Annotated in this window: 52 protein-coding genes, 4 tRNA genes and 1 pseudogene (1 of these 57 running past the window's edge); 29 read left to right on the top strand and 28 right to left on the bottom strand. The window is 67.8% G+C overall.

Annotated features, from left to right (window positions below; genetic code table 11):
- A protein-coding gene (rfbB, locus tag ACFXKA_RS30995) for a dTDP-glucose 4,6-dehydratase (RefSeq protein ID WP_379429996.1) crosses the window boundary here: on the top strand, positions 1-722 show its 3' portion. It extends 283 nt beyond the left edge of the window; only the last 722 of its 1005 coding nucleotides appear in the window; its start codon lies off the left edge, out of view; its stop codon occupies positions 720-722.
- Here the strand turns inward: rfbB and ACFXKA_RS30990 are convergent.
- The 3 genes from ACFXKA_RS30990 to ACFXKA_RS30980 are packed head-to-tail and all read right to left on the bottom strand — an operon-like array spanning position 715 to position 4339.
- Entirely contained in the window at positions 715-1770 is a 1056-nt protein-coding gene (locus ACFXKA_RS30990) for a hypothetical protein (RefSeq protein WP_379429995.1), read from the bottom strand. The genes rfbB and ACFXKA_RS30990 overlap by 8 nt on opposite strands.
- On the bottom strand, positions 1767-3317 hold the full coding sequence (locus ACFXKA_RS30985) for a DUF2142 domain-containing protein (protein WP_379429994.1): 1551 nt from the start codon (positions 3315-3317) through the stop codon (positions 1767-1769). Before ACFXKA_RS30985 ends, ACFXKA_RS30990 begins: the two co-directional genes overlap by 4 nt.
- Positions 3318-3367: 50 nt before the next feature.
- Positions 3368-4339, bottom strand: coding sequence for a glycosyltransferase (locus tag ACFXKA_RS30980; RefSeq protein ID WP_354838612.1), 972 nt, complete (start codon positions 4337-4339; stop codon positions 3368-3370).
- A gap of 96 nt (positions 4340-4435) precedes the next feature.
- Between ACFXKA_RS30980 and ACFXKA_RS30975 the strand changes: the two genes are divergently transcribed.
- Both ACFXKA_RS30975 and ACFXKA_RS30970 read left to right on the top strand, forming a co-directional pair.
- Positions 4436-4939 (top strand): GtrA family protein, encoded by a 504-nt coding sequence (locus tag ACFXKA_RS30975; RefSeq protein WP_379429993.1) that lies wholly within the window; start codon positions 4436-4438, stop codon positions 4937-4939.
- Between the two features lie 247 nt (positions 4940-5186).
- A complete protein-coding gene (locus ACFXKA_RS30970; protein WP_379429992.1) occupies positions 5187-7082 on the top strand; it encodes a glycosyltransferase in 1896 nt (631 codons plus the stop codon).
- Between the two features lie 130 nt (positions 7083-7212).
- Here ACFXKA_RS30970 and ACFXKA_RS30965 read toward each other — a convergent pair whose 3' ends face one another.
- A complete protein-coding gene (locus ACFXKA_RS30965; protein ID WP_354838621.1) occupies positions 7213-8061 on the bottom strand; it encodes an NAD(P)-dependent oxidoreductase in 849 nt (282 codons plus the stop codon).
- Positions 8062-8326: 265 nt separating this feature from the next.
- Between ACFXKA_RS30965 and ACFXKA_RS30960 the strand changes: the two genes are divergently transcribed.
- Together ACFXKA_RS30960 and ACFXKA_RS30955 are read left to right on the top strand one after the other, a co-directional pair.
- Positions 8327-9514 carry a serine hydrolase domain-containing protein gene (locus tag ACFXKA_RS30960; protein ID WP_379429991.1) on the top strand — a complete coding sequence of 396 codons (1188 nt, stop codon included), beginning with the start codon at positions 8327-8329 and terminating at the stop codon, positions 9512-9514.
- A gap of 11 nt (positions 9515-9525) precedes the next feature.
- Positions 9526-11052, top strand: coding sequence for an alpha/beta fold hydrolase (locus ACFXKA_RS30955; protein WP_379429990.1), 1527 nt, complete (start codon positions 9526-9528; stop codon positions 11050-11052).
- Here ACFXKA_RS30955 and ACFXKA_RS30950 read toward each other — a convergent pair whose 3' ends face one another.
- The 7 genes from ACFXKA_RS30950 to ACFXKA_RS30920 form a co-directional block, all read right to left on the bottom strand.
- Entirely contained in the window at positions 11053-11700 is a 648-nt protein-coding gene (locus ACFXKA_RS30950; RefSeq protein ID WP_354838630.1) for a response regulator transcription factor, read from the bottom strand.
- Entirely contained in the window at positions 11688-13016 is a 1329-nt protein-coding gene (locus tag ACFXKA_RS30945; RefSeq protein ID WP_379429989.1) for a sensor histidine kinase, read from the bottom strand. Before ACFXKA_RS30945 ends, ACFXKA_RS30950 begins: the two co-directional genes overlap by 13 nt.
- Before the next feature lie 21 nt (positions 13017-13037).
- A complete protein-coding gene (rsgA, locus tag ACFXKA_RS30940; RefSeq protein WP_379429988.1) occupies positions 13038-14144 on the bottom strand; it encodes a ribosome small subunit-dependent GTPase A in 1107 nt (368 codons plus the stop codon).
- Between the two features lie 225 nt (positions 14145-14369).
- Positions 14370-15293, bottom strand: a complete 924-nt coding sequence (locus ACFXKA_RS30935) for a glycosyltransferase (protein WP_379429987.1) — start codon at positions 15291-15293, stop codon at positions 14370-14372.
- Positions 15290-16111 (bottom strand): ABC transporter ATP-binding protein, encoded by an 822-nt coding sequence (locus ACFXKA_RS30930; protein WP_354838642.1) that lies wholly within the window; start codon positions 16109-16111, stop codon positions 15290-15292. Before ACFXKA_RS30930 ends, ACFXKA_RS30935 begins: the two co-directional genes overlap by 4 nt.
- Positions 16112-16118: 7 nt before the next feature.
- Positions 16119-16973 (bottom strand): ABC transporter permease, encoded by an 855-nt coding sequence (locus ACFXKA_RS30925; RefSeq protein ID WP_354838645.1) that lies wholly within the window; start codon positions 16971-16973, stop codon positions 16119-16121.
- Positions 16974-17096: 123 nt separating this feature from the next.
- Positions 17097-17693, bottom strand: coding sequence for a bacterial proteasome activator family protein (locus ACFXKA_RS30920; RefSeq protein WP_379429986.1), 597 nt, complete (start codon positions 17691-17693; stop codon positions 17097-17099).
- 210 nt (positions 17694-17903) lie between these two features.
- Here ACFXKA_RS30920 and ACFXKA_RS30915 point away from each other — a divergent pair, with 210 nt between their 5' ends.
- Complete coding sequence (locus ACFXKA_RS30915; protein ID WP_354838651.1) at positions 17904-19109, top strand: cysteine desulfurase-like protein; 1206 nt, start codon at positions 17904-17906, stop codon at positions 19107-19109.
- Here the strand turns inward: ACFXKA_RS30915 and ACFXKA_RS30910 are convergent.
- The gene (locus ACFXKA_RS30910; RefSeq protein ID WP_354838654.1) at positions 19106-20098 is read right to left on the bottom strand and encodes an NAD(P)H-quinone oxidoreductase; all 993 of its coding nucleotides are present in this window, start codon (positions 20096-20098) and stop codon (positions 19106-19108) included. The genes ACFXKA_RS30915 and ACFXKA_RS30910 overlap by 4 nt on opposite strands.
- Before the next feature lie 349 nt (positions 20099-20447).
- Between ACFXKA_RS30910 and ACFXKA_RS30905 the strand changes: the two genes are divergently transcribed.
- The 5 genes and pseudogenes from ACFXKA_RS30905 (at position 20448) to ACFXKA_RS30885 (ending at position 23729) form a co-directional block, all read left to right on the top strand.
- Positions 20448-21626 carry a lactate 2-monooxygenase gene (locus tag ACFXKA_RS30905; RefSeq protein ID WP_354838657.1) on the top strand — a complete coding sequence of 393 codons (1179 nt, stop codon included), beginning with the start codon at positions 20448-20450 and terminating at the stop codon, positions 21624-21626.
- 172 nt (positions 21627-21798) lie between these two features.
- Positions 21799-22233: a MarR family transcriptional regulator gene (locus ACFXKA_RS30900; protein WP_354839086.1), complete on the top strand. Its 435-nt coding sequence runs from the start codon at positions 21799-21801 to the stop codon at positions 22231-22233.
- A 64-nt stretch (positions 22234-22297) separates the two neighbouring features.
- Positions 22298-22382: transfer RNA gene (locus ACFXKA_RS30895), tRNA-Ser, on the top strand.
- Between the two features lie 73 nt (positions 22383-22455).
- A pseudogene (locus tag ACFXKA_RS30890) lies at positions 22456-22565 on the top strand (HoxN/HupN/NixA family nickel/cobalt transporter); the annotation flags it as partial.
- Between the two features lie 114 nt (positions 22566-22679).
- Positions 22680-23729, top strand: coding sequence for an alpha/beta hydrolase (locus tag ACFXKA_RS30885; protein WP_379429985.1), 1050 nt, complete (start codon positions 22680-22682; stop codon positions 23727-23729).
- Positions 23730-23756: 27 nt separating this feature from the next.
- Here the strand turns inward: ACFXKA_RS30885 and hisC are convergent, their stop codons facing one another.
- Positions 23757-24836 carry a histidinol-phosphate transaminase gene (gene hisC, locus ACFXKA_RS30880; protein WP_379429984.1) on the bottom strand — a complete coding sequence of 360 codons (1080 nt, stop codon included), beginning with the start codon at positions 24834-24836 and terminating at the stop codon, positions 23757-23759.
- Positions 24837-25001: 165 nt separating this feature from the next.
- On the opposite strand from hisC, the gene ACFXKA_RS30875 reads away from it, so the two are divergent.
- The 3 genes from ACFXKA_RS30875 (at position 25002) to ACFXKA_RS30865 (ending at position 25978) form a co-directional block, all read left to right on the top strand.
- A complete protein-coding gene (locus tag ACFXKA_RS30875; RefSeq protein WP_354838666.1) occupies positions 25002-25691 on the top strand; it encodes a dienelactone hydrolase family protein in 690 nt (229 codons plus the stop codon).
- Positions 25692-25779: 88 nt separating this feature from the next.
- Positions 25780-25869: transfer RNA gene (locus ACFXKA_RS30870), tRNA-Ser, on the top strand.
- Between the two features lie 36 nt (positions 25870-25905).
- Positions 25906-25978 (top strand) — tRNA-Arg (locus ACFXKA_RS30865).
- A 786-nt stretch (positions 25979-26764) separates the two neighbouring features.
- Here the strand turns inward: ACFXKA_RS30865 and ACFXKA_RS30860 are convergent.
- On the bottom strand, positions 26765-26989 hold the full coding sequence (locus ACFXKA_RS30860) for a hypothetical protein (protein ID WP_379429983.1): 225 nt from the start codon (positions 26987-26989) through the stop codon (positions 26765-26767).
- Between the two features lie 97 nt (positions 26990-27086).
- On the opposite strand from ACFXKA_RS30860, the gene ACFXKA_RS30855 reads away from it, so the two are divergent.
- Together ACFXKA_RS30855 and ACFXKA_RS30850 are read left to right on the top strand one after the other, a co-directional pair.
- Entirely contained in the window at positions 27087-27707 is a 621-nt protein-coding gene (locus ACFXKA_RS30855) for a TetR/AcrR family transcriptional regulator (RefSeq protein WP_379429982.1), read from the top strand.
- Between the two features lie 148 nt (positions 27708-27855).
- The gene (locus ACFXKA_RS30850) at positions 27856-29205 is read left to right on the top strand and encodes a flavin monoamine oxidase family protein (protein ID WP_379429981.1); all 1350 of its coding nucleotides are present in this window, start codon (positions 27856-27858) and stop codon (positions 29203-29205) included.
- Positions 29206-29353: 148 nt separating this feature from the next.
- On the opposite strand, the gene ACFXKA_RS30845 is transcribed toward ACFXKA_RS30850, so the two are convergent.
- From ACFXKA_RS30845 to ACFXKA_RS30830, 4 genes are all read right to left on the bottom strand, one after another.
- Entirely contained in the window at positions 29354-30067 is a 714-nt protein-coding gene (locus tag ACFXKA_RS30845) for a maleylpyruvate isomerase family mycothiol-dependent enzyme (protein WP_379429980.1), read from the bottom strand.
- A gap of 27 nt (positions 30068-30094) precedes the next feature.
- Positions 30095-30820: a DUF998 domain-containing protein gene (locus tag ACFXKA_RS30840; RefSeq protein ID WP_379429979.1), complete on the bottom strand. Its 726-nt coding sequence runs from the start codon at positions 30818-30820 to the stop codon at positions 30095-30097.
- Between the two features lie 158 nt (positions 30821-30978).
- Positions 30979-31401: a very short patch repair endonuclease gene (locus ACFXKA_RS30835; protein WP_354838687.1), complete on the bottom strand. Its 423-nt coding sequence runs from the start codon at positions 31399-31401 to the stop codon at positions 30979-30981.
- A 50-nt stretch (positions 31402-31451) separates the two neighbouring features.
- Positions 31452-32594, bottom strand: a complete 1143-nt coding sequence (locus ACFXKA_RS30830) for a DNA cytosine methyltransferase (RefSeq protein WP_379430028.1) — start codon at positions 32592-32594, stop codon at positions 31452-31454.
- Between the two features lie 277 nt (positions 32595-32871).
- Between ACFXKA_RS30830 and ACFXKA_RS30825 the strand changes: the two genes are divergently transcribed.
- Positions 32872-33474 (top strand): putative glycolipid-binding domain-containing protein, encoded by a 603-nt coding sequence (locus ACFXKA_RS30825; protein ID WP_354838690.1) that lies wholly within the window; start codon positions 32872-32874, stop codon positions 33472-33474.
- Here ACFXKA_RS30825 and ACFXKA_RS30820 read toward each other — a convergent pair.
- Entirely contained in the window at positions 33471-34439 is a 969-nt protein-coding gene (locus tag ACFXKA_RS30820; RefSeq protein ID WP_379429978.1) for a prephenate dehydrogenase, read from the bottom strand. The two genes, ACFXKA_RS30825 and ACFXKA_RS30820, sit on opposite strands and share 4 nt — an antisense overlap.
- 58 nt (positions 34440-34497) lie before the next feature.
- On the opposite strand from ACFXKA_RS30820, the gene ACFXKA_RS30815 reads away from it, so the two are divergent.
- The 3 genes from ACFXKA_RS30815 (at position 34498) to ACFXKA_RS30805 (ending at position 35643) form a co-directional block, all read left to right on the top strand.
- Positions 34498-35037, top strand: coding sequence for a tRNA adenosine deaminase-associated protein (locus ACFXKA_RS30815; protein ID WP_379387572.1), 540 nt, complete (start codon positions 34498-34500; stop codon positions 35035-35037).
- A 26-nt stretch (positions 35038-35063) separates the two neighbouring features.
- Complete coding sequence (locus ACFXKA_RS30810; protein ID WP_354839092.1) at positions 35064-35501, top strand: nucleoside deaminase; 438 nt, start codon at positions 35064-35066, stop codon at positions 35499-35501.
- A 54-nt stretch (positions 35502-35555) separates the two neighbouring features.
- A tRNA-Ser gene (locus tag ACFXKA_RS30805) sits at positions 35556-35643 on the top strand.
- Positions 35644-35857: 214 nt separating this feature from the next.
- Here ACFXKA_RS30805 and ACFXKA_RS30800 read toward each other — a convergent pair.
- On the bottom strand, positions 35858-36424 hold the full coding sequence (locus ACFXKA_RS30800; protein WP_379429977.1) for a TetR/AcrR family transcriptional regulator: 567 nt from the start codon (positions 36422-36424) through the stop codon (positions 35858-35860).
- 88 nt (positions 36425-36512) lie between these two features.
- Between ACFXKA_RS30800 and ACFXKA_RS30795 the strand changes: the two genes are divergently transcribed.
- Entirely contained in the window at positions 36513-37622 is a 1110-nt protein-coding gene (locus ACFXKA_RS30795; protein ID WP_379429976.1) for an FAD-dependent monooxygenase, read from the top strand.
- 75 nt (positions 37623-37697) lie between these two features.
- On the opposite strand, the gene ACFXKA_RS30790 is transcribed toward ACFXKA_RS30795, so the two are convergent.
- Positions 37698-40025: an MMPL family transporter gene (locus ACFXKA_RS30790; RefSeq protein ID WP_379429975.1), complete on the bottom strand. Its 2328-nt coding sequence runs from the start codon at positions 40023-40025 to the stop codon at positions 37698-37700.
- A gap of 222 nt (positions 40026-40247) precedes the next feature.
- Between ACFXKA_RS30790 and ACFXKA_RS30785 the strand changes: the two genes are divergently transcribed.
- From ACFXKA_RS30785 to tgt, 5 genes are all read left to right on the top strand, one after another.
- A complete protein-coding gene (locus ACFXKA_RS30785; RefSeq protein ID WP_354838708.1) occupies positions 40248-40835 on the top strand; it encodes a TetR/AcrR family transcriptional regulator in 588 nt (195 codons plus the stop codon).
- Between the two features lie 37 nt (positions 40836-40872).
- Entirely contained in the window at positions 40873-41433 is a 561-nt protein-coding gene (locus tag ACFXKA_RS30780) for an Rrf2 family transcriptional regulator (protein WP_354838711.1), read from the top strand.
- A 108-nt stretch (positions 41434-41541) separates the two neighbouring features.
- The gene (locus tag ACFXKA_RS30775) at positions 41542-43275 is read left to right on the top strand and encodes an ABC transporter ATP-binding protein (RefSeq protein ID WP_379429974.1); all 1734 of its coding nucleotides are present in this window, start codon (positions 41542-41544) and stop codon (positions 43273-43275) included.
- The gene (locus ACFXKA_RS30770; RefSeq protein ID WP_379429973.1) at positions 43272-45239 is read left to right on the top strand and encodes an ABC transporter ATP-binding protein; all 1968 of its coding nucleotides are present in this window, start codon (positions 43272-43274) and stop codon (positions 45237-45239) included. The genes ACFXKA_RS30775 and ACFXKA_RS30770 overlap by 4 nt, the downstream gene beginning before the upstream one ends.
- A 98-nt stretch (positions 45240-45337) precedes the next feature.
- Positions 45338-46588, top strand: coding sequence for a tRNA guanosine(34) transglycosylase Tgt (gene tgt, locus ACFXKA_RS30765; RefSeq protein WP_379429972.1), 1251 nt, complete (start codon positions 45338-45340; stop codon positions 46586-46588).
- A 36-nt stretch (positions 46589-46624) separates the two neighbouring features.
- Here the strand turns inward: tgt and ACFXKA_RS30760 are convergent, their stop codons facing one another.
- Positions 46625-47401 carry a queuosine precursor transporter gene (locus ACFXKA_RS30760; RefSeq protein ID WP_379430027.1) on the bottom strand — a complete coding sequence of 259 codons (777 nt, stop codon included), beginning with the start codon at positions 47399-47401 and terminating at the stop codon, positions 46625-46627.
- Positions 47402-47473: 72 nt separating this feature from the next.
- Between ACFXKA_RS30760 and ACFXKA_RS30755 the strand changes: the two genes are divergently transcribed.
- Positions 47474-48019: a DUF4190 domain-containing protein gene (locus ACFXKA_RS30755; RefSeq protein ID WP_379429971.1), complete on the top strand. Its 546-nt coding sequence runs from the start codon at positions 47474-47476 to the stop codon at positions 48017-48019.
- 102 nt (positions 48020-48121) lie between these two features.
- Here ACFXKA_RS30755 and ACFXKA_RS30750 read toward each other — a convergent pair whose 3' ends face one another.
- The 3 genes from ACFXKA_RS30750 to ACFXKA_RS30740 all read right to left on the bottom strand — a co-directional run bounded on the left by ACFXKA_RS30750 (position 48122) and on the right by ACFXKA_RS30740 (position 50531).
- Positions 48122-48904, bottom strand: a complete 783-nt coding sequence (locus tag ACFXKA_RS30750; protein WP_354838726.1) for an RDD family protein — start codon at positions 48902-48904, stop codon at positions 48122-48124.
- A gap of 50 nt (positions 48905-48954) precedes the next feature.
- A complete protein-coding gene (gene gluQRS, locus ACFXKA_RS30745) occupies positions 48955-49911 on the bottom strand; it encodes a tRNA glutamyl-Q(34) synthetase GluQRS (protein ID WP_379430026.1) in 957 nt (318 codons plus the stop codon).
- Between the two features lie 122 nt (positions 49912-50033).
- Entirely contained in the window at positions 50034-50531 is a 498-nt protein-coding gene (locus ACFXKA_RS30740; RefSeq protein ID WP_379429970.1) for a DUF309 domain-containing protein, read from the bottom strand.
- A 395-nt stretch (positions 50532-50926) separates the two neighbouring features.
- Between ACFXKA_RS30740 and ACFXKA_RS30735 the strand changes: the two genes are divergently transcribed.
- Entirely contained in the window at positions 50927-51136 is a 210-nt protein-coding gene (locus tag ACFXKA_RS30735; protein WP_354838731.1) for a DUF397 domain-containing protein, read from the top strand.
- Positions 51137-51357: 221 nt separating this feature from the next.
- Here ACFXKA_RS30735 and ACFXKA_RS30730 read toward each other — a convergent pair whose 3' ends face one another.
- Complete coding sequence (locus tag ACFXKA_RS30730) at positions 51358-52977, bottom strand: cytochrome bc complex cytochrome b subunit (protein WP_379429969.1); 1620 nt, start codon at positions 52975-52977, stop codon at positions 51358-51360.
- 97 nt (positions 52978-53074) lie between these two features.
- Here ACFXKA_RS30730 and ACFXKA_RS30725 point away from each other — a divergent pair, with 97 nt between their 5' ends.
- The gene (locus ACFXKA_RS30725) at positions 53075-54484 is read left to right on the top strand and encodes a wax ester/triacylglycerol synthase domain-containing protein (RefSeq protein ID WP_379429968.1); all 1410 of its coding nucleotides are present in this window, start codon (positions 53075-53077) and stop codon (positions 54482-54484) included.
- 154 nt (positions 54485-54638) lie between these two features.
- Here ACFXKA_RS30725 and ACFXKA_RS30720 read toward each other — a convergent pair whose 3' ends face one another.
- Together ACFXKA_RS30720 and ACFXKA_RS30715 are read right to left on the bottom strand one after the other, a co-directional pair.
- Positions 54639-55064, bottom strand: a complete 426-nt coding sequence (locus ACFXKA_RS30720; protein WP_379429967.1) for a hypothetical protein — start codon at positions 55062-55064, stop codon at positions 54639-54641.
- 59 nt (positions 55065-55123) lie between these two features.
- A complete protein-coding gene (locus tag ACFXKA_RS30715; RefSeq protein ID WP_379429966.1) occupies positions 55124-55954 on the bottom strand; it encodes a DUF2637 domain-containing protein in 831 nt (276 codons plus the stop codon).
- Positions 55955-56684 lie beyond the last annotated feature (730 nt).

The following is a 56684-nucleotide window of genomic DNA, read 5'->3' as shown; positions in this document are numbered from 1 at the left end:
AGACCAATATCGTCGGCACCTATTCGCTGCTCCAGGCGGTGCGCCACCATCAGGTGCGCTACCACCACATCTCCACCGACGAGGTGTACGGCGATCTGGAACTCGACGACCCCTCGGCATTCGGCGAGAACACCCCCTACAACCCGTCGAGTCCGTACTCGGCCAGCAAGGCCTCCAGCGACATGCTGGTCCGCGCCTGGGTGCGGTCGTTCGGGGTGCGGGCCACAATCTCCAACTGCTCCAACAACTATGGGCCCTACCAGCATGTGGAGAAGTTCATCCCACGGCAGATCACCAATCTCATCGACGGTGTCCGCCCCCGCCTCTACGGCGCGGGTCACCAGGTGCGCGACTGGATCCACGTGGACGACCACAACAGCGCGGTCTGGGAAATCCTGGAGCGCGGGCGCATCGGCCAGACCTATCTGATCGGCGCGGACGGCGAACGCGACAACAAATCCGTGGTGGAGCTGATCCTGGAGGCATTCGGCCGTGCCCCGGACGATTTCGATCACGTCACCGACCGTCCCGGCCACGATCTGCGCTACGCCATCGACGCCTCCCTGCTGCGGACCGAACTCGGCTGGGAACCGCGATACCACGATTTCCGCGAGGGCCTGGCGGCCACCATCGACTGGTACCGCGACAACGAATCCTGGTGGCGCCCACAGAAAGCCGCGACCGAATCCGCCTACGTCGCCGCGGGTGAAAAGGTCATCTAGCCGCTGCGGCGGCGCACTGGGCCCAGTCCTGCCGGTAGTCGGCCCAATCCTGTTGAGTGGCCGCGAAATCCACGTAGAGCGCGACCCCGAACGTCCGGCGGTCGTGCGCGGTGCGGCCCAGCCCCAGGCGCACGCCGCGCAGCGCGGCGGCGACGGTTTCGGCCGCGCCGTGATGGGCCGCGTTCTCGGCCCGGAAAGCGGGCAGTCCCATGAGCAGATCCGTGCCGGGCGGCGTGACCTGCAGGGCCAGACTGGTCTGCTGCGCGACATATCCGCCGTACAGTGCGCGGGTCGGCATAGCGGTGTCATAGGACATCACGGCGATTTGATCCACGCGCCGGGCCACCTCCGCGAAATAGGCTTGCGACCACCATTTCCCGTGATCGAACAAGGCCACGCCGAGCGAATGCAATCCGGGTAGCGGATCGATAACCGGAGCGGAGACCGACAGCAGCGCGGGCCTGGCCGAAGTGACGGAGCGGACCCGATCCAGGATGGTGATATAGCCGCCCGATCCCGAGCGCACCGGCTCGAAATCGAAGTGAATACCGTCGAATCCGAGATCGAGTACCTGCGACGATGTCGTGACGACATGATCGCGAGTCCCCGGATCATCGGTATTCAGACCGTCGAATTCGGGCGTGAGCACATCTCCGAGCCACGCCTGTACGCGAATTCCGGGCAGCGTCCGATGCACGGCCTCGAGGAACCAGCGGGCCTGTGGATAGAGCTGGGGAGACAGTGTGCCGTCATTGTCGAGCGGCCCGGTGTGCACGTAGAGATCCTTGATTCCGGTCCCGGCCAGCAGAATTCCCAGCTGGGCGATATCGGCCTCGGATTTACGGCCGTCGACCCAGGCGTGCCCCAGCCAGACGGCGTCGTGGCCGCGGGTGCGGGCATCGCCGCGCAGGGTGCCGGCGTCCTGCAGGCGCAGGAACACTGCGGCCGCGGCAACGGGAGTCAGCAGGATGGCGACAATGATCAGCAACACCACGGCAATTCGCCGCGCCCGTGACCATCGACGCCATCGGACTCCCCAGCGGGTCATCCCCAGACGATAGTCGAATACTTGATCACCGCGGCGATGAGCGCCACCGAGGTGGCCGCCACCACCGTGATCGCCACGCCGCGCACCGGGACCCGGCCCGCGGCGTCGGTGAGCCGCAGCGGCATCCAGCGCAGCACCACCGCCAGGCCCAGCACCGCGAGTGGCACGAAGTAGCGGCCCTGCACTCCGTCGATGATGAAGTAACCGACCGGCGTGAAGGACATGTACAGCGTCACGTAGATCATGGCCACGCTGGCCGCGATGGTCAGCAGCACCAGCCAGGTGCGCGTGCGGTCCGCGCCGCGCGCCGGGAAGCGTTCGGCCGCACCGATGCTCATGGTGAAGGCCAGCAGGCTCGCCAGGATGGTGAGCGCGGGAACCTCGACGTAGGAGAAGCCGAGCTCGCCGAAGAACTGGGTGAACCAATGCTGGTCGCGGCGGGCGATGCTGTCGCCGAATATTCGCAGGAAGTGCAACGGGTCGGTGAGGATGCCGTGCAGCTGGTCGCCCGGACGCACAGTGCCCCACTGCTTCTCGGGCCGCATCAGGCTCATGCCGTCACCGGTCGGGGCGGCGATCTTCATCCACACCGCGAACGAGATCGCGCCGACGCCCGCGGCCGCCCACGGCAGCACCCGCTGCCACACGGCGATCCGCTCGGTGCCGCCGAAGCCGAAGCGGCGCACCGGGATCAGCACGGTGAGCATGGCTATCAGGACGTAGGTCGGCTTGCACACCGGCAGCAGCACGGTGGTGGCCAGCGCGGCCACCGTCTCCGGCCGGGTCAGTCGCTCGCCGAGGAACAGGCCCTTCACCACCAGCGCCGACACCAGCAGGGCCAGCGCATTGGTGACGGTGTCCGCGGTGACGGTCCCGGCCTGGAACAGCGCGATGGGCAGCACCGCGACGGTGAAGGCCAGCCACTGCACCCGGTGGCCGCGCAGCACGCGCAGCGCGAAACCGACGATCACCAGGTAGGCGATCAGCCCGGCCCAGCGGGTGGCCAGCACCATGCCGCCGACACTGAGGTCGAAGGTCTCGGCGATGCGGATGCCCGCGGCGGACGGCAGATACGGAACCGGGGAGTAGGCCGCGGTATTGGTGAACCACACCTGCTTGGTCCGATCGGAGACCGCGGCCCCGCCCAACTGGTCGTAGACGTGCGGATCCTCGACCATGGGCTCCGGCTCATCCGGGTTGTCCTGATAGTCGTGGAAGGCGTAGCTCATCAGCGCGTCGATGCTGAGCGGCACGTCGCCGCCCCACGCCGGCCCGCGATCGTCATGGATCTTCTCGGGCAGGAAGCCGCCGTGCGCGACCTGATAGGCCCGGCCGAACTGGGTGATCTCGTCGTGGCCCCAGAACGGGGGCGTCAGCACCGACCACACCGCACCGAAGATGCCGGTGATCAGCACGAAAACCACGGCGGCCGAACCGAACCGCCGCTCGATGCCGATCACCGCACGCCGCAGCCCGGCCGTCTTCGGCGCGGGAGCGGCCGGTGCCGGTGCCGTGATGGTCGTGCTGTCGTTCACTTCGGTAACCACGGTGTCCGATTCTGCTTTGCCGTCGGGATTCTGCCCGGCAAGCCGCACCGTCATCGCGGCGAACTGCCCGGCCGGGTATCGGGGCCGGTCTCGCCGACCGCCGAATAACGCAGGTACATCAGGCGGGCGGCCTCGTGCCGGGAGCGGCGGATGCCGTCCAGGATCAGGCCGGCGGTCCAGGCCAGGCTGCCGAGCAGCAGCAGCGTGAAGCCGAGGAACAGCGTCGGGAACCGCGGGACCTGGTGAATCTCATAGAACTCGATCACGATCGGCGTGATGAGAATGACCGAGACGATCCAGGCCAGCGTGCCGAACAGGCCGTAGAAGGCGACCGGCCGCTCGTGCCGGGCCAGGCCGATGATCAGGCGCAGGATCTTGAAGCCGTCGCTGTAGGTGCGCAGCTTGGACTCGCTGCCCGCGGGCCGATCACGGAATCCGACCGGAACCGCCGTCTGCGGGACCCCCAGGTGCTGGGAGTGCACGGTCAGCTCGGTCTCGATCTCGAACTCCCGCGATACCGCCGGGAACGACTTCACGAATCGGCGCGAGAAGACCCGGTAGCCGCTGAGCATGTCCTCGACGTTCTCGCCGAAGACCTTGCCCACCACGCCATTGAGGATCTTGTTGCCGGTCTCGTGCCCGGCCCGGTACGCCGAGCCGGCCTCGACCTCGCGGCGCACCCCTAGCACGTGGTCGTACGGGCCCGCCAGCAGGGTGCGGATCATCTCGGGGGCCGCGGCGGCGTCGTAGGTATCGTCGCCGTCGACCATCAGGTACACATCGGCCTCGATGTCGGCGAAGGCCCGCCGCACCACATTGCCCTTGCCCTTGCGGTTCTCGGTCCGCACGATCGCCCCAGCCGCGCGCGCCTTGTCGGCGGTGGCGTCCGTGCTCAGGTTGTCGTAGACGTAGACGACTATGCCCGGGACGGCAGCCTTGAGGTCGGTGACGACCTTCGCGACGGCGGCCTCTTCGTTGTGGCACGGCACAATGGCGGCAATACGAAGCTCGGTGGAGTCCACCCGGTCAATCCTCTGATCGGAGGCGAATATGAACACCGGGAGGGTACCCGACCTTCACAGGTATAGGGGTGCGGCGGGTTGCGGTACCGTCGGCCGGTGCCTGCGAACGAGTCCACGGCGGTGGATGAACCCACCCCGAATGCCTCTCTGACCGGCAAGGTCCGGGCCCTGCTACAGCGGGGCGGGGCATTTCTGGTGGTCGGCGCGATCGGCTTCGTGGTCGATGCGGGCACCTACAACCTGCTGGTCTTCGTCGGCGGCGAGGGCCCGCTCTTCCACGCCCCGCTGGTCGCCAAGATCATTTCCATCGGGGTGGCCACGGTGGTCACCTATTTCGGCAACAAGTGGTGGACCTACTCCGACCACCGGGGCGATACCGGGGCGCGGCACATCCTCGTCTACGCGCTGCTGAATGTGTTGGCCATCGGCCTGCAGCTGGGGTGTCTCGGATTTTCACGCTACGTTCTCGGACTGGACAGTCCGTTGGCGGACAACGTTTCCGGGACACTCATCGGCCAGGCGGTGGCCATGGGCTTCCGATTCTGGGCCTACGGGAAATTCGTCTTCACCAAGCCGGCTTCGGGAGCGAATAACGCTTGATCGCCAAAAGGTTCGCGGCCCGGCTCGATTCTGGACTGCGCTCCGCCTCCCCGCGCTTGGAGCGGGGGAGCGAAGCGGAGGAGCGGAGGAGGGCAGAATCGAGCTTGCAGGGCCGCGAACAGCCGGAGCGCAGCGGAGGCCAATAGGCACTGATATTCTCGCCCCGCCGAGCAAGACAGTGACAGTGGCGGTGCGACCACGTCGGATGAGCCGGTGTCTTAAGTATTCAAAGGATGTCGAGGGATTCATGGATGCGTCGGCTGGGCAGGCCGTGACCGAAACCGAGGACCGGGAGAACGCTGAGGAAGCTCCCACCACTCTGCGCGCGGAACAGCCCGCGCCGGAGCGGCTGGTGCTGGCCCGCGGTATCTTCTGCGGACCCGCGCCGAAGATCAGTGACGACCTGTACGCGGCGGCCAAGGGCAAGGTCACCCGCGAACGGCAGACGCTACGCCTGGAAAAGGGTGCGTCGGTCAACACCAACACCTACTTCGGGCGCTTCGCCGCCGCCTACTGGCAGCGCTGGACCAAGGTCACCGAGGTCGAGGTCGGCATGACCCTCGAGGCGACCGGCAAGGTACGGATCCGGCTGGCCGCCTCCGATATCGCCGGGCACCGCCGGGTGGTCGACACGGCGGTGGTCAAGGAGACCGGACGGGTGGTGCTGCGCGCACCGCTGGACATGTACATCGACGGCGGCGCGCTGTGGCTGGAGATCGAGGCCCTCGGCGGCGAGGCCGTGATCACCGATCTGGAGTGGACCGCGGCCGCGCCCGAGCAGGTGCGCCCGGTGGCCATCGCCATCTGCACCTTCAACCGCGCCCCGGACTGCGCCGCTACCGTTGCGGCCCTGGCCTCCGATCCCACGGTGCTGTCGCTCATCGACGCCGTCTACGTGGTCGACCAGGGCACCGACCTGGTGCAGGACCAGACGCTGTTCACCGAGACCCGGCCGAAGTTCGGCGACAAGCTGCGCTACATCCGGCAGCCGAATCTCGGTGGCGCGGGCGGCTTCACGCGCGGCCTCTACGAGGTGTCGGGCGCCAACGAGCACGCCGACGTCATCCTCATGGACGACGACATCCTGTGCGAGCCGGAAACGGTGCTGCGGCTCAACGCCTTCGCCAATCTGACCGTGGAACCCACCCTGGTGGGCGCGCAGATGCTGTTCCTGTTCAACCCCGACTACCTGAATGTCGGTGCGGAGGAGACGAATCTGGGCAAGCTGCGCCACGGCCAGAAGGTTGCCAAGGCGCTGCGCAACACCAGCATGCTCAAGAAGCACCAGGAACGCCGCGTGGACGCCGGCTACCAGGCTTGGTGGACCTGCCTCATCCCGGCGGAGGTGGTCAAGAAGATCGGGCTGCCGGTGCCGATCTTCTTCCAGTGGGACGACGTGGAATACGGCCTGCGCGCGCGGGAGAACGGTTTCGTCACCGTCACCCTGCCCAACGCCGCGGTATGGCACGCCGACTTCTACTGGAAGGACTTCGACGACTGGGCGCGCTACTTCTCCTCGCGCAACTCGCTCATCGTGTCCTCGCTGCACCACGACCTGGACGGGAAATCCATTACCCGCCAGCTGCTCCGGGAGATCGGAGAGTACCTGGTCGGCATGCAGTACGGCCTGGCGCACACCACCCTGCAGGGCATCGAGGACTACCTGCGAGGTCCGGAGATCCTGCGCGACGGCGGCATCGAGGCGCTGGCCAAGGCCCGCGGCTCGCGCTCGGACTACCCGGAGACGGTCAAGCATCCGGCCGCCACCTCCCCGGTTCCGAACGCGCACCTTCACGTTCGCCGCGCCGGTGGTGAGCCGAGCCACCCGCTGCTGGTGCTCTACAAGCGCGCCCTCAGCCAGTGGACCGGCCGCGTCATCCCCGGCCCGGTCGCGGTCACCCGCGAGGACGCGCACTGGTGGCACGTCGGCCTGTTCAACCACGTGGTCGTCACCGACGCCTCCCAGTCCGGCGTCCGGGTCCGTGTGCGCGACAAGGAAACCGCCCGCCGCCTGCTGCTCCGCACCATCCGCGTGCTCCGGCAGCTGCGCAGGGAGCTCCCCGACCTGCAGCGCCGCTGGCGAGCCGCCATGCCGGAACTCACCAGCCGCGAGAACTGGGAACGCCTCTACGGAATCGACTAGCGACCAGGATATTCGCCTGACCATGGCCCGGGACCCCGTGTCCCGGGCCATGTTTCGTCTCAGCGGCGGTCGGGCTGCTCCGGACCGTCCCCCTCGGCTGAGCTCGCTCAGCCGAGGTAGCCGATCGAGGTCAGAGGAACAGGTCCGTGGTGAGCGGGCCGTCGCCGGGCACCACCCGGTACTTGTCGAGATCGGTGATGCCGTGTGCCGCAAGGACTTCGTCGTCGATGAAGAAGTTGCCGGTGGTGTCCTTGGCGGGCGAGGTGAGCACCAGGTAGGCGGCGTCGGCGTAGATGTCCGGCGTGCGGGAGGTGGCCACCATCTCCTCGCCGCCGAGCAGGTTCTGCACCGCCGCGGTGGCAATGGTGGTGCGCGGCCACAGCGAGTTCACGCCGATCCCGTACTTGCGCAGTTCCTCGCTCAAACCCAGTGTGGTGAGCGACATTCCGTACTTGGCGATGGTGTAGCCCAGCGCCGTGCCCGCCCACTTCGGATCCAGGTTCAGCGGCGGCGACAGGGTGAGGATGTGCGGATTGCGACCGGCCTCGGCGGATTCCCGCAGCGCCGGGATGCTGAGCTTGGACAGCAGGAAACTGCCGCGGCAGTTGATGTCCTGCATGAGGTCGTACTTCTTCATCGGCAGGGACTCGGTGGGGGACAGATCGATGGCCGAGGCATTGTTCACCACCATGTCGATGCCGCCGAAGCGCGCGACGGTCTGCTGGACCGCGTCCGCCACGGCCTCGTCGTCGCGCACATCGCCGAGGTACTTCAGCACGGTGCCGCCCGCCTGCTCCAGCTCGGCCGCCGCGGTATGGATGGTGCCGGGCAATTTCGGATGTGGCGCATCGGTTTTCGCGATGATGGTGATGTTCGCGCCGTCGGCCGCCGCCCGCTTGGCGATCTCCAGCCCGATGCCGCGACTCCCGCCCGACATGATCATGGTCCGGCCCGCCAGCTGCTTCGATGCGTCGGTCATAGTCCGCTCCCGTCTGCTGTGTGTCGCCCCGGGTTCGATCATCCGCGTCTCGGAGGCCGAGTGGGGCGGAAATTCTCGCAACTCGAACAGTAGGTGAGAAATGACCTATATGCAACAAGGTGCATATAGGTAGCGCTGGCACCACCTCCGTCGCGGTACCGGGCGCGACCTCGATCGGGGTGCGCGGGGCATGGGCCGCCGGCCCCCGCGTTCCTAGGCTCGAACCGGCCGGATAACCCCGGCCTGAACAGGAGGAATGTCTTCCATGAGCGCATTGCGGCGGCCGCGTGGCCGCGTCGTGCTGGCCGGTTTCGGAGTGCTGGCGGTACTGGCGGCCCAGGCGTGCGGCACCGAAACCGGAAGCGGTGAGCCGGCCCGCAAGGAGCTGTACCGCACCGTCACGCAGGCCCTCGACACCGTGATCCGTAGCGGCTTCCCGGGCGCGCAGGTCGTCATCGACGGCCCCGCCGGCCATCACGTCCTCACCGCGGGCACGGGCGACCTGGGCACCGGCGCACCCATCCCCGACAATGCCCGGGTCCGGATCGGCAGCAATACCAAGACCTTCGTCGCCACCGTGGTGCTGCAACTGGCCGGCGAGGGCAAGGTCGAACTGGACGCTCCGATCGAGCGCTACCTGCCGGGTGTGGTGCGGGGCAATGGCAACGACGGCAACCGCGTCACGGTCCGCCAGCTGCTGCAGCACACCAGCGGCCTGCCCGACTACCTGGCGGGCGGCCGACCCGAGCGGGTCCCCGTGCCCGGCTCCCCGCAGCTGGCGGCCGACACCGAGGGAATCCGCTGGGGCCATTACGAACCCGCGGACCTGGTGCGCATCGCCATGTCCATGCCGCCGCGCTTCGAGCCCGGCGCGCGCTCGGTCTACACCAACACCAACTACATCGTGCTGGGCCTGCTGATCGAAAAGGTCACCGGCCGCCCGGCGGCCACCGAGATCGTCAACCGCATCCTGGAACCGCTGGGTCTGCGCGACACCTACTTCCCGGACGCACGGGAGACCGGCATTCGGGGCCCGCATTCGCGGGGGTATCAGGAAACCGACGGCAAGCGTATCGATTTCACCGATCTGGACCCGTCCTGGGCCGACACCGCGGGCGCGATGGTCGCCACCCCCGCCGACCTGAACCGATTCTTCACCGCCCTGCTCGCCGGGAAACTGCTGCCCGCCGCGCAATTGGACGAGATGAAACAGACCGTCCCCTGGGACCGTGGCGAACCCGGTTCCGGCTACGGACTCGGCCTGATCCACCACCCGGTCTCCTGCGGCACACAGGTGTGGGGCCACGGCGGCAGCATTCCCGGCTTCGGCACCCGCAACGGTGTGGCCGCCGACGGCACCGCCGTCGTGGTGACCGTCAATCAGCTCGCGGCCGACGAGGCCGGCGACGACGCGGTGTCGACGCTGTTCGATGCCGCCATCTGTTCACGATGAGGAGACCATTCGTGCTTCGACATCCAGTGGCCTGGGCCCGAAATGTTGGGGTGGCCATCGCGGTCACCGGACTCGTCGGCGCGGTCGCCTGCACGACGACCGCCGTCGCCGATCGCGCCGTCGCGGCCGAGTCCTTGGACGGCTATTACCACCAGACGCTCACCTGGAAGCCCTGCGATGCGCCGGGCCTGGACGACATGGGTGCGCGGTGTGCCGATGTCACCGTGCCGCTGAATTACGCCGAGCCGCAGGGCCGCACGATCACCGTCGCCATCTCGCGCATTCCCGCGACGGATCCGGCCCAGCGACGTGGTGTCATATTGTCCAACCCGGGCGGTCCCGGCGGAGCGGGCCTGGATTACTTCGTGGAGACGAGCAAGGCGCTGACCCCCGAGGTCCGCGCCCGCTACGACCTGATCGGGATGGACCCGCGCGGTGTCGGCCGCTCCTCGGCGGTGAACTGCCACTGGCCGCACGGCTTCGGCCTGCAGTTCGCCGGTATCGATGCCGAGGGGTTCGCCGAATCCGTCGCCGACCAAGCCGATCTGGCGGCCCGCTGCGCCACCGCGGAAGGAGATCGCCTGCCGCACTTCACGACTCGCAATACCGCCCGGGACATGGACGTGATTCGTACGGTGCTCGGCGAAACCAAGATCAGCTATGTGGGCACCTCCTACGGCACCTATCTGGGTGCGGTGTACATGCAGATGTTCCCGGAACGTTCCGACCGCATGGTGCTGGACGGCAGCGTGGACCCGGACCGCTACGGTGCGGTCGGCATAGTGCAGGACATGGGCTCGCCCAACGAGGCCGCGCTCGATGCCTGGGCGGCCTGGACCGCACAGCGCGACGACGAATATCACCTCGGCACCACCGGTGCGGCCGTGCGTGGCCTGGTCGAGCGGCTGATCGAACACGCTGCCGCCCAGCCGATCCGGATCGGCGACTACGACCTCGACGCGCATTCCCTGCCATTGGTGCTGTACATCGCCTTCAATTCACCGCACGACTACGGTCTTGCCGCGCAACAGATCCGGGAGCTGGCCGACGCAGCCGCCGGGAAACCGGTGCGGCCGGACGAGGATCTGGCGGGCAAGCTGGCCATGATGCTGCGCGCGCAGCCGCGCGACATGTCACCCCAGATGGCAATCCTCTGCGGCGATGTCGGCGCACCCCGCGACCCCGACTGGTACCGGCGCAACATCGAGGCCTCCCGCGCCACCCAGCCGATCTTCGGCGCGATGGCGAACAACATCACGCCGTGCGCGTTCTGGGCGCCGCCCGCCGAACCCCCCACCGCGCTGGGCAATTCGGTGCCGAACCTGATCATCCAGGCCACCGGCGACACCCGCACCAACTACGGCGGTGCGCTCGCCATGCACCGGGCGCTCACCGGCTCTCGCATGGTCACGTTGCAGGACGTCGCCATCCACTCGATCCTCGGCCGCTACCCGAATTCCTGCGTGTACGACGCCGTCAACACCTACCTGGCCGACGGCGCCCTGCCCGCCGCCGACCTCACCTGTCGCGACGACTGATCATCCGGCATTCAGATAGGTGAGCACGGCCAGCACCCGCCGGTGGCCCACCTCGTCGGCGAACAGCCCCAGCTTGGCGAAGATGCTCCGAATGTGTTTGAGCACAGCACCTTCGGTGACCACGAGGCGCTCGGCAATGGTCGCATTGTCGAGCCCCTCGGCCATGAGTGCCAGCACCTCGCGTTCGCGCGGGGTGAGCGCGGCCAGTGGATCGTCGGTCTTGCGCCGCACCAGCAGCTGCGAGATCACCTCCGGATCCATGGCGGTCCCGCCCTCGGCGACCCGCCGCAGCGAATCCAGGAACCGATCCACCTTCCCGACCCGCTCCTTGAGCAGGTATCCGATCCCGCCGGCCCCATCGCCGAGCAGTTCGGCGGCATAGCTGTCCTCGACCCAGGCCGAGAGCACCAGCACCGGCAGGCCGGGGTGAATCTCGCGGGCCCGCACCGCGGCTCGCAGTCCGTCATCGGTGAAGGTGGGCGGCAGCCGCACATCCACGACCACGGCGTCGGGCCGATCGGCGGTCACCACCGCGAGAAAATCGTCCGCATTGTCGACCGCGGCGACCACCTCGATCCCCGCCGTCCGCAGCAGCAGCGCCAGCCCTTCCCGCAGCAGGGCATCATCCTCGGCGATCACGACCCGCACGGCAGCTCCACTCGTACCACGGTAGGCCCACCCGCCGGACTGCTGAGCAGCATCCGCCCGTCCAGCGCCTCGGCTCGCCGCCGGATTCCGGCCAGCCCGCCGCCTTCGGTCTCCCGCGCCCCGCCGGCCCCGTCGTCCAGGACCTCGACGGTCAGCAGTCCGGCATCGCCTCCGAGGGAAACCCGAAGATGTTCGGCCCCGGAATGTTTGGTCGCGTTGGTGATCGTCTCGGAGATGACGAAATACGCGGCCGCCTCGACGGCCGCGGGCCAGCGTGGCCCCGATCTGCTCGAATCCGGTACCTGGGTCGTGCCCGGGCGCAGCGCGACAGTGCCGCCGAAAGCGAGTTCGACGGGAATCGGGGAGCGCGCGGCCAGCGCCGAGATCGCGCTCGCCAGACCACGATCCGCGAGCACCGGCGGATACACCGTCCGCACCACGTCCCGGAGTTCGGCCAGGGCGGCCTCCGCGGTGTCCTGCGCCTTGCGTACCAGGTCGGACGATGCGGCCGGATCCCGTTCGCGCAGTTGGTCGGCCAGCCCGAGCTGCATGATGACCGCCGCGATCCGCGCCTGCGCGCCATCGTGCAGATCCCGTTCGATGCGCCGCAGTTCCGCCCCGTGCGCGTCGAGCGCGGCGGCCCGGGTGGCGGTCAACTCCGCCACCCGCACCGCGAGCTCGGTGCCCGGCGCCGGCCCGAGCAGCGTCCGTGCCAGCAGCGCCTGCCAGCGGGCCACCGTGGGCAGCCGGAGCACCAGGGCCGCCAAGGGAATCGCGATGAGGGCGCTGAGCCCGGCCAGCGGCCAGGAATCGACCACGAAGCCGAAGCTGTCGACGGTGCCCGGCGGCACGAGCTGCCAATACACCGGAATCGCCAGCTGATTCAGCACACCCCACGGCAGTCCGATCGAGAACAACGCCACCACCATGCCGGGCACCCCGTGCACGCACAGCCACGCGATATCCCGGCCGTTCGCCGGATCCCGGAAGGCGCCGGCCAGCCGTTGCCGCAGCCCGCCGGTCATCGGCCGATACGCCACCACGATCGGCGCGCCCAGCCGCTTGCCCGCCCGCCGCCGTTCGAATTCGGTCAGCGGCCGGATCAGCCGCAGGTATTCGGGAATCGCCGGAATGCCCACCCCGCCGAGGCTGGTGGCCGCCACCACGAACAAACCGACCGTGGCGAATGTGGCCGCCACGCCGGTAGCGCCGCCGACCAGCAAATAGCCGATGCTCCCCGGCAGCGCCCGCAACCGACCCGCGACCCACCGCCGCACGGCCACTGGACCGCGCTCCGGCAACAGATCGGCACTCATCCCACCAACCTACTGATCCGGTCAGCGCTGCTTGCCGCCGCGCTCCTGGTACAGGCGGCGCTGGTCCTTGTTGATCTGCTTCCACACCTTCGCCCGCTCGGCGCGCATGCGCGCGTCGCTGCGGGCGGCCAGCCATTCGTTCTCGCGGCTCAGCTTGCGGTAGCTGTCCAGCCGACGCCGGGGCAGCGCGCCGGATTCGATCGCCGCCAGCACCGCGCACCCCGGCTCGCTCGCGTGCGAGCAATCGGTGAAACGGCATTGCCCGGAGAGGGATTCGATATCGCTGAAGGTCCGCCCGAGCCCCTCGGCGGCGTCCCAGAGCCCGACCGACCGCAACCCCGGGGTATCGATGAGGGTGCCGCCGCCGGCCAGTGGCCGCAGTTCGCGATGCACGGTGGTGTGGCGGCCGCGCTTGTCGCCCTCGCGAACCGCGTTGGTGGCGAAGACTTCCGCGCCGAGCAGCGCGTTGGCGAGAGTGGATTTGCCCGCGCCCGAGGGCCCGATCAATGCCACCGTGCCGGAGAGCAGCGAGGCCAGCACATCCATACCGACACCACCCGTGGCGCTGACCGCCACCACGGTGACGCCCGGCGCGGCGGCTCGGACGTCCTCGATCGGAATATCGTGCGCCAGATCGGCTTTGGTGAGCACCACGGTCGGCTGGGCGCCGGATTCCCAGGCCAGTGCGAGCAGCCGCTCGATGCGCCCGAGATCGACATCCCCGTCGCCGGCGGTGCACACCAGCACGGTGTCCACATTCGCGGCCAGCACCTGATTGGCCGATTTCGCGCGGGCATCGGGCTGCCCGGACACGGCTGCCCGGACGATGGCGGTGCGGCGCGGCAGCAGGGCGCGCACGGTGCGCCCGGCGTCGATGGCCACCCAGTCGCCGGTGCACAGCCCGCTGACCTCGGAATCCGAGCGGGGGAGCCGGGCCCGCACCACCGCGGCCGTCAGGCGGCTCTGGTAGTCGGCAGTGGGAAGCGGTGCGGCGATGTCGCATTCACTGCGATCCATCCGGATCACGCGGGCCGGAATCAGATCGTCACCCAGCAGCGGCCGGTAGTCGGCGGCGAGGGCGGCGTTCCAGCCGTAGGGAACGAGCAGGTCGAAATCGACCGGAGCCATATGTGGAGTCCTTTGACGGGCCGAGCCCGAATCGCGGACTCAGCGAGAGGAATTCGAGGTGGATGCGCGTGGGGCGAACACTCGCCCGGGCACGGCAATCCGCACTGCCGTCGTCACGTAACCCCACCTCCCATCTCTCCTCATGCCGCCACCGAGGTGACCGCGCCCAACAAGAACGGGGACAACCCTGTCAGGCTGTCCCCGTCGGCGCAACGTATTTTCCGGTCAGGATTTCGGCTTGTCGAACTGCTCGCGGCGGCCCATCCGCTGCAGGCGCAGCCACTCCATCAGCCCGGCCGGATCCTTCTGCTGGACCAGGAAGAACCATCCGAAACGGGCGACCTCCTGCGGCAACAGTTTTCGCATGCCCGGCTGCGCCATCAGGTAGCCGCGGTTGCGGTAGGTGAAGTGCCGCTTGATCGGATCGTCCGGGTACTGGGTGTGCATGCGCCCGCCCAGGATGGGCTTGAACTCGGCCGACCCGTTCGGGTGCAGGTACGCGGTCTGCAGGCAGGTGCCGAACGGCAGCCCCGAGCGCACCAGCCGCCGGTGCACCTCCACCTCGTCGCCGCGCACGAACAGCCGCAGATCCGGGACGCCGATCTTGTCCACGGCCTCGGCCGAGATCAGCGCCCCGTTGAACAGCGAGGCGATCCCGGGTAGGAAGTCCTCGTCACCCAGCTCCGACCGCAGCCGCCGCCACACCACGCCCCGGCGCAGCGGGAACGCCAGCCGATCCGGGTCGTCGATATCGGCCACCACCGGCGACACCTCGACCAGCTCGTGCCGCTCGGCGCAATCGAACAGCGTGGCGAGCACGTCCGGTCCCTCGGGGCGGCCGTCGTCATCGGCCAGCCACACCCAGTCCGCGCCCATGGTCAGCGCGTGCAGCATGCCGAGCGCGAACCCGCCCGCGCCGCCCAGATTGTGTTCCGAACCGACGTAGGTGGTTTCCATGGGCTGCTGCTTCACCAGCTCGCCGACCTCGGCCTCATTGCCGTTGTCCACCACGATCAGGTGGTCGATCTGCCGGGTCTGGCTGCCCAGCACCTTCAGCGACTCGGCCAGCTGTTCCCGGCGTTTATGGGTGACCACGATGGCGACGATGCGCGCCTCATCGCCGTACACGGTGGTGGACTGTGCACTCATGCGGGATTCCGTTCCGGTTCACGTTCACGTTCCAGATCCCGCAGCACCTGCGCCACGTGATCACCCGCCTCCGGGCCCTCGTAGGCTCGCACGACATCCTCGATGCCGCCCTGCATGCGAATCTGCCCGTGATCGATCCACATCGCGGAATCGCACAGCTGGGCCAGGAATTCATTGGAGTGGCTGGCGAAGACGAGAATGCCCGAGCGCGAGACCAATTCCTGCAGCCGGATGCGGGCCTTCTTCATGAACTCCGCGTCGACCGCGCCGATGCCCTCGTCGAGCAGCAGGATCTCCGGATCGATGGAGGTGACCACGCCCATGGCCAGGCGCACTCGCATACCCGTCGAGTAGGTGCGCAGCGGCATCGCCAGATAGTCACCCAATTCGGTGAACTCGGCGATCTCGTCGATCTTGGCGAGCATCTGCTTGCGGGTCTGCCCGAGGAACAGGCCGCGAATGACGATGTTGTCGTAGCCGGAGATCTCCGGGTCCATGCCCACGCCGAGATCGAAGACCGGAGCCACCCGCCCGCGGATGCGGGCGCTGCCGCGGGTCGGTTCGTAGATGCCCGAAAGCAGCCGCAGCAGTGTGGATTTACCCGCGCCATTGTGGCCGACCAGGCCCACACGATCGCCTTCCTTCAGCGACAGCGAGATATCCCGCAGCGCCTCGACGACCACCACATCGGATTGATTGCGCCCGATGGCGCCGCCGGCCGAACCGAGCACCGCCTTCTTCAGCGATCGGGATTTGGCGTCGAAGATCGGGAATTCCACCCACGCGTTCTGGGTCTCGATACTCACATGGTCGGTCATTGAGCCTTCACACCCAGTAGGGGACTCGGGAACGGAACTTCTTCATAGCCAGTATCGCGACTATCCAGCCGACGATGGTGATCGACAGCACCACCACCCAGCTGCGCAGGTGGATCGGGTCGCCCAGCAGGGGGGCGCGCACGATCTCCAGATAGTGGAAGGTGGGGACGAGCTCGGCCAGCTTGGCGCGATCGCTCGCGGCGCCCGACAGCGCCGAGGTCTTCCACATGACCGGGGTGAGGACGAACAGCATGAGCGTGGTGCTGCCCAGGATCGGCGCCAGATCGCGGTAGCGGGTGCTGAAGATGCCGAACACGATCGTCACCCAGATGGCATTGAGGAACAGCAGCAGCAGACCCGGAATCGCGAGCAGGGCCGACCAGTGCAGGTGCCGCCAGATGCTGAAGGCGGCCACCATCACCACGTAGATGATCAGGTTGTGCGCGAAGAACAGGAACTGCCGCCACACCAGGCGGTACACGTGCACGCTCAGCGCCGATGGCAGTTGCTTGATCAGGCCCTCATTGGCGATGAAGACATCCGAGCCCTCGAGAATGCTGGCATTGATCACATTCCAGACGATCAAGCCGACGGTCACGTAGGGCAGATAGGAACTCAGCGACTGCCCGAAGAGGGTGGCGTAGAGGACACCCATCGCGGCCGCCTGCAAACCGGTGGCGATGGTGATCCAGAACGGACCCAGCACCGAGCGCCGATACCGCTGCTTGATGTCCTGCCAGCCCAGCGCCAGCCACAGTTCACGCTGGGAGAATCCGTCGCGGAAATCCTTGAATGCGCGACCGAAGGACTGGGAGTCCGACACGAGCGGCACCGGTTCATGGTCCGGGCGCACGTCGGTCATCGCCGAGTCGGGGGGAGCAGCAGCAGGCACAGCACCCGACCTTATCTAATTGCTATCGCATTGCGCGCAGAACCTGCCGCCGACGCGGACATCTCGGCGGCAGGGCTGCCCACGGCCACGTCGTCAGAGGTACTGGCCGCCGCCCGGATTCTGCTGCCCGCGGGCGTCGCCGTGGCTCATGCCCGGGGGCAGCGCCTGACGCATCTGCTCGAGCTGGGCGCGCGCGGCCATCTGCTGAGCGAACAGCGCGGTCTGGATGCCGTGGAACAGGCCCTCCAGCCAGCCCACCAGCTGGGCCTGGGCAATGCGCAGTTCCGCGTCGGAGGGGACGGTGTCGTCGGTGAAGGGCAGCGCCAGCCGCTCCAGCTCCTCGCGGAGTTCGGGGGCCAGGCCGGTTTCCAGCTCGCGGATGGAGGTGCGGTGGATCTCGCGCAGCCGGGTGCGGGAGGCGTCGTCCAGCGGTGCGTGCCGGACCTCCTCGAGCAGCTGCTTGATCATGGTGCCGATGCGCATGACCTTCGCGGGCTGCTCCACCATGTCGGCGAGCGACTCCTCTTTGTCGTGCGCGTCGCCCGACTCGCCTGAAAGATCCTCACCGACAACCTGTCCGGTGATCTCCACCGGGTCCCCGCCGATCTGCGCCGCCGCCGGGATGAACAGCGGCTTTCCCTCGGGACCGATCACGACGATGGATTCCGGAACCCCATCCGATTGCGTCATGCCCTCATCCTGCCCAATGCGACCGAACCTGCCCAGCGCCACCCCAAGTTCGTAACACGCCGAAGATGTGACACGAAGGGACAGGTCGAGGGGCAGATCAAACACAGTCCCGTCCAGTTTGTACGGTAGGCGCTGGTCGTCCTGGTCCTCGTAGGGTGCTTCCCTCCCTACCGTTACCCTGTTGTGCCCTCTCCCTTTAGAGTGGCCACCATGACTTACGACGTCGCAAGGGTGCGGGGCCTCATACCGTCCCTGGGCGACGGCTGGATCCACCTCGACCCGCAAGCGGGCATGCTGGTCCCGGATTCGGTATCCCGGGCCGTCTCAACAGGTTTCCGGACCTCCGCCTTCTCGCACAGCAATCGGCACGGCGCCGCCAAACGCAGCGCCGCGATCCTGGAGGCCGCGCGCGAGGCCGTCGCCGATCTCGTCGGCGGCGATCCGGCGGGCGTGGTGCTCGGGCCCGATCGCGCGGTGCTGCTGGCCTGGCTGGCCGAATCGCTGAGCTCCCGGCTGGGTCTGGGCACCGGGATCGTGCTGTCGCGTCTGGATGACGAGGCGAATGTGGCGCCGTGGCTGCGGATAGCGAATCGCTACGGCGCGCACGTGCGCTGGGCGGAAGTGGAGATCGAGACCTGCGAGATGCCGGCCTGGCAGTTCGAGGAGCTCATCGGACCCACCGCCCGGCTGGTGGCGCTGACCGCCGCCTCACCCATCGTCGGCTCCGCGCCCGCGGTGCGGGTGGCCGCGGACCGCGTGCACGAGGTCGGCGGGCTGCTGGTCGCCGACTGCTTCGGCGCCGCGCCCTACGCGCTGCTCGACATCGACGAACTCAATGCCGATGTGATCGCGCTGAGCGCGCCCGCCTGGGGCGGTCCGCAGATCGGCGCGCTGGTCTTCCGCGATCCGGCGTTCCTGGACCGCATCCCGTCCATGTCGCTGAACCCCTACGCCAAGGGCGCGGAACGGCTCGAGGTGGGCGGCCACCAGTACGCCCTGCTGGCCGGCCTCACCACCTCCATCGACTACCTGGCCTCGCTCGACGAGCGCGCCGAGGGCACCCGGCGCGAGCGCCTGGAAATGTCGATCACGTCCCTGCAGGACTATCACGACCATCTCTTCGAGCACCTGATGTCCGTGCTCGACACCATCCCCAACCTGACCGTCATCGGCCGGGCCTCCACCCGCATCCCGACGGTGAGCTTCACCATCTCGGGCACGCAGGCGGAGAAGGTCTCGGCCAAGCTGGCCGACGCCCGTATCGGCACGCTGAGCGGCTCCCACGGCGGCAGCCGCCTGCTCGACGCGCTGGGCGTCAATGACGAAGGCGGCGCCGTGACCATCGGACTCGCGCCCTACACAACGAAATTCGAGATCGACCAGCTGGGCCGCGCGCTGGCGGCACTGGACACCTAGAGCTCGCGAATCTGCAGGATCACCTTGCCGACCGTCTCGGCGGAGTCCAGCAGGCGGTGGGCCTGGGCGGCATCGGTGACCGGCACCTCCGCCGACACCACCGGCACGACGGTCCCGTCGGAGATGAGCGGCCACAGGTGGCGGCGCAGCTCGGTGATGATCTCCGACTTCGATCCGCGCCCGGTCTCGGGGCGGCGCCGCAGATTGGTGGCGTGAATCGATCCCCGCTTGCCCAGCAGCGTGCCCAGATTCAATTCCGCGGTCACCCCGCCCTGCAGGCCGATCACCACCAGGTGCCCGTCCTCGGCGAGCGCCTGGACATTCCGCTCCAGATACGCCGCGCCCATATTGTCGAGAATGATGTCCGCGCCCGGATATTCACTGTGCAGCGTGGTCACGAAATCGTGCTCGCGATAATTGATCAGCACCGTCGCGCCCAATTCCGCGCACCGGTCCAGCTTGTACCGCGAACCCGCCGTGACCGCGACCCGCGCGCCCAGCGCCCGCGCCACCTGGATGGCATGGGTGCCGATTCCGCTGCCGCCCCCGTGAATCAGCAGCAACTGCCCGCTGTGCAGGCCCGCGGTCATCACCAGGTTGGACCACACCGTGGCCGCCACCTCCGGCAGCGCCGCCGCCGCGGCCACATCCAGTCCCTCCGGCACGGGCAGCAGCTGGGTCGCGGGCGCCACCACCCGCTCCGCGTAGCCGCCGCCGGACAGCAGCGCGCACACCGGATCGCCGGCCCGCCAATCCCGCACGCCCGGACCGACTTCCGCGACCATCCCGGACACTTCGAGGCCCAGGATCTCGCTGGCTCCCGGCGGCGGCGGATAGAAACCCTGTCGCTGCAGCAGGTCGGCGCGATTCACCCCCGCGGCCACCACATCGATCGCAACCTCGCCCGGTCCGGGCGCGGGCAGGTCGTCCACCTGCGCCCATTTCATGACCTCGGGCCCACCGAAACCGTCGAGCGTCACCGCATACATGAAAACGAGAGTACGGCCGGAGCTCACCGATTACTGTCAGGCCGTCCTCGGCGTGGGCCCAGCATCTTCTCAGCATCGGCCGTCACCGTGGAGTGGAGGGATTCGAGAGGAGATTCCATGATCACCACCCTGGCCGTCCTCGGCGGCATGGTCATCCTGGCGGCTATGGCGATGTCCGGATTCATCGCGACCGATGCGCCGCGTGCCCTGGTTCGTATCCGCAAGCGCTGAACCGGGCCGCTGCGGAAACGCTGATAACGCGGCATCGTCCGGGCCGGCAAGGTTACACCCGGGGAAAGTAACTTCGACCCCCTCCGCGCAGGGGTGGAAGGTACTAGCGTTCGGGGGCATGAGCAGTTTCGTCGATTTCCAGAACGAGATCTATCTCTCCGGCCTAGCGGGCATCGTCCCGGCGCTACCCATGACGGCGGCGGGCCTGGAGGAGAAGGCTCGGGAGGTGCTGGATCCGGCGGCCTTCGCTTATGTGGCGGGCAGTGCGTCCACCGAACGCACCGCGCACGCCAATCTCTCCGCCTTCGAGCGATACCGGCTGCTGCCGCGCGTCTTGCGCGGCGCCACCGGGCCCGGGGCGCGCGACCTGTCGGTGGACGTGCTCGGAACCCATTTGGCCGCACCGATTCTCACCGCGCCGATCGGCGTACTCGGGTTGCTGCACGAGCGCGGCGAGACCCTGGTCGCCGAGGTCACCCGGGAACTGGGCATCGGCATGTGCCTGTCCACCGCCGCCTCCTCCACCATCGAGGAGGTCGGGGCGCGGGCCGGCGACTGGTGGTATCAGCTGTACTGGCCCAATGACATGGAGCTGGCCCGCTCCTTCGTCGAGCGCGCCGAGAAGTCCGGCGCCAAGGCCATCGTCGTCACCGCCGACACCCCCAGTCTGGGCTGGCGGCCGCGCGACCTGCAGCTCGGTCACCTGCCGTTCCTGCAGGGCAAGGGCATTGCCAACTATCTGTCCGATCCGGTCTTCCGCGCCAAGCTCAGCGCCCCGCCGGAGGAGAGCGAGGAGGCGATGCGGGCCGCCGTGCTCACCTGGATCGGACTGTTCGGCAACCACGGTCTGCGCCCGGCCGACATCGCCCGGCTGCGGGACTGGACCGAACTGCCCATCGCGGTGAAGGGCGTGCTGCACCCCGACGACGCCCGCCAGGTGGTCGACGCGGGCGCGGACGCGGTGGTGGTGAGCAATCACGGTGGCCGCCAGGTGGACGGGGCGGTCGGTGCGCTGGACGCGCTGCCGACCATCGTGGCCACCGTCGGCGATCGCGCGGACGTGCTGTTCGACTCCGGCATCCGCACCGGCTCCGATGTCATGATCGCGCTCTCGCTGGGCGCCAAGGCCGTCCTCTACGGCCGCCCCTGGGCGTACGGCCTGGGCCTGGCCGGCGCCGACGGCGTGCGCCACGCGCTGCGCTGCCTGCTCGCGGATTTCGATGCGGCCATGGGACTTTCGGGCTGCACCAGCCTGCACGACCTGAGCCGGACCATGATCTCCACCCATCGCGTTTAGGCCTTCCCGGCGGAAGGAATCCTGCTGTGGGAACGCGTTCGTCCGGGCCGCGAGCTGAGGAGGAGCGATCAAACGCCGTCACAACAACGAGCCGGTGGCCGAGTCCGGAGGCCGGGCCGCGGCCGAACCGCGGTGGCTCACCCCGGAGCAGCAGCGCGCCTGGCGGGCCTACATGGACGGCAGCCAGCGGCTCATGGCCGACCTCAACCGCCAGCTGCAACGCGACTGCGACCTGTCCTTCGCCGACTACCGCATCCTGGTGAAGCTGTCCGAGGCGCCCGGCCGTGCGCTGCGCATGAGTGATCTCGCCGACGGCGTGCTCTCCTCCCGCAGCCGGCTCACCCACCAGATCCGCCGTATGGAGGCGCAGCAGATGGTTCGCCGCCTCGCCTGCGAGGACGACGGCCGCGGCGTGCTGGCCCAGCTCACCGAGGAGGGCCTGCGGCGCCTGCGGGCCGCCGCTCCCGGCCATGTCGCCGCGGTGCGCCGCTGCTTCGTGGATCTGCTCACCCCGCAGCAGCTGGCCGCCGTGGCCGCCGCCCTGGACCTGGTGAACCTGGCCGCCGACCACCGCGCCGGCGCCCGCGCGACAGCCGATCTCGACTGACCGGTCCACCCGAATCGGAAGTGGGAGGCAGACCGCACACGCCATCAGTTAGGATCGATCGCCTGGAAGCGTGGCAGAGCGGCCGAATGCACTCGCCTTGAAAGCGAGCGTCGTGAAAGCGACCGGGGGTTCAAATCCCTCCGCTTCCGCTGAGAACCCGCAGGTGGATAAGGCCTTTCGAGCCCGAGACCGCCTGCGTGGTCATCGTCGTCGACGGATGAGGGTGTCGGCCCGGGTATCACCGCCTGCACCCTCGCCATGCGGCACGCCTTCGACGCCGATCACATCGCCGCCTCGACAACACCACGCGAAAGCTGGTGGCGGACTGCCGAATCTGGTTTTCCTCGTGGGGAACGCGGTCTCGCCGGGGAGTGACGGTTACCGGCAGATGTGGATCGACGTCGTCTGCTGAACGCTGACCGATGGTTTCTGGTAAATGTGGCGGGGTGGCCAGCCGTCGCATCGCGAGTCGCTTGTTCGGTGCCTTCGCGAGCGCTGCCCTACTGGCCGGCGCGGCGACCGTCGAAGCCCCACTCGCCGTGACCGATCCACCCGTGGAGACCGGCTCCAATGAGGAGTCCGCGCCGGGCCTCGATCCGGTCCACCCCCCGCAGGCTCGCATCGAACGGGTCGAGACCGTGGCCGGGAACCTGCTCGCCGTCTTCGTCGCCTCCCCGGCCATGGGCCGCACCGTCGAGGTGCAGGTGCTGCTCCCCGCGCACCGTGACAGCCCCCGTCCGACCGTCTACATGCTCGACGGACGCAGCGCCGCACCCGATGTCAACAACTGGACCGCCCGCGGCGGCGCGTTGTCCTTCTTCGCCGACAAGAACGTGAATGTGGTCTTCACCCTCGGCGGCCCCGCAAGCTACTACACCGACTGGCAGCGCAGCGATCCCAAGCTCGGCACCAATCGCTGGGAGACCTTCCTGACCCGCGAGCTGCCGCCGCTCATCGATGCCCGCTTCGGCGGGGACGGCATGAACGGCCTGGAGGGCGTCTCCATGGGCGCGGAGGCGGCCATGATGCTGGCCACCCGCAATCCGGGCCTGTATCGCGCGGTGGCGGCGCACAGCGGTTGCTACGCAATGAGTTCCGACTTCGGGCAGGCGCAGGCCCGCGCCGTGGTCGGGACCTTCGGCGGGGATCCGGACAATATGTTCGGCCCGTCCGGCGATCCCCAGTGGGCCGACCACGACGTGCTGGCCCGAGCGGAAGCCTTGCGCGGCAAGGCGATCTACCTGTCGTCCGGCAGCGGGCTGCCCGGGGAGCACGACACCCCGGGCAATCCGGACCTGCGCAACGCCGTGCTGTTCGGCGGGCCCATCGAGGCGGGCGCCGACATGTGCACCCGCCAATTGGCAGACCGGCTGGCCCAATTGGCGATCCCGGCCACGGTCGACCGCCGGCCCACCGGAACGCACTCCTGGCCCTACTGGGCCGACGAGCTGCCCCGCTCCTGGCCGACCATGGCCGCGGGACTGGGCATCGGGTAGCGGGCCGTTCAGCCGACGAAATGAGCGTCAGCCGACGAAACGAGCGACGATCTCCGGATCCGTGGCGAAGCGCAGGAAGGCGTCGTTCTCGTGCGGGTCGCCCGCGGTGACGCGGACGCCGTCGGTGCCGTAGGGCCGGATGATGACCCCCGCCTCGGTGCTCGCCGCGCCGTACTCGGCACTGCGGTCGCCCAGTGGCAGCCAGACGAAGTTGGAGTGGCTCACCGGCACCCGGTAGCCCGCCGCGAGCAACGCCTCCCGCATGCGATCGCGTTCGGCCACAACGGCATCGGTGCGCTCCAGCAATTCGTGCCGCGCTTCCAGCGACGCGATGGCCGCCGCCTGCGCCACCCGGCTCACGCTGAACGGGATGTGCACCTTCATGAGCGCGGTGATCACCTCGGGCGCGCCGACCGCGTATCCGACCCGCAGGCCGGCCAGGCCGTACGCCTTCGAAAACGTGCGCAGCACCAGCACATTCGGCCGGGTGCGGCCCAGCTCGACGCCGTCGGGGAAGTCCTCGGCGGGCATCCGCAGGTACTCGAAGTACGCCTCGTCCAGCACCACCAGCACGTCGGCGGGCACCCGGTCGAGGAACTCGACGATCTCCGCCTTGCCGCGGGCGGTGCCGGTGGGGTTGTTCGGGTTGCAGACGAAGACCACCCGGGTGTTCGGGGTGATGGCCGCCGCCAAAGCGTCCAGATCATGGGTGAATTCGCTGTCCAGCGGCACCTGCACCGCCTTGGCGCCCGCCACCTGGGTGACGATCGGGTACGCCTCGAACGAGCGCCACGCGAACAGCACCTCGTCCTCGGGACGGCGGCAGGTGATCTGCACCAGCTCCTGGCACAGCGCCACGCTGCCGCAGCCGGCCGCCACGTTCTCGAGCTCCACACCCAGGAAATCCGCGAGGGCGCCACGCAATTCGACGGCGTGGTTGTCCGGGTACCGGTGCGACAGCTCGACCGCCTCGGCAATGGCCTTGGTCACCGACGGCAGCGGCGGGAAGGTGGTCTCGTTGCTGGCCAGCTTCACCGCGCCGGGGTGGGTCTTGCCGGCGACGTACGCCGGGATGGCATCGAGGTCCGGGCGAATGTGCGCGCTCACCCCTCCACCCTATGTCCCGCTCGCCCGCGACCGCTCCGGGGTGCCGACTGGTTTGCCGATCGGGACTTGCGTGGGACCGAATGGAACTCGGCCGGAATATCTCCGGGATATCGGACCCTGGGAAAGATTTATCTCGTTTTTACCTAGCGCAACTACAGTGGCCCTATGTCGGGCATCTATCGAGATCTCGCCCCTGTGCACGACACGACCACGGTTCCGCTCACTGTGCTAGAACCCGACGGGCATGCGCGCGGCGGCATCGTGGTGTTGCACGAATCACGTGAATTCACCGAGCCATTGCTGGAACTCATGCGTTCGCTCGCCGACGACGGGTGGACCGTCCTGGCCCCCGACCTCTTCCACCGCCCCGCCAACGGCAGCACCCACCCGATCTTCGGTGACGACTTGTTCGCCGCCTTCGACGCCTGCTTCGAGTGGCTCACCGGCCACGGCGTCTTCCGCGACTGCATCGGCGTGCTCGGGTTCGACTCGGCCGGCACCGCCGCCGCCCTCGTCGCCACCAATCGCCGCATCGGCGCGGCCGTGAGCGTCGCGGCCCCCGGCATCGAAACCCCGCTCACCCCGCAGGCCGTCGCGCTGCTCGCCGCCGCCCCCGCGTTCCAGGCCCCCTGGCTCGGCCTCTTCGGCGAGGACGACCCGCTGACCCCGCCCGACCAGGTCGACCGCCTGCGTGAGGCCGCCGCCCACGCCGACGTCGCCACCCTCGTGGTCACCTACCCCGGTCTCCACCACCGCCCCGACCACCCCGGCTTCGACCCCGCCGCCCTCGACGACGTCTCGGTCCTCGACGCGCAAACCAGAATCTACGAATGGTTCGACTCGCACCTACGCTGACCAGCCGATTTGGCCTATTGGTCACCCGCTGTGTAATCTTCTGTCCCGGCGGTTCGAAAGGAACCGGCGCCCTCGAAGAGGGGCACCAGGAGGCGTGCCAGAGCGGCCGAATGGGACTCACTGCTAATGAGTTGTCCCTTCACGGGGACCGGAGGTTCAAATCCTCTCGCCTCCGCCACCGCCCGGTACGCCGGGTGCACATTTGAATAGCCATGCGCCCGTAGCTCAACGGATAGAGCATCTGACTACGGATCAGAAGGTTGGGAGTTCGAGTCTCTCCGGGCGCGCTTCAGCTCAACGGCCCCACACCAGAAGGTGTGGGGCCGTTGGCTTTTGGCGCGTGACCGCGGCGGTCGGAGGCCGAGGGTCTTCAGGATGCCGCCGATGACCGGAATCGAGTCGGCGCTACCGGTGCCCGTCGCCGGGGCGGTGGTCACCTGGATGTCCAGCGGGCCCAGTATCGGTCCCTGGGCGGAAACAAGCATGGCGACTGCCGTGAGGTGGTGGGTTCCTGTGGTCGTCGGGGTCCACTGGACCGTCCATCCAGCAACCCGGAACAGCGCTGACATCGGCGGTGAGCGTGTACGGCTGGCTGACATAGTGCGAGTTGCCGGCAACCGAAATGCTATTGCTCGACAGGTCGGCCGATGCCGCCGGTGCTCCGGCGATCACCGCCGCCATGGCCGCGAATCCGATGACTCCGATGCCCGCCCGACGGATTCGAGTGTTCTTCACGTAGCTTCCCCTTCGATCGAAAAGCGCCTGTTGATCGGCGCTGTCCGCGAAGCTGCAACACCCCACCGACAGTGTGAAACAAGATCATTCACAACCTTTGTCGCATGCACGCGGTTGGCCGGAGGCATCCGTTGCTCATGAGGCCGGCGTCTGCACTGCGTCGTCGGCCCAGTTGTGGGCACAGCGCTCCAGGCGTGAAAGTCGCGTCGGGCCTGTGGATTTCGTGCGCACCGCCCGTTGTCCGCGGATGGATCCGGTGGGATGGAGGCGACGAGGGTCCTATCCTTCGCCGCTTCCACCGGTTGTGCCGACCGGGTTGTGCGGCCGGGGCCGAGTGCTCAGATATCCCCCGCGCTCCGGAGGGTGTTGTACATCTGTGCGGCGCTGGCGATTCCGACCGAGGCGCCGAGGGCGACGCCACCGATGGTGCCGCCGATGGTGCCGCCGGCGAGAGTGCCGACAGAGGCAGCGAGCCCGAACTGTGTTGTGGCGACGGCGAGCGCTCCGTTGAAGTCCGCGGACGCGTCCACGGTGGTGACCCACCGACCGAGAGAATCAGTCATTCGACTGACTCTAATGTGGATCACTGTAGAGTCTGCGATGAGATCGTGACAAGCCCTGTGGTGGCAGAATTTCAGTCAGCGGACCGAGAGAGGTGTCATGGTGTATGTCGAGGCGTCGGTTCGTCGCCAGCAGATGGTGACCGCCGCGCGCAGGGTGCTGTCGCGCGACGGTGTGGCGCGTACCTCGGTGCGCGCGGTCGCCGCCGAGGCCGGGGTCCCGCTGGGCACGATGCAGTATGTGTTCCCGTCCAAGGAGCTGTTGCTGCGCGCGGTGATCGAGGACGTGGTCGACGAGATCGCGGCGGTGCTCGAGGATGCGGCCGAGCTCGAGTACGGGCTCGAGCACGCGATCCGGCGCGGCATCACCAGCTTCTGGTCCCGGCTGGTCGTCGAACAGAAGGACCTGCAGGTCATGCAGTACGAATTGACCACATACGCCCTCCGGGCGCCGGGGCAGGAGAGCTTGGCCCGCCGGCAGTACGAGCGCTACGCGAGCGTCGTCGCCGAATGGTGTCAGCAGGCCGCCCACAATGCCGGCGAAACGTGTGCGGTTCCCTTCGGCCGACTCGGCCGGCTCGTCGTCGCCACCATCGACGGGCTCGTGCTCCAGCATGTGTCCGATCCCAACGTCGCCCGGTCGCGTGAGGATCTCGACGCCGCCATCGACATGCTCGTCGCGCTGGCGGATGTCCGCCGCGGCGCCCGCGCGGGAGCCTGAACCGGCGGCGAAACGCCTCGAGTCGTGCGCCGATCAAGTCGGCCGTATTGGTTTTTTCATGTCCGGGTCCGGGCATTGCGCTGTCCGGAGTCGCGTCGTAGCCTGACTCAAATCAGTCATACGACCGACTTTGCGAAGGAAACCGGAAATGCACGATGTCGACGTCGTCGTAGTGGGGGCCGGCCTCGCCGGCTTGAGTGCCGCGCGCAAGCTTGCCGAGGCCGGTCGGACGGTGACCGTGCTGGAGGCGCGGGACCGCGTGGGCGGCCGCACCGAGGGCGGCGTTCTGGACGGTCATCCGGTCGAGCTCGGCGGGACCTGGCTCGGCGAGGGGCACGAGCAGATGTACGCCCTCGTCGAGGACCTCGGCCTCGAGACGTTCCGCACGTGGAACGACGCGGGCAAGGTCCTCCTGCGGCTCGGCGGGAAGCAGTCGCGCCTGGGCAGCCAGAAGGGCGCGACGCCCAAGCTCAACCCGTTCGCGCTCGCCGACCTGGCCCAGGGCCTCCTGCGGTTCGAGCGGCTCGCGAAGACCGTCGACCCCGCGCAGCCCTGGGCGCACCCCCGTGCGCATGAACTGGACGGCCAGACCTACGAGTCGTGGGTGCGCCGCAACTTGCGCACGCACAGCGGTCGTACCTACTTCCGCGTCGTGGCCGAGGCGCTGCTCTCCGCCGATTCGGTCGACGTCTCGCTTCTGCACATGCTCTTCTACTCGGTGAGCAACGGCGATCTCGAAACCCTCATTTCCGTCGACAAGGGTGCGCAGCAGGACCGGGTCGTCGGCGGCTCGGTCCTCGTCTCCGAGCGCCTTGCCGAGGGGCTCGACGTGCGCTTCGGGTCGCCGGTCACGACGGTCGCCCAGGACGACGACGGCGTCACGGTCACGACCCGCTCCGGCGCGACGCTCTCCGCGCAGCACGTGATCATCGCGGTGCCGCCGACCCTTGCCGGGCGCCTGCACTACGACCCCGTGCTGCCCGCCTGGCGCGACCAGCTGACCCAGAAGCTCCCCGCCGGCACCGTGATCAAGACGTTCGCGTCGTACCCGACGCCGTTCTGGCGCGAGAACGGCCTCAACGGCCAGGCGATCTCCGAGGAAGGCCCCGTCAAGGTGACCTTCGACGTCTCGCCTCCCGGCAGCGAGGTGGGCATCCTGTTGGGCTTCGTCGAGGGCGGCGAGGCGCGCCGGTGGCAGCGGCTGTCCGCGGGCGAACGACGCGGCGAAGTGCTCGGCAGCTTCGTCCGATACTTCGGGCCCGCGGCGGCCAACCCGATCTCCTACGTCGAGAAGGACTGGAGCGCAGAAGAATTCACGCGCGGCTGTTATGGCGCGCATTTCGCGCCGGGCGTGTGGACCAGCTATGGCGACGTGCTTCGTGAACCGATCGGCCGCGTGCACTGGGCCGGGGCGGAGTACGCCGTCGAATGGAACGGCTACATGGAAGGCGCGGTCCGATCCGGCCGCCGCACCGCCGACGAGATTCTGGCCGGATGACCGACATCAACATGACCGATATCGACATGACCGATGTCGGCGCGGCGAGCGTTGAGATCTATTCTGCCGGAACCGGTTTCGCAGACTTCCGGCACGACCGGGCGACCGCGGGGCGCCGAACTCGCCCACGGCAACCCGACTCGCCCGGCTACTTCCAGGCGGACAGGCCGGGGAGGTCGCCGGTGAGGTCGGTGCCGGGGGATCGGCCGATCAGCCAGGCGGCGAGGGCGGCGGTGGGCCCGGTGATGGTCGCGGTCGGGACGCCGACGGTGCCGGTGTAGCCGGAATCGGTGGCGGTGACCGTGAAGCCGGTGCCGTCGGCGGGCTCGACCTCGGTGATGGACTGGGCCAGGAGGCGGGCGGCGAAGTCGGCCGGCCAGTCGGCGGGGGTGTAGCCGATATCGAGATCCACGTGGTGGATCTCCACTTCGAGCAGGCGCATCCAGGGGATGCGGGTGGCGGGGATCTCGCCGCCCTGGCGGTTGCGGACGAGAGTGGGCCAGCGGTCGGCGGGTATGACCCGGGCCAGGTCCAGCCACCGTTCGGCGGAGGCGGTGAAGTCCTCGAGCTGGTCGCGCAGCGGGCGGGGGGCGCCCGCCTCGATGTCTGCCTCGCGGAGGAACTGGCTTGCGTACTGCGGGGTTTCGATGCCGGTGCGGGCCCACAGCAGCAGATTGACCAGGCTGTCGGCATTGCGGGAGAGGTGGGCGAGCACGTGGCCGCGGGTCCAGCCGGGCAACAGTGAGGGTTCCACCAGGTCGGCGTCGCCGAGGGCGGCGATCGCGGGGAGCAGGCGCTCGGTCGCGGCGGCGACGGTGTCGAGCAGGGCTGCGGTGTCGGCGAGTTGCGCATCGCTGGTCACGAGTCCGACCCTACCCAGTCGGAGCGGTCATCGACCGGATGAGCGCGTGGTGTGCCGACGCCGGGTCGGGATTCCGGAATCCCGTTCGGCCACAACGATTTGCACCGCCAGCGCCACCAGCCACAGCGACATGGCCCCGACCTGGATGCGCTGCGCGATGCCCAGGCCGTAGTTGCCGGGCAGATTGTCGGCGATCAGCATCCACGCCGTCACCGCCGAACCGACGATCAGAATCCACAGTCCGGTGTGCCGCAGAATCGGCCAGCGCCGGTATTTGAAGGCGGCCACGGTGAACGCGATCATCGCGATGTAGATGGAGAACACCGCCAGCGTGCTGGTCAGCGCATGGATCTGGTGCAACTGCGGGAACAGGCCGGTGTCCACGTACCGTTTGGGCCCGTTCGGATTGTCCGGCACGATGGGCCATTGCGCGTCCGCGATGGTGGAGGCGCCGAAGCAGGCCAGCGCCGCCCAGCCGATGGTGGAGTACCGCCGCCGCGAGAACAGCAGCAGGCCGCCCAGTCCCGCCACCACCAGCAGCGCGCCGGACCCGGTGTCGCCGGTGGTGAACACCCAGCTGAACGGCGCGCCCTTCTCGGCCAGCTGGCTCAGGAAGGTGTTGGTGGGATTGCTGTGGATCGGGAGGATGAATTCCAGGACCCAGGAGGAATAGCCGAGTCCGGCCACCGCGATCAAGATCGCGATGAACCACCGCAGCACCCGTCGCCATCGCGGCTGGAGACTGTCCTCCACGGGGGCCGCCTCGGCTAGTTTCTGCTCGGTTGGCATCACCGCGCTCGCTTTCGCTGGCCTCGCTTACTCGTACTGCCCTGCCCGCAGCTTCCGATCTGCCCGGACTGGTCGGCTGGTCCGGTCGTAGGACCATTGTCGCCCATGCGCCGGCGCGGACGTCAGACGCCGCGCGCCAAAGCCCGCATCACCAGGTCGGCCGCGGAATCCGTGGTCTCGTGTTCCCAGACCCGCACCACGGTCCAGCCCGCCGCGGCCAGCCGGGCATCGGTGTCGCGATCGCGCGCCACATTGCCCGCCAGTTTGTCGGCCCACCACTGGGCATTGTTCTTCGGGTGCGTCGCGTGCTGCGGGCAGCTGTGCCAGAAGCATCCGTCCACATAGACCGCCACTTTCCGCCGCGGGAACACGAGATCGGCCCGCCGCCGCAGCCCCGGCAGCGGAGCCCGGTCCACGAAGAAGCGTTTTCCGCGCCGATGCAATTCCCGTCGCAGGGCCAGCTCCGGCTTCGTCCCCACGCGCCGCTGCCTGGCCATGCGCGCGCTGGTGGCCGCATCGGTGCCGGGTCGTCGCGCATCCGCCATCGGGCCATCCTCGCCGCGCCCGCCACCGCCGGCAAGGTGCCCCGGAGTTGTCATGCGGCCTCGCGCGGTGCGCCTCCCATGCGTTCGAGATGGTTCTCCACATCGTCGAGGAAGCCCTCGGGGAAGCGCAGCGAACCCATCCGGGTGCGACGCAGGAAGCCCGCGGTCGCCCGCGCGGACAGCAGCCGGGAGTCGTCGAGGAACCAGCGCAGATCCTCGTACGGCGCGTGAACGGGCCAGGTGGACACCGGAACCCGGTACACCTCGCCGCGATGCCCCCAGGCCGCCGTCGGCCAGCTGCGGCGGGTCAGCGGTGCGCCGTCCGGGATCGGGTCGTCGGACGGGTTGGTGACGCGCTCGGCGATCCAGGACGCCATGCGCACACTCACCGCATTGCCGACCAGTTTCCAGCGATGCCCCGGCCGCACCCCGGGCACGGCGAGAGCGGCTGTGGTCCAATCCCGGTCGAAGCCCTGCAGCCGCTCGGCGTCGGTGATGCCGGGCGTGACCAGTTCACCCGAGGGCAGCCGCACCGCGGGCGGGCTCGCAATGCCCAGGGCCGAACCGCCTTTCAGGGTGGGCACGGCATTCACCGCCCAGCCCAGGCCGCGGGTGCCCTCGGTCCAGTAGAAGCCGCACGGATCGTGCGCCGGGTCGCCCACGTCGCGGGGCCCGGCGTCGGCGCCGAACAGGATCGGCCGCGGATCCTCGGTGCGGGAGGCCAGCATCAGCACCCGCTCCCGCCGCTGCGGCAGTCCGAAGGCGCGGGCGTCCACCACCCGGTAGGCCCAGGTGTAGCCGAGGTCGGTGAGCGCGGCGGTGATGTGCCGCATCGCCGCGCCGCCGCCGAGCTGCAGCATGAACGGCACATTCTCGATGAGCAGCCAGCGCGGGCCCTTCTTGCGCTTGACCAGCCGGAACACCTCGTCCACCAAACCCGAACGGGCCCCGGTGATTCCGGCCGTCCGCCCGGCCTGCGACAGATCCTGGCAGGGGAAACCCGCCGCCACCAGCTCCGTCCCCGACGGCAGCGCGCGCAGTCTGGTCACATCGGAATGCAGTGGCACGTCCGGGAAATGCGCGGCCAGCACCGCCTGCGCTCCGGAGTCGATCTCGCACAGCAGTTCACTGCGCCATCCGTGCGCCGCGAGCCCGAGCTCCAGCCCGCCGATGCCGGCGAACAGGCCGACCATCCGCGCGCCCGTCACAACAGTCCCTTTCACCCCGGAGTCCCCCGTGCCCCAGAGCACGTTACTCGAGTCCCCGCACCCCCACCGTGACCAACACCCCTGCCCACCGCCGGTCCAGAGCCCCTCGCTATGACTCGGGGCGGGTGGACGGTCGTCGATGTCGTGCGCGAACGCCGAGAACCGATCGGCACCATTGCATGTTGATCACGATGTGCCGCCGGGGCGGTGATACCGGCCGGGGATCGCGGGTGCGCGGGCGCGGGGAACTACGGTTATAGGCGTGACGGATAACGGGAGTGAGGACGCCAACCCGGCTGCGCCGCGGTGGCCGGCCATTCTCACCTGGCGGGCGCACAACGCGTCGCGCATGGAGTCGGTGCGGGTGGTGCTGAGCGGCAACCGGATTCGCGCCGCGGGCCGCATCATCGCCGGCGATTGCGAGGACCACCCGGCCTTCAGCGCGTCCTACGACCTGGTCACCGACGAATCCGGGGTCACCAAGCGGCTGTCGCTGCGCAGCACCCTCGCTTCGGGGGAACGCCACGCCTCCATCGCCCGCGACGAGGAGAACTACTGGCTCATCGACGCCGGAAACACCCACGTGCGCTCCACCTTCGGCGGCGCGCTGGATGTGGACGTGGTGCTGAGCCCTTTCTTCAACACCCTGCCCATCCGCCGCTACGGGCTGGCCCATGCCAGTGAGGACGTGCAGGTTCCCGTCGTCTACGTGCGCCTGCCCGATCTCCTCGTGCAGGAAGCCGGCCTCGTCTACAGCAGCGGTCCCGACGGCATCCACGTACTCTCGCCCGTCTCCAGCGCGACCGTCACCGTCGACGAGGACGGCTTCCTGCTCGATTACCCCGGCCTGGCCGAACGGATCTAGCTGGGCTCGGGCGCCAGGTCCAGGGTGGTCAGGACACCGCCGGAGCGGCCCGCGTCGATGAGCTTGGTGAGCCAATTGTGGTCGCCGGGGCGCACATCGGTGATGACCCAGCGCTCGTTGGCCTCGTAGTCGTTGCGGGCGTCGTGTCCGGCTTCGGTGAGTTCGGCGATGGTGCCGTTCGCGCGCAGGCTGTCCCGGGCCTGGGTCAGGACCTCGAGGGTGTCGTCGAGTACGTCCAGCAGCGCGGCGGCGTTCGGTTCGCAGATGGCGCGGACCAGGTCGGGGGCGGTGGCGGCGACGCGGGTGCCGTCGCGGAAGGAGCCGGCCGCGAGTCCGAGGGCCAGCGGGCCACCGTTGGAGCCCTCGATGGCGAGGGCCTCGGCGAGGACGTGGGGCAGGTGCGAGATGCGCGCGACCGCGCGATCGTGTTCCACCGCCAGCACCGGGACCACCACCGCGCCGCAGTCCAGCGCGAGCCGCGCGACACGCCGGAAGGGGTCGGCATGTACGCCCGGATCGACGCTCACCGCCCACGCCGCGTTCTTGAACAGGTCGGGAGAGGATGCGGCCCAACCGGATTCGCTGGTCCCGGCCATGGGGTGGCCGCCGACGTAGCGGGCGCCCAGCTCGTGACGCTGCACGGCCGCCGCGACCGGCGCCTTCACACTCACCACATCGGTCAGCACGCAGTCGGGAGCGAAAGTCTTCACATCCGAGAGCACGGCGTCGATGGCAGGCATGGGCACGCCGATCACCACCAGCGCATCGCGGTCGGCCGCCCGCGTGAGCACCGCCTCCACATCGCTGATCACGTCGTATCCGTCCAAGCGGGCGGCCTTCGCGCCGACCTCGGACCGGTTGTAGCCGAACGCCTCGTACCCGGCGACGGCGGCGGCGCGCAGCACCGAACCGCCGATCAAACCGGTACCCAGGACGCAGACAGCTGGTTTCGGAGTGCCCGTCATGCGATCAGATTCGCATACGACTTCAACATTTCCCCCGAAGCGGACTACCGTTGCGGCCATGGCAGCACAGCGCTCGAGCACGAACAGGGCGGCGTCGGATGAGTTCGACGACGTGGAAGGGTTCGCAGTGGCGGTTGTCCGCGAGGAAGCCAACTGGAAAGTGACGCCCCTGAGCGACGCCTCACTGTCCAGTCTGTCCGCGGCCGAGCACGAGCTGCGGGCGTTGCGAAGTTCCGGCGCGGTGTTCGGCCTGCTCGATGTCGACGACGAATTCTTCATCATCCTGCGCCCGGGCCCCACCGGCAGCCGCATCCTGCTGTCCGACGCCACGGCCGCCATCGACTACGACATCGCGGCCGACGTGCTCGAGGAACTCAATATCGAGATTCCCGACATCGACCCGGACGAGATCGACGACGTCGAGCCCTGGGAAGAGGGCGACCTCGGCGTCCTCGCCGATCTCGGCCTGCCCGAGCCGGTGCTGGCGGTCATCCTCGCGGAGACCGACCTGTACCCGGACGAGCAGCTCGGCATGATCGCCCAGCGCCTCGGCTTCGCCAACGAATTCTCCGCGGTCCTGGACAAGCTCCCGCGTTGATCGGCTCGCTCGCCTCGGACGAGGCGATGATGCGGGCCGCCATCGCCGCGGCAGCCGCCGCCGACCCGCGCGATGTCCCCGTCGGCGCGGTCGTCTTCGATGCCCGGGGCCGGGAACTGGCGCGCGCCGCCAATGCCCGTGAGGCCCTGGGCGATCCGACCGCCCATGCCGAGATCCTGGCCCTGCGCGCCGCCGCCCGGGTACTGGGCGACGGCTGGCGCCTGGAGGGCGCGACCCTGGTCGTCACCCTCGAACCGTGCACCATGTGCGCCGGCGCCCTGGTCCTGTCCCGTATCGGCCGCCTGGTCTTCGGCGCCTGGGAACCCAAGACCGGTGCCGTCGGCTCCCTCTGGGACGTGGTCCGTGACCGACGTCTCAATCACCGCCCCCAGGTCCGCGCCGGCGTCCTCGAACCCGAATGCGCCGCTCTCCTCGCCGATTTCTTCGATTCCCACCGCCCCTAGCCCTCTCTCCAGGCGATTTCAGGATCCGGCGGGTGCTCAGGTAAAGTCACCAGCGGTGGCGTGTCCGAGCGGCCTAAGGAGCACGCCTCGAAAGCGTGTGAGGGGTAACCCCCCTCCGAGGGTTCAAATCCCTCCGCCACCGCTGAGGAGCCCCTCACCTGTTCCGACAGGTGAGGGGCTCTTTCTATGTCCTCCATGCGCGCGATCACCCTTATTCGGGCGACAAGGTTCGGTTGAGATCGGCCCGCCCAGGATTCCTTGCGGCGCGGGGCTTTCCGCGTGAGCCGCCGCTGATCCAGATCGCTGGGATCCGGCAGAAACCCCCGCACCGGGAAACCGGTTCGGGGCTTTCCTTTTCAGGGGCGGAGGCCGTCGAGGAGGAGATCGAGGACGCGGTTGATCGCGGCGGGGTAGGGCTCGGTGGGGGCGGCGTAGATCTGCAGGGTCATCAGGCGGGCGATGTCTTCGGGGGTGACATCGCGGCGGAGGGCGCCTTCGGTGTGGGCCCGCGCGGTCAGGTCCGCGATGCGGTCCGTGATGGTGGTGCGGACTTCGGTGAGGGCGGGGTCGGATTTGATGTCGGCGTGGAGGGTGGGTTCGACGGCGGCGGCCAGGGCGCCCAGGCGGAGTTCGGCGCATTCGCGGAGGATGCGGGTGAGGGCTTGCCAGGCGGTGGGGGATTCGCGGTCGGCGGTGGCGGCCAGGTCGGCGAGGGCCGAGAGGTAGGAGTGGGCGGCGGCGGTGATGAGGGCGCCGCGGTCGGGGAAGCGGCGGTAGAGGGTGCCCACGCCGACACCGGCGGCGTCGGCGATGTCCTTCATGGAGACGCTGACGCCCTGTTCGCGGAAGACCTGTTGGGCCGCGGTCAGGATCTGGTCGCGATTGCTACGGGCATCGGCTCTGAGCTCGGCCGTTATCCTCACCTCCGATAGAAATGGACGAAAATCTTCCGGTTAGCGTACCTTGTTGGAAGTGGACGAAAATCGTCCACTTGAATCGAGAGTGATGACGATGAGCAGGACAGTGCTGATTTCCGGGGCGGGCATCGCGGGATCGACCCTGGCGTACTGGCTGGGGCGCAACGGCTTCGACGTGACCGTGGTGGAGCGGGCGCGGGCGCAGCGGTCCAGCGGGAACCCGGTCGACGTGAAGGGACCGGCTGTCGATGTGGCCGAGGCCATGGGGGTGATGCCGCGGCTGCGGGCAGCCGCGTCGCGGGTGGAGCGAATGAGCTTCGTCGATGCGGCGGGACGGGAGCGATCGAGGTTGCGGCTCAGCGCCTTTCAGGGTGGCGCCGGTGACCGCGAGATCGAGCTCGCGCGCGCCGATCTGGCCGCCATTCTCCTCGACGGGGCTCGCGACCATGCCGAAATCCGCTGGGCCGATTCGATTTCCGGGATCACGCAGGATTCGGACGGCGTGGATGTCGTCTTCGAGAACGGCGCGGGTGGGCGCTATGACTACCTGATCGGGGCCGATGGCCTGCACTCGAACGTTCGTCGGCTCGTCTTCGGCGCGGAGGCCGGATTCCTCCGCCACCTGGGCATGTACGTGGCGACCCTGCCGGTGGACCGGGCCTTCGGCGACGAGCGCGAGGTGGTCATGTTCAACCGCCCCGGACAGGCCATCACCGTGCACCCTTCGAAGGGAAAGGCGGTGGCGGCCTTCATGTTCCGCCATGACGCGATCCCGGGCCTCGGCCACCGCGATCTCGACGGGCACAAGCGGCTCATCGCCGGCACCTTCTCCGGGCCGATCGGTATCTTCGGCGACCTGCTCGACCAGCTGAAGGCCGCCGACGACCTCTATTTCGACTCGGTGAGCCGAGTGCGGTTGCCGCGCTGGTCCGATGGCCGCGTCGCCCTGCTCGGCGACGCCGGATCCTGCCTCTCCCTCTTCGGCGACGGCTCCACCCTCGCCATCGCGGCCGCCCACACCCTCGCCGAGGAATTGACTCGCACTCCCGGTCGTCCGCACACCGCCTTCGCCGCCTACGAACAGCGTCACCGCAAACTGGTCGAGCCCAGGCAGCGCGGCATGCGCGCCGCGTCGGCCCTCATGGTCCCCGCGACCTCCGCGGGCATCGTGGTCCGCAATGCCGTCACCCGCGTCATACGATGAAACGAGCGGTGACACAAAAGAACTCGGCCCCCACCCGGGGAATCGGGTGGGGGCCGAGTGGGTTTCGTGCCGGGGTCAGCCGACCGTGACGGGCTGCTTGTCCTCGACGGGGGTGGCGGACTGCTTCAGCTCGGCGAGCTTGGCGCCTTCCACGTCGATGTCGGGGAGGATGCGGTCCAGCCACTTCGGGAGCCACCACGCCCACTTGCCCAGCAGGGCGAGCAGGGACGGGATGAGGACCATGCGGACGATGAAGGCGTCGAAGAAGACACCCGCCGCCATGGCGAAGCCCATGGACTTGGCCACCACGTTGTCGTCGAGCATGAAGGCGCTGAACACCGAGATCATGATGATGGCGGCGGAGGTCACGACGCGGGCGCCGTGGTGGTAGCCGCTGATCATGGCGTCCTTGGCGGACTTGCCGTGCACGTACTCCTCACGCATGCGCGTGACCAGGAAGACCTGGTAGTCCATGGCGAGACCGAAGACCAGGCCGATCAGCATGATCGGCAGGAAGCTCACCAGCGGATGCGCCTCCACCAGGCCGAAGTGGCCCTCCTGGAAGATCAGCACGGTCGCGCCGAAGGTGGCCGCCATGGAGAGCAGGAAGCCCAACGCGGCGGTCAGCGGCACCACGATGGAACGGAACACCAGGAGCAGCAGGATGAATGCCGCGCCGGCCACGATCGCCAGGTACGGAATGATCTTGTCCAGCAACGCCTGCGAGACGTCCGCGTAGATGGCCGTCGTACCGGTGATGCCGTACTCCATGCCGTACTTGTCATGGAACTCGGACTCGGCATTGCGGGCGTTCTTGACCAGGTCCTTGGTTTCCTGGTTGTTCGGCCCGAACTTCGGCACGCCCATGAACATGGCGGCCTGCCCGTCCTGGCTGGGCGCGGCAACGGTCAGGTAGTCCATGGCCGGAGAGGCGGCCAGCTTGGAACGCAGCGCGTCGAGCGCCTCGGTGCGCTGGTTCTCCGGTGTCTTGCTCAGATCCACGGCCACCATCAGGGTGCCGTTCGCGCCCTCGCCGAAGCCCGCGGTCTGCAGGTCGTACGCCTTGCGGACGGTGGTGTGCTTGGGCATCGAGTCGCCGCCGGGCAGGCCCAGCTGCAGGTTCGCCGCCGGTGCGGCCAGCAGGCCGAGCAGCACCACCGAAATGCCGAGCGTCAGCGCGGGCGCCTTACCGATGAGGCGGGCGAAGCGCATGCCGTTGGTGACCGAGTTCTCGTCCTCGGGATCGTGCTTGGCGACCAGCGGCAGTTTCGGCTTGAACAGGAAGCGGCCGAACGCGCCCATCAGCGCCGGCATCAGGGTGACGGCCACCAGCACCGCCATCGCGGCCGAGACCGCGCCGAAGATGCCCATGTAGGTGAGGAAGCTGACACCCACGAAGCTCAGGCCCGCCAGCGCGATGATGACGGTCAGACCCGCGAAGATGACGGCCGAACCCGCGGTGCCGACCGCGGTGCCCGCGGCCTCCTCCGGCGAATTCGACACGGCCAGTTCGTGTTTGTAGCGCGAGACGATGAACATGGCGTAGTCGATGGACAGCGCCAGGCCGATCATGGAGGCCAGGATCGGGGTGAAGGTCGGCACGGTCAGGAAGTGGGTGCCGAACATGATGATGGAGATGGCGGTGCCCACACCGATCAGAGCGGTGAGGATCGGCACGAAGGCCGCCACGATCGCGCCGAACGCGATCACCATGACCACCAGCGCCACCGCGATGCCGATCAGTTCCGAGGAGCCGTTCGAGCCGCCCGGATCCTGCGCGATCGAACCCGTGAGCTCCACCTGCAGCCCGGCCGCGCGGGCCTCGTCGCCCACCTTGTAGGCCGCGTCACGGTCGGCCTGCTTGATGTCGGAGAACTTCGAAATCGTGTACTTGGCCTTGACCGTCGCCACCGAATCCGGGTTCGACTTGTTCAGCACGTTCAGCGGCGCGCTGGAGCAGATCGCGGAGAAGTTCGGGTTGGAGCGGTCCCCGGTGAGGCAGTCGATCCCGGCCGGCGTACCGACCTTCTTGGTGGCGTCGACGGGATTCACCAGCGGCACCGACTTGTCGACGATCGGGAGATCGCCGAGCTTGGTCAGGAACTGCTGCAGCGCGGCGGCGTTCGCGGGATCGGTCAGCTTCTGACCCTCCGGCGCCGCGATCACATAGGTGCCGGTGACGGCATTGGGATCGAAGTCCTTGGACATGCCGGGGAAATGCTCGTCGAGGATTTCCGTGGCCCGCTCCGAAGGCAGGTTCGGCATGGTGAAGGAGTCCTGGAACGGCTTGGCGAGGGCCCCGCCGAGTCCGCCGATGACGAGTAGCGCGGCGATCCACGCCGTGATGACTATCCATTTCCGGCGGAAGGCGAACTTTCCCCACCGATAGAGGTATACGGACACGAGGGGTTCTCCTGGGCGATGGTTTGTGCGGGCGAAAACAGGGTGCTGGTGTGCGAGCGCGTAGACAGCACTGCCGCCGGGAGCTCTGCGGGCTCCCCGCCTCCACGAAACTAAAATCTGCCTACCGTGCGGTAGGTAGACTACCGAGCGAATAAGCGGAGGAACAACCTCGACTCTAGGTGGCGTTGATCGCACACCGAGCGCGGGTGAGAGGATGAGAACATGGGTGGCCAGGTCGGTTCCGGAACAATTGTCGCAGGTAGAAGCACCAAGGACGCGATCCGGGACGCCGCTCTACAGCTGTTTTCGACCAAGGGGTTCGATCACAGCAGCCTGCGCGAGGTCGCCGATGCGGTGGGAATCACAAAAGCCTCGCTCTACTATCACTACGCCTCGAAGGTCGATCTTCTGGTAGCGATCATCGAGCCGATGTTCGAGGAAGTGCGTGATCAGGTCGAGGGTCTCGATGACATTCCGCACACTCCCGAGAACGTGCGCGAGGTGATCCGCCGGCGTCTGCAGTCGACGCTGGCCAACCGTCAGGTCGGCGTGCTCTGCATGCGGGACACCGTCGCGATCGTGAATGCCCTCGGCAACCGCTATCCCGACATGATCCAACTGCATCACCGCATGTGCCGCTGGATGGCCGGGCCCGATGCCGACAATGACACCCTGCTGCGCGCCGCCGCGGCCATGCAGGTGCTCAGCACCGCGATGATGTCCCAGGAGATCGTGCCCGGCACCGATGCCGATCACATCGAGACGACATTGTTGAATGCCGCACTCGGCGTGCTGAATCCGGCGCGATAGGGTTCTCGCTCACCACCGATCTGTCTCAGGAGTTCTCGTGCACATCACCGCGAAGGTCGATTACGCGGTGCGCACCCTTGTGGAAATCGCGAAGGCGCAACCGGATTCGGTGAAGGCCGACGCCATTGTGGCCGCCCAGGACATTCCGCCCAAGGTGCTGGAATCGGTGGTGGCGGATCTGCGCAAGGGCGAACTGGTGGTCAGCCGCCGCGGTCCCGACGGGGGTTATCGCCTGGCCCGCCCGGCCGCCGAGATCAGCATCGCGGATGTGATTCGCGCGGTGGAGGGTCCGCTGGCCTCGGTGCGTGGGCGGCGGCCGGAGGATGTCAGCTACCCGGGTGCGGCCGAACCGCTGCAGCGGGTGTGGATCGGGCTGCGGGTGAACATCCGCTCGGTACTGGAGCGGGTCACCGTCGCCGATATCGCCCACGATCTGCTGCCGTCCTTCCTGGACGAGCTGCTGCACGATCCGGATGCCTGGACCCGCCGTCCCCGCCCGGCGGGCGGACCGGTCGCGGCCGGATCGGCGTCCAATGGCGGATCGCTGAGCGCGCCCGCGGCGGGCGGGTGGCGAGATCTGGATCAGCCCGACATCTGAGCGAACCTGCCGGGAGCGGCCGATCCGCCCCGTGACCCGGGCCGTTGCCCGGCAGCGCCGCACAACGTCGCGGCGAGCTCCGGAGGATGACGGTAGCCTGCCAGCATCATGTTGATCCGACTTCTACGCACCTTCCTCTGGCCCTACCGCAAGCAATTGGCGGGGGTCGTCGTGCTCCAGCTGATCTCGGTCATCGCCATGCTGTACCTGCCCACGCTGAACGCCGACATCATCGACAACGGCGTCACCAAGGGCGATATCGGCTACATCTGGTCCACCGGCGGGTGGATGCTGCTGGTGACGGGCATCCAGATCGCCGCTCAGGCCGTCTCGGTGTACCTGGGCGCGCAAGCGGCCATGGGCGCGGGCCGCGATATGCGCGCGGCGCTGCTGCACCGGGTCGGCACCTTCTCCGCGCGGGAGGTCGGCGTGTTCGGCGCGCCGTCGCTGATCACTCGCAATACCAATGACGTCGGCCAGGTGCAGCTGCTCGTGCTGATGAGCGCCACCATCCTGGTGATGGCGCCGATCATGTGCATCGGCGGCATCTTCATGGCGCTGCGCGAGAGCTTGCAGCTGTCGTGGCTGCTGCTGATCGCGGTGCCGGCGCTGGGCCTGTCGATGGCCCTCATCATCAGCCGCATGGTGCCGGGCTTCCGGCGCATGCAGGAGCGGATCGACGCGGTGAACCGGGTACTGCGCGAACAGATCACGGGCATTCGCGTGGTGCGGGCCTTCGTGCGGGAGCGGCAGGAGACCTGGCGCTTCGGGGTCGCCAATACCGAGCTGACCGAGCAGTCGCTCTATGTCGGCAAGTACATGGCCCTCATGTTCCCGGCCGTCATGCTCATATCGAACGTCACCACGGTCGGTGTCATCTGGTTCGGCGGCCACGCGATCGACAACGGGGAGATGCAGATCGGCTCGCTCACCGCGATGCTGGCCTACATCATGCAGATCCTGATGGCGGTCATGATGGCGTCCTTCCTGGCCATGATGGCCCCGCGCGCCGCCGTCTCGGCCGAGCGCATCGGCGGGGTGCTGGACACCGAGTCCTCGGTGTCGGAACCGCGGCTGCCGCAGCCGTTCAAGGGTGATCCCGGCACGGTGGATCTGGCCTTCGCGGAGTTCAAGTTCCCGGGCGCCGAGAAGCCGGTGCTGCGGGCCATCCGGTTCGACACCCGGCCGGGCACCACCACCGCCATCGTGGGCGCGACAGGTGCCGGAAAGACGACGCTGATCAACCTGATTCCGCGGCTGATCGATGTCACCGACGGCGCGGTCTACGTGGGCGGCACCGACGTCCGGCACCTGCCCCTGGAGACACTGCGCTCCGAGATCGGCCTGGTGCCGCAGAAGGCGTATCTGTTCTCCGGCACCGTGGCCTCCAACCTGCGCTACGGCAAGCCGGACGCCACCGACGCGGAGCTCTGGCACGCGCTCGAGATCGCGCAGGCCGCCGATTTCGTGCGCGAGATGCCGCAGGGCCTGGAAACGCCTGTGGCACAGGGTGGTACGACCGTCTCCGGTGGTCAGCGCCAGCGGCTGGCCATTGCCCGCGCGCTGGTGCGCAAGCCGCGCATCTACCTGTTCGACGACTGCTTCTCCGCCCTCGACGTCGCCACCGACATGCGGGTGCGCGAGGCGCTCCGGCCGGAGACCTCGGACGCGTCGGTCATCATTGTGGCGCAACGGATCTCGACGATCCGCGACGCCGATCAGATCGTGGTGCTGGAGGACGGCGCGATGGCCGGCATCGGCACCCACGAGCAATTGCTGCGCGACTGTCCCGAGTACCGCGAGATCGTGGAGTCGCAGTTCAGCGCGGAGGAGGTGCGATGAGGCCCGGAGCCGTCAATCCCGGTGCGCCGGATGCCAAGGCGAAGTCCTTCGGCCCGTCGCTGAAGCGCCTGCTGCGCATGCTCGCGCCCGACCGGTTCTATCTGGTCGTGGTCTTCCTGCTGGCCGTGGGTTCGGTGGTGCTCAACACCCTGGGCCCGCAGATCCTCGGCAAGGCCACCAACCTCATCTTCGACGGTGTGGTCGGCAAGCAGCTGCCCCCCGGGCAGAGCAAGGACCAGCTGGTCGAGGGGCTGCGCGCGAACGGCAACAACACCTTCGCGGACATGCTGGCCAGCATGAACGTGATTCCCGGTACGGGAATCGATTTCACCGCGGTCGGCCATGTGCTGGCCTGGGTGCTGGCGCTCTATATCGGCGCCTCGGTGTTCGGCTGGCTCGAAGCCCAACTGCTGATCATCGTGATCAACCGGACCGTGAAGCGGTTGCGCGCGCAGATCGAGGAGAAGATCCACCGGCTGCCGCTGCGCTACTTCGACTCGATGCCGCGCGGCGATGTGCTCTCCCGCGTCACCAATGACGTCGACAATGTGGCGCAGACGCTGCAGCAGACCATGTCCCAGCTGATCATCAATGTGCTGTCGGTGATCGGCATCCTGATCATGATGTTCTGGATCTCGTGGCTGCTGGCCCTGATCGCGCTGCTGACGGTGCCGCTGGCGGTCATCGTGACCGCGCAGATCGCCAAGCGCTCCAAGCCGCACTTCGTGGACCAGTGGAAGCTCACCGGCGAGGTCAATGCTCAGGTCGAGGAGGCGTTCACCGGGCACGAGGTGGTCAGCGCCTTCGGCCGGGTGCGTGAGGTCGGCGAGAAGTTCGACGAGACCAACGACAAGCTCTACAACTCCTCGTTCAAGTCGCAGTTCATCTCCGGCCTGATCATGCCCGCCATCATGTTCCTCGGGAATCTGAACTACGTGCTGATCGCCGTGGTCGGTGGTCTGCGGGTGGCGTCGGGCAATCTGTCGCTGGGTGAGGTGCAGGCGTTCATCCAGTACTCGCGCGGATTCACCCAGCCGCTCACCCAGATCGGCTCGATGATGAACCTGCTGCAGTCGGGTGTGGCCTCGGCGGAGCGGATCTTCGAGATCCTCGACGCCGAGGAGCAGTCGGCGGATCCGGATCCGGAGGATTCGCGGCCGGTGGATCGTGGCCGGGTGGCGTTCGAGGACGTGTCCTTCCGCTACGAGGCGGAGACGCCGATCATCGAGGATCTCTCGCTGGTGGCCGAACCGGGGCACGTGGTGGCCATCGTCGGCCCGACCGGCGCGGGCAAGACCACGCTGGTCAATCTGCTCATGCGGTTCTACGAGGTGGATTCCGGCGCCATCACCATCGACGGCGTCGACATCACCCGCATCACCCGCGACCACCTGCGGTCGCGCATGGGCATGGTGCTGCAGGACACCTGGCTGTTCGGCGGCACCATCCGGGAGAACATCGCCTACGGCAATCCCGGTGCCACCGAGGAGGAGATCCTCGAGGCCGCCCGGGCCGCCTATGTGGACCGGTTCGTGCACGCGCTGCCGCACGGGTACGACACCGTCATCGACGAGGAGGGCTCCGGCGTCAGCGCCGGTGAGAAGCAGCTCATCACCATTGCCCGCGCCTTCCTGGCCAGGCCGTCCATCCTGATCCTGGACGAGGCCACCAGCTCGGTCGACACCCGCACCGAGCTGCTGGTGCAGCACGCCATGGCGGCGCTGCGCCGGGATCGCACGAGTTTCGTGATCGCGCACCGGCTTTCGACGATCCGCGATGCCGACACCATCGTGGTGATGGAGAAGGGCAGGATCGTCGAGCAGGGGACGCACGAGACGCTGCTGCGGTCCCGGGGCGCGTACTACCGGCTCTACGACGCGCAGTTCGCCGCCGCCCTCACCGATGGCGAGGGCAACAATGTGGACGATCCGGAACCCGATGCCGTGGTGCTCAGCAAGAGCTGACGGCTCGATCCTCCACTGAGGACGGTCCCTCCCCCGGCCTGGCCCGCACCCAATGGTGCGGGCCAGGCCATTTTTCGCCGGGTGAGAGGATGGCTTGCGTGTCTGCTGCCTCCGAGTTCTCGTTCAAGGTCGGTACCCGTCTGGAAGGACGGCACGGCCGGACGGGCGTGATCAGCACCCCGCACGGGGACATCGCGACCCCCGCCTTCATCCCCGTCGGTACCAAGGCCACGGTCAAGGCGGTGCTGCCCGAGACCATGAAGGAACTCGGCTCGCAGGCCCTGCTCGCCAATGCCTACCACCTCTACCTCCAGCCCGGCCCCGACATCGTGGACGAGGCCGGCGGTGTGGCCGAGTTCATGAACTGGCACGGGCCGACCTTCACCGACTCCGGCGGCTTCCAGGTCATGTCGCTGGGCGTCGGCTTCAAGAAGGTGCTGGCCATGGAGTCGGTCGGCGTGCAGAACGACGATGTGATCGCCAAGGGCAAGGAGCGGCTGGCGCACGTCGACGACGACGGCGTCACCTTCCGCTCGCACCTGGACGGCTCCGAGCACCGCTTCACGCCCGAGGTGTCCATGGGCATCCAGCATCGGCTGGGCGCGGACGTCATGATGGCCTTCGACGAGCTCACCACGCTCATGAACACCCGTGGCTACCAGGAGGAATCGCTGGAGCGCACGCGGCTGTGGGCCCAGCGCTGCCTCGACGAGCACGAGCGGCTCACCGCGGCCCGCTCGCACCGGCCGTACCAGGCGCTGTTCGGCGTCATCCAGGGCGCGCAGTACGAGGACCTGCGCCGTAAGGCATGTCGCGATCTGGAGGACCTGCGTGGCGCGGCCGGAACGGGATTCGACGGTTACGGCATCGGCGGCGCACTGGAGAAGCACAATCTGGGCACCATTGTCGGCTGGTGCTGTGACGAGCTGCCCGAGGGCAAGCCGCGGCACCTGCTCGGCATCAGCGAGCCGGAGGACATCTTCACCGCGGTGGAGAACGGCGCGGACACCTTCGACTGCGTGAATCCCTCACGCGTGGCCCGCAATGCGGCGCTGTACACCGACGAGGGCCGCTTCAATATCAATACGGCCCGGTTCAAGCGGGACTTCACGCCCGTCGACGAGACCTGTGACTGCTACACCTGCGCCAATTACACCCGCGCTTACATCCATCACCTGTTCAAGGCGAAGGAGATGCTCGCGTCGACGCTGTGCACCATCCACAACGAGCGGTTCACGGTGCGGCTGGTGGATCGGGTGCGGGAGAGCATCGACGGCGGATACTTCGACGATTACCAGAACGAGTTCCTCGGCCGTTGGCGCGGCCGCATCAAAGCCCCTGGCCTGTAGGGGAATTCGATCCGGCCGCGCCGAAAGCCGGTCGCGTCACTCGTAGATGGCGGAGCGTTCGCGCGGGCGGTACGAGGGCTCGTGCTTCTTCAGGAAGGCGATACAGCGGTAGCTGATCGGCAGCACCATCATTTCGACGAGCGTCTTCCAGATGAAGCCCACCAGGGTGTAGTTGATGTAGTCGCCCCAGGTGTGGATGCCGATGGCGGTGGCGGCGATGGAGCAGAACACGAAGGTGTCGCCGAATTCGCCCGCCACGGTGGAGCCCAGCAGCCGCGCCCACAGGTGCTTCTCCTTGGTGCGCTCCTTGATGAGCACCAGGGTGACAGAGTTGAGGAACTGGCCCACGAAATAGCCCGCGATCCCGGCGAACGCCAGCTGCGGGGTGTGGCCGAGCACGTCCCCGAACGCCGAGCCGTTCTGATCCAGGTCTCCGGTGGGCAGCTTGATGACGATCTGGAAGCAGACGATCATCAGCAGCAGCGCGCCGAACCCGTAGTAGACGATGCGGCGGGTCGCGCGGAACCCGTAGACCTCGCTGAGGACGTCACCGATGACGTAGGCGAGCGGGAAGAGGAAGAATGCGCCGTCCATGGTGAGCGGCAGCACGGTGATGGGGCCGAAGGACACATGGTGTCCGGTGAAGAATTGGACGCCTTTGGCGACACAGACGTTCGAGATCAGCAGGACAGCGGTGAAGGCCACCGCCACCGGCGTGAAATATCCCCCCGCCGCGTCCGCGAATGCCGCGTGTTCGGGCGTGGGGTGCCCAGATCGATCGGTGTCGACCTTGCCGATGTCGCTCTTTTCGATTTCACTCACGCCGAAAAGTATCCCTGCCTCGACCGATGGGTACGGACCGATGGGTTGCCCTAGGCTGAGCGAATGACGAATCCCGGCGATTCCGACGAGTGGTGGAAGCAGTACGGCGGTGAGGGCGTGACGCCCGAGATCCCGCCCGCACCGCCACAGCAGCCGGCCCCGCCCCCGGCCGGCTACACCTCCGCTCCGCAGTACCAGAATCCGCCGCTGACCCCGCCGCCGCAGCCGGTATATCCGAATTATCAGCCGCCGCAGGCGAATCCGACGCCGTCCTATCCGGCCGCCGGGCAGCAACCCCCGGCCTACGGGTATCCGGGCTATCAGCCCTATGGCTACGGTCCGCCGGTGCAGCAGACCAATTCGCTGGCCATCGCCTCGCTGGTGGTGTCGATCATCGGCGTGCCGGCCATGTTCTTCTGCGCCTTCCTGCCGGTCGTCTCGATCGTCGGCCTGGTGCTCGGCATCGTGGCGCTGAACCAGCTCAAGAACACGCAGCAGCAGGGCCGCGGACTGGCGCTGGGCGGCGTCTGGGTGGGCGCCATCAGCATCGTGATCGGCCTCGCGCTGTTCCTGATCCTGATCATCGCGGGATCGACGGGGTCATCCTGACGGAAGGCTTTGCGCAGCAATGAAAAAGGACTGTGCGCAGCAATGAAAAAGGGGACGCATCCATCGGGATGCGTCCCCTTTTCGCGCTCAGCGGAGCCGGGCTCAGCCCTTCAGCACCTGGGTGCCGCCCGCGAACTTGTCGTGCCAGCCCTGCTTGTTCGGGTCCTGCTCGATGGTGATGGCGATGTAGATCGCCATGCCGAGACCGATCAGCCAGCCCAGGCACGGGATCAGCTGGACGACCACGTACAGGTTGCGCTTGGCCGAGGTGGCCGGGTCGAGCGGGCCGCCGCCGGGGCCGACCACGCGCAGGCCCAGCAGCTTCTTGCCGAGCGTCTGTCCGCCCTGTTGGGTCTCCATCAGGATGAAGTAGCCGAACAGGATGATCGGCAGCAGCACGTCCCAGGCCCAGGCGATGCTGTTGGGCAGCAGCGCCGCGATGATGCCGCCCGGGATACCGATGATCAGGCCGTCGATGATGCGGGCGGCGAACCGGATCCACAGGTCACCCGGCTGCGCGCCACCGAAACCGCCGGCGCCGAAACCGGGCTGGCCGCCGCCCGGGTAGGGCTGGTACGGCTGCTGGCCATAGGGCTGCTGCTGGCCATAGGCGTCGGACTGACCGAACGACTGCGGCTGCTGCCCGTACGGGTCGGGCTGCTGTCCGTAGGGCTGCTGGCCGTACGGCTGCTGGCCGTAAGGCTGCTGTGGCTGCTGGCCGTAGGGGTCGGACTGCTGGCCGTACGGCTGCTGCGGCTGCTGGCCGTAGGGATCGGACTGCTGTCCGTAGGGCTGCTGCCCATACGGCTGCTGGGGCTGATGCGGCTGCCCGTACGGCTGGCCACCCTGCGGATACTGGTTGGGGTCGTACCCACCGCTAGTCATTGTTTCGCCGTCCTCGTCGAATTCGTTCGGGATCTGGTCGAGTGCGTACGTTACGGATACGGACTGGGTTGCAACAACCCGTCGGGGTCGAGTGTCCACGGTTCGCGTGGCAGGTTTTCCGGATCGAATTGCGCCAGTAAGGCGGACGGCGTAGTTGCGCCCGAGTAGCCCAATGACGCCGCGAGCAGTCCCAGCACGTGCTGCGGGGATTCGCCGAGGGCCATCCGGTCGCGCAGGGTGACGGCGCCGTCGCGTTTCGCGAGCCGTTGCCCGGAAGTGTTGAGTACCAAGGGGACATGGGCGTATTCGGGCACGGGTAGTCCGAGCAGGGTCGCCAGATACGCCTGCCGTGGTGTGGAGGGCAGCAGGTCGTCGCCGCGCACCACCTGGTCGATGCCCTGCTCGGCGTCGTCGACCACCACCGCGAGGTTGTAGGCGGGGGTGCCGTCGCCGCGCCGCAGCACCAGATCGTCCACCGCGCCACGGTATTCGCCGAGCAGGCGATCGGTGACGGTGAATTCGCCGGCCTCGGCGCGCAGCCGCAGCGCGGCGGGCCGGCCCGCGTCGCGCCGGCGCTGTTTCTCGTGCTCGGTGAGGCCGCGGCAGGTCCCCGGGTAGGCGCCCATCGGGCCGTGCGGGGCGGTCACCGCCTGCTGGATCTCCTTGCGGGTGCAGAAGCATTCATAGGTATGGCCCGCGGCGGTCAGGCGCTCGATGGCGGCGGCGTAGAGGGGCAGCCGCTGCGACTGCCACACCACCGGCGGATCCCAGTCCAGCCCGATGGCCGCCAGATCCTCCAGCTGTCGCTGTGCCGCACCCTTTTTCACCCGGTCCAGGTCTTCCACCCGCATGAGGAATCCGCGGCCGGTGGAGCGGGCGAACAGCCAGGCCAGCAGTCCGGTGCGGAGGTTGCCCAGGTGCAGGTCGCCGGAGGGGCTGGGCGCGAAGCGGCCCACGCCGTGCGGGGGCGCACCGTGGCCGGGGTGGGGATCCCGACGGCCGGCTATTGCTGTGGCGGGGTCGGCAGGCACGGTTGTCGATGGTAGTTCGCATACTTCGCAGCGCCGCTGGTCGTTCGCCTTCTTGCGGGCGTACACACCGGGTGCGGTGTGACAGCGGGCTTGCGAATTCAGTGCGGGATTGTGAGCCGGGGCCGAAGATCGTTGTCGGAGATGGGTTTTCCCTGGTCGAGCGCGGTGAGCAGGGCGTGCGCGCGGGCCTCCAGGCCGGGTGTGTCGATGTCGTAGGGCGCGGGGTGGTAAGCGGCGAGCCGCTGTGCCGCGCGCTCGAGCAGGGTGTGCGCGCCCTTCGGATTCCCGCGCTGAATGTGGGTCAGTCCAACGGCAAATTGCGCGAGACCCTGCCACAGCGATTTCTCCGCGAACGGACCGCTCTTCCAGGCGGCCTCGAGGACCTCATGGGCGTTGAAGGCCAGGCCGTCGTCGAGCAGGCGCTGGGCGTAGTCGAGGGTTTCGAGGGGCGGCAGGTCGAGATCATCGGGTATCCGGGGGACACCGGCGCTGCCGAATGGGAGGGGTCGCCCAAAACGGTCACGAGGTCGGGCATTCCGGGCGCGTCCGTTCTCGTCGCGGTCCCGTCCGGTGTCGTCCTGGGTCGGCTGGGGCATGCCCTCCATGATTCCCCATGGCCGGCGCGGGCGGCGCGTGCGGAGTTTGCCTGCGGGTGCGGGAATGGCTGGGTAACGGAATTCGGACTTCTGAAATTGAATAGCCTCAAATTAAAGCTAATTTCGCGCAAATAATTAGCTGGCTAACCTTGCTGCAAATTTGCTGGTTGAAAACGAAAGAATGCGATCTCCCTATGACGAACCCTGCTAGGGTTTAGCGCGGGAACGGCCATCGGGGGTGCATTCCCGTCGCGAAGTGCAGAGAACGGGTTGTACGGAGCGTTTGCGTGCGACCCGTAGCACACCTGGGATTCGTGATTGAGGGATGGATCCCGAGGTCGCCAAGATCGATGCCAGCAAGATTCCAAGCTTGACGCAGAAAAGGAGCTAGTACCGTGAAGGTGGATTTCACCGGCGCCGTGTGGCGTAAGAGCAAACACAGCGGGCCCAACGGCAACTGCGTGGAGGTCGCTTTCCTCGGAGACGGCAATGTCGCGGTCCGCGACAGCAAGGACCACGGTGGCGGGCCGATCCTGGCCTTCACCCCTGGCGAATGGGATGCCTTCGTGGCGGGCGTCTCCGATGGCGAGTTCAAGCGGGCCTGACCGCTGCGCCACCGGGAAAAAAATTGAAGCCCCCGAGTCCCGGAGACTCGGGGGCTTCGCTCTGTGTTCAATTTGCCCTCCGCTTCGCTCCGGGCGGGTTCGCGGCCCTGAGGTCTCGATTCTTCCCCTCCGCTCCTCCGCTTCGCTCCCCCGCTCCAAGGCGGAGGTCTATTCCAGCCGCGGTCCAGAATCGAGACGGCCGCGATCCTGTAGGTGCGGTTTCAGTGGGCGCGGTCTTGGACCTTGCGCAGCACCGTCAGCTGCGCGTGCTCGGCCGCATGATCGTTGGCGGCATTGAGTTCGCGCTCCTCGGGTGGATCGGCCCAGAAGAACGCGCCGCTGCCGGGGCGGCCGGCGATCCCGAGTTCGTTCATCTTCCGGGGTACCCGGGCGCCCTGATACGCCAGGGGAATCGGATGGCCGTGCGCATCCACCGGCCCCAGCGGCTGGTGCACCTCGATGTACTCGCCGTGCGGAAGCCGCCGCACCACACCGGTTTCGATGCCGTGCTCGAGCACACTGCGGTCGGCGCGTTGCAGACCCAGGCACAGCCGGTAGGCAATGGTGTAGGCCAGCGGCGGGACGGTCAGCAGCGCGATGCGGAAGGCCCAGGTGGTGGCATTGAGCGAGATGTCGAACTTGAAGGCGATGATGTCGTTGATGCAGGCCAGGGTGAGGATCAGGTAGAAGCTCAGCGACATGGCCCCGATGGCGGTGCGCACCGGCACGTCGCGCGGCCGCTGCAGCAGGTTGTGCCGGGCCCGATCGCCGCTGAGCCGCTTCTCGATCCACGGGTAGGCGATGATCAGCGTGAAGATGAGCGGCATGAACAGCGCCACCGAGAACGCGCCCGGGACGGTGTGCCCGAAGGGATAGGCCTCCCAGGCCGGGAACAGGCGCAGGAAGCCGTCGGTCCACATCATGTAGAAGTCGGGCTGGGTGCCGGCGGAGACCTGAGAGGGGTTGTAGGGCCCCAGGTTCCAGATCGGATTGATCTGCAGCAGCCCGCCCATGAGCGCCAGCACGCCGAGGGTGAAGGCAAAATACGCGCCCTGGTCGAGCGAGAAGACTGGCACGATGCGGGTGCCGATGACGTTCTTCTCGGTGCGGCCCGGGCCCGGGTACTGGGTGTGTTTCTGGTACCAGACCAGCGCGATGTGAACTCCGATGAGCGCCAGCATGATTCCGGGCAGCAGCAGCACGTGCGCGATGTAGAGGCGCGGGATGATGATGCTGCCGGGGAAGTCCCCGCCGAACATGAGCCAGTGCAGCCAGGTGCCGATCACCGGGCTGCCCAGGGTGATTCCGGCGAAGGCGGCGCGCAGGCCGGTGCCGGAGAGCAGGTCGTCGGGCAGCGAGTAGCCGAAGAAGCCCTCGAACATGGCCATGATGAACAGCAGTGCGCCGATCACCCAGTTGGCCTCGCGGGGCTTGCGGAAGGCGCCGGTGAAGAAGACCCGGCACATGTGGATGATCATGGCCGCGGTGAACAGCAGTGCGGCCCAATGGTGCACCTGCCGGACGAAGAGTCCGCCGCGGACGTCGAAGGAGATGTTCAGCGCGCTCTCGTAGGCGCGCGACATGGTGACCCCGCGCAGCGGCTGGTAGGCGCCGTTGTAGGTGACGTCCTGCATGGACGGGTCGAAATACAAGGTCAAATAGACGCCGGACAGCAGCAGAATGATGAAGCTGTACAGCGCTATTTCACCGAGCAGGAACGACCAGTGTGTCGGAAATACCTTGTTGATGGATCTTTTGAGGAATGCGGCGCCTTTGTAGCGCTCGTCCATGCCATCGGCTTGTTGCGCAAGTCGACCGGCGAGCCTGCTGGTGGTTGCCATCGCGGTCACCCCGCCCCCGGGAGAATGGTAAGGCTTCTACTACAAACGGTAGCACCCGGAGGCGCTGCGCCGTACGGGGTTTCGTTATGGTCATCGGGTGAAATCCCTGGCCGCCCGGGACGCCACCATGTACTGGCTGTCCGCGCGTACCCGCAACGACCTGTTCCTGCTCTACTGCTTCGCCGACACCGGACGCGAGGCCGGCGAACTGCGGGCCGAGGTCGCGAGCCGGGTGTTCCACATTCCAGATTTGCTGATCCATGTGCTGGATACTCCTGCAAATATTGCGTATCCGATTTGGGCGACTTGCGAATTCACCAACGAGCAGTTCGTCGACCATCGTCTCTCCGATGCCACGTGGGTGAATGTCACCGCCGCCGTGGGCGATCTGCTCGGCACGGGCCTGAATGCGAACGACCGCCCCTGGCGGCTGCACGTGTTCCGAAATGTCCGGGACGTCCCGGGATTCGCTACCGGTGAGTGTGCCCTGGTAGTGCTGCTCCAGCTGTCCCATGCCCTGGCCGACGGCCGCCGCGCCGCTGCCATCGCGCGAGCATTGTTCAGCAGCAGCGAATTTCCGGCATCTGCCTCCGAGGCTTCCTCGAGCCGGCTCCTCGGTCGGTTCCTTCCACACAGCATTCGTGATGCCGTGACGAGCGTCCTCGCCGCTACGGTTGCGCTACCCGGGATCCCGATCGGCATGGCGCGCACCGTCGTTCGCGGTCTGGCCGCCGCCCGGGCCCAGCGCCGGCTGGCCGAGCTCACGGCCGCCGGGGAACTGCCGCCACCCGCACCCGATACCGAACCGACGGCCCTGAACGGTGCCGGCGCACCGCCTGTCGCGCATATCGTTCGCATGCTGGTGTGCGACAAGAATCGGCTGCGGGTACCGGACCACTCGGTAACGGTGGTGGCGCTCACCGCCATTTCCCTCGCGTTGGAGACCTATCTCTCGGAGCGCGGCGCCGCGGTCGCCGACCTGCGCGCCCAGGTCCCCATGGCGATCGCCACCGCGGCAGACGGCCGCAACGGCTACCGCGACCTGTCGGTGGATCTGGCCGTCGCCGCATCCCTGCCGCGCATCCGCGCCGACCGCATCGCCGCCGACCTCGCCGGGCGCCGCACGCGCGCCGCACATCCGCTCCAGGACGCGCAGGATTCGGTGACCGCCGTCCTCCCCGCCCCGCTGCTGCACCATGACGTGATGCATGCCCCGATAGATGTGCTCCCCGAACGAGTTTCGGGTCATACCGTGGTCTCCAGCGTCGACCGTGGTCCCGCGGACCTCCGATGCGGCGGCGGCGCAGCCCGATTCACGGCCGGCTTTCCAGCCCTCGGCACGGTCATGCACCTGACCCACGGCATCCACGGGCTCGGCGAGACAGTCACGGTCTCCATCCACGCGGACCCTGCGGTAATCCCCGACGTCGACCGCTACAGCGCCCTGTTGGATTCGGCGATCGACGAGATCACCTGCGCATTGCGCGAATCCGGCGCCACGGGCTGACCGGGGCTGGATATATCGCGGGGCTGGATATGCGCAAGGCTCCGGCCGGACCGAGTCCGGCCGGAGCCTTGCGGGCCCGGCAATGCTGCCTGTTTGCCCGAATCACCTCTGAGGCCTTCGATCGAGCGAATGGATCGCCGGTTTCAACGGCGGATCAGACCATACCGTTGACCAGCGGATGCTCCGAGACGCCCTCGGGTACGCCCCATTGACTATGCGCGAGTGCTTCGAAAACGCAGATCAACAACAATTTTCGGGCGCGATGCCCGGAATTGACTTCGGATTCGACACCGGATTCCTGGCCGCGCATGCCGACCACTGGGCCGCGCCGCGGTCCGGGCTCGGACAACATCCAGAACAGTTCCGGCCCCATCAGTGTCGAGCGTCCGCCCGTCTCGCTGAACCACCGACCGGAGTATTCGATCATCAGATCGGTGAATGCTTCGACGTTGCCGACTGCGTCGGTGAACTGTGTCATCGCACCCGATCGATCCAGACTGTTCTGGATGATCGAAGCCAGCCGGCTCGCGATTTCCCGGAACTGATCTACTCCTTGGTCTTGCCACATGGTCATCGCCATTCTTCGCTCCAGAGAGGGTTTCAGAGGTGACTGAGGGGTCGATCGAGCTGCGTCCGCCATTACATTTGCGCGGCGGTCATCGAGACCCGGGGTCGTTCGACGGCTTCCGGCGCAGCTGACCTGTGCTGTGCGCCGATGCCTGCGGTCTGCCCGCGGGAATACCCGGGCCCGATGGATTCAAGCGGGTAGAGCCTGGGCTGACGCGCTGCAATGGGTTCCGCGGAGCGCTCCGCATCCGGTGACGACTCGGCCGCGAACTCCGTGGCCTCGAGGTCGGCTTCGAGCTCGGCGGCCTCGTGCTCGGCGGCTCCGAGCTCAGTGGTTCCAAGTTCGGTGGTTCCGAGCTCAGTGGTTCCGAGCTCAGTGGTTCCGAGCTCGGTGGCCTCGTGCTCGGCTGCCAGCTCGGCCGCGACCTGTTTGCCGCGCTGCCAGAGCATCAACGTGAGGTGCACCGCGAACAGCATGGTCAGCGGCATGCCGGCGTAAATGAACATGGCCACGACGCCGCCACCGATCTCATGGGCGTACTGGATATTCCCGGCAATCGAGAGCATGGTCGATAGAACGAACAACACGGTCGAATACCACCAGCCCACACTCCACTGCCGGAACGAGGCGGTGGCGATGATCGAACCGATTACCAGGCCGTCGATGGCGATCGGCACATTCGAGGCCAGGTCGGGCGGTACCAGATTGCGTATCGAGAGTTGGTGCAGGGCGGCGAAAGACATTTGAAATGACTTGACTGCTACTACGCCCGCGACAATTAACGAAGCATGTGCCAACCGGGGTCTGAACGAACTCAGTCGTCCCATGACGTCCCCCGCCCTGTGCAGCGCGGGCGCTTGCACGTCGTCATCTGTGGATCTCGCGGCTGTGATCTCCATCATGGCGGCGAGGGTACTGTGCGGCCGGTCCCCGGATTGTGTACCGCGCCAGTTTCAGATTCGGTGCTGCGCAGGCGCGCGCAATAGAGCTCTCGACAGTTAGCCGTCAATTAACTCGAATCCCATGGGCTGCAACACATCACGCCTGACCGCGCCAATCGGGCCAGCGCAAGTACCCAACCAACAGGTGTTTCGTGCCAATCATCCGTTTTGGTCGGTCATCTCGTCGCGCCCTGACGAGAACCCAACTGCAACTTGGCCAAAGCCCATCGCATGATCTCCACCGACGTGCCCCCGGGAGGAGCCATGCCACCACCGGCACCACGAAAGTCATTGTGCCCGCGATGAACAGCGCTGATGTGGGCCCAATCGACAGCAGGACACCGGCCGGTGCGGCCTGTGATCCGTGCGATCCGGCCGTTGAGACCCATGGCCGCGACCAGTGCGTGCCACTCGTCCGCGTCCACCAGATCGGGCGCCAGAGCGCCGGGGGAAGGATCGAAGACCGCGGCCGGCGCGCTGGATCGGCCGACCGGGTGGCTGCCATACCAGGACGGGTCATGGCGCACTGCGCGAGTCCGAGACTGCGGCCCGACCGGCTGCGGGTCGGTGGAAATGCGGAAGGCCCCGGCCGGACTGGGTCCGGCCGGGGCCTTCGAAGCGGAGGATAGGGGATTTGAACCCCACCCCCAACGCGTCAACCAGCCCCAAAAAGACACAGGAGTACAGCCGA

The sequence above is a fragment of the Nocardia sp. NPDC059228 genome (genome assembly GCF_042754245.1).
Taxonomy (GTDB): domain Bacteria; phylum Actinomycetota; class Actinomycetes; order Mycobacteriales; family Mycobacteriaceae; genus Nocardia.
This window is presented reverse-complemented; position numbering and strand designations above follow the sequence as displayed.

Coding starts and splice junctions, on each gene's coding strand:
- ACFXKA_RS30990 (WP_379429995.1), bottom strand. CDS start 1,770: ATGACCCGCTGGGGAGTCCGATGGCGTCGATGGTCACGGGCGCGGCGA.
- ACFXKA_RS30970 (WP_379429992.1), top strand. CDS start 5,187: ATGGATGCGTCGGCTGGGCAGGCCGTGACCGAAACCGAGGACCGGGAG.
- ACFXKA_RS30965 (WP_354838621.1), bottom strand. CDS start 8,061: ATGACCGACGCATCGAAGCAGCTGGCGGGCCGGACCATGATCATGTCG.
- ACFXKA_RS30960 (WP_379429991.1), top strand. CDS start 8,327: ATGAGCGCATTGCGGCGGCCGCGTGGCCGCGTCGTGCTGGCCGGTTTC.
- ACFXKA_RS30945 (WP_379429989.1), bottom strand. CDS start 13,016: ATGAGTGCCGATCTGTTGCCGGAGCGCGGTCCAGTGGCCGTGCGGCGG.
- rsgA (WP_379429988.1), bottom strand. CDS start 14,144: ATGGCTCCGGTCGATTTCGACCTGCTCGTTCCCTACGGCTGGAACGCC.
- ACFXKA_RS30935 (WP_379429987.1), bottom strand. CDS start 15,293: ATGAGTGCACAGTCCACCACCGTGTACGGCGATGAGGCGCGCATCGTC.
- ACFXKA_RS30930 (WP_354838642.1), bottom strand. CDS start 16,111: ATGACCGACCATGTGAGTATCGAGACCCAGAACGCGTGGGTGGAATTC.
- ACFXKA_RS30925 (WP_354838645.1), bottom strand. CDS start 16,973: ATGACCGACGTGCGCCCGGACCATGAACCGGTGCCGCTCGTGTCGGAC.
- ACFXKA_RS30920 (WP_379429986.1), bottom strand. CDS start 17,693: ATGACGCAATCGGATGGGGTTCCGGAATCCATCGTCGTGATCGGTCCC.
- ACFXKA_RS30915 (WP_354838651.1), top strand. CDS start 17,904: ATGACTTACGACGTCGCAAGGGTGCGGGGCCTCATACCGTCCCTGGGC.
- ACFXKA_RS30910 (WP_354838654.1), bottom strand. CDS start 20,098: ATGTATGCGGTGACGCTCGACGGTTTCGGTGGGCCCGAGGTCATGAAA.
- ACFXKA_RS30905 (WP_354838657.1), top strand. CDS start 20,448: ATGAGCAGTTTCGTCGATTTCCAGAACGAGATCTATCTCTCCGGCCTA.
- ACFXKA_RS30900 (WP_354839086.1), top strand. CDS start 21,799: ATGGACGGCAGCCAGCGGCTCATGGCCGACCTCAACCGCCAGCTGCAA.
- ACFXKA_RS30875 (WP_354838666.1), top strand. CDS start 25,002: ATGTCGGGCATCTATCGAGATCTCGCCCCTGTGCACGACACGACCACG.
- ACFXKA_RS30860 (WP_379429983.1), bottom strand. CDS start 26,989: ATGACTGATTCTCTCGGTCGGTGGGTCACCACCGTGGACGCGTCCGCG.
- ACFXKA_RS30855 (WP_379429982.1), top strand. CDS start 27,087: ATGGTGTATGTCGAGGCGTCGGTTCGTCGCCAGCAGATGGTGACCGCC.
- ACFXKA_RS30850 (WP_379429981.1), top strand. CDS start 27,856: ATGCACGATGTCGACGTCGTCGTAGTGGGGGCCGGCCTCGCCGGCTTG.
- ACFXKA_RS30835 (WP_354838687.1), bottom strand. CDS start 31,401: ATGGCGGATGCGCGACGACCCGGCACCGATGCGGCCACCAGCGCGCGC.
- ACFXKA_RS30830 (WP_379430028.1), bottom strand. CDS start 32,594: ATGGTCGGCCTGTTCGCCGGCATCGGCGGGCTGGAGCTCGGGCTCGCG.
- ACFXKA_RS30820 (WP_379429978.1), bottom strand. CDS start 34,439: ATGACGGGCACTCCGAAACCAGCTGTCTGCGTCCTGGGTACCGGTTTG.
- ACFXKA_RS30815 (WP_379387572.1), top strand. CDS start 34,498: ATGGCAGCACAGCGCTCGAGCACGAACAGGGCGGCGTCGGATGAGTTC.
- ACFXKA_RS30810 (WP_354839092.1), top strand. CDS start 35,064: ATGATGCGGGCCGCCATCGCCGCGGCAGCCGCCGCCGACCCGCGCGAT.
- ACFXKA_RS30795 (WP_379429976.1), top strand. CDS start 36,513: ATGAGCAGGACAGTGCTGATTTCCGGGGCGGGCATCGCGGGATCGACC.
- ACFXKA_RS30785 (WP_354838708.1), top strand. CDS start 40,248: ATGGGTGGCCAGGTCGGTTCCGGAACAATTGTCGCAGGTAGAAGCACC.
- ACFXKA_RS30775 (WP_379429974.1), top strand. CDS start 41,542: ATGTTGATCCGACTTCTACGCACCTTCCTCTGGCCCTACCGCAAGCAA.
- ACFXKA_RS30770 (WP_379429973.1), top strand. CDS start 43,272: ATGAGGCCCGGAGCCGTCAATCCCGGTGCGCCGGATGCCAAGGCGAAG.
- ACFXKA_RS30755 (WP_379429971.1), top strand. CDS start 47,474: ATGACGAATCCCGGCGATTCCGACGAGTGGTGGAAGCAGTACGGCGGT.
- ACFXKA_RS30750 (WP_354838726.1), bottom strand. CDS start 48,904: ATGACTAGCGGTGGGTACGACCCCAACCAGTATCCGCAGGGTGGCCAG.
- ACFXKA_RS30740 (WP_379429970.1), bottom strand. CDS start 50,531: ATGCCCCAGCCGACCCAGGACGACACCGGACGGGACCGCGACGAGAAC.
- ACFXKA_RS30730 (WP_379429969.1), bottom strand. CDS start 52,977: ATGGCAACCACCAGCAGGCTCGCCGGTCGACTTGCGCAACAAGCCGAT.
- ACFXKA_RS30720 (WP_379429967.1), bottom strand. CDS start 55,064: ATGGCGATGACCATGTGGCAAGACCAAGGAGTAGATCAGTTCCGGGAA.
- ACFXKA_RS30715 (WP_379429966.1), bottom strand. CDS start 55,954: ATGATGGAGATCACAGCCGCGAGATCCACAGATGACGACGTGCAAGCG.